This window comes from Rubrobacter calidifluminis (assembly GCF_028617075.1).
GTDB classification, from domain to species: domain Bacteria; phylum Actinomycetota; class Rubrobacteria; order Rubrobacterales; family Rubrobacteraceae; genus Rubrobacter_E; species Rubrobacter_E calidifluminis.
In genome coordinates this window covers 54,530-112,067 of record NZ_JAQKGV010000011.1, presented here as the reverse complement: position 1 = coordinate 112,067, position 57,538 = coordinate 54,530, and the positions used below count along the sequence as shown (strand labels likewise).

Sequence of the window (57,538 nt, the reverse complement as noted above, 5' to 3'; positions counted from 1 at the left end):
CGGCGGGACCGTCTCCCACCCGGCGGTCGTCTCGCGCGAGTTCGGTATCCCGGCGGTGGTGGGCACGTCCGAGGCGACGGAGCGGATAAAGACCGGAGACCGCGTGCGGGTCAACGGTACGACGGGCATCGTGGAGATCCTCTCTTGAAGCTCAACCGCACCGTGCTGCGCGAACAAATCAAAGAGGAGCTCATAGCACGCCTGCTGAGCGGCGAGTACGCTCCTGGCGAGCGTCTGGTGGAGACCCAGCTCGCCCGGGAGTTCGGTACCAGCCAGGCCCCTGTGAGGGAGGCCCTCAGGGAGCTCGAGCTGCTGCGCTTCGTGGAGTCAGAGCCTTTCCGGGGGGCGCGCGTACGGGAGGTCACCCTCGAGGAGTTGCTCGAGATATACCCCGTCCGCGCCGCCATGGAGGAGCTCGCCGCGCGTCTGGCGGCCGCCCGACTGGGTGGGGCGATCGGGGCCTTCGAAAAAGAGTTCGAAGCGATGAAGGAAGCCGCCGGGGCCGGAGACCTGCACGAGCTCGTCCGCCACGACGTGAGCTTCCACAGGCTCATCGTGGAGTCCTCGGGCAACCGGACGCTCAAAGAGGTCTGGGATTCGCTCAGGATCGGGGCGCGCACGATAATCACCGTCGTCAAGACCGATATAGACCTGCATGAGCTGGCCGAGATGCACCGGCCGCTGCTGGACGCGCTGGAAGAGAAGGACCCGGAGAAGGCAGGGGCAGCGTTGCGCTGGCACTTCACGGCCTTCGAGAAGATGATGAAAGGAGCCCGACCCGAATGAGCCGCCTGGTAGACCTGTCGATGCCGGTACACAAGGACATGATCACCTTCCCCAGGATACCTGCGCCGAGCCTCCTGATGTACGAGACTTGGCAGGAGTTCGCCGAAGGAGTCGGAGCGGACAAGTACGGCGTAGACTCGCTCACCGCCTCTTACCTCGTGATCCAGAGCGACCACGCCGGGACCCACATGGACGCCCTCAAACACATACGTCCCGACGGACCGGCCGCAGAAGAGATACCGCTCGAGTACTGCTACTCCGACGGCGTCGTCCTCGACTTCCGGCACCTGGAGAAGGGGGCCGGCATCACCCCTTCGGACATAGACCAGGCGCTGGAGAAGATCGGATACGAGCTCAAGGAACGGGACATAGTCCTCATCCAGACCGGTGCTTCGGCGTACAACGACCAGGAAAGGTATCTCACCGACCACTGTGGGATGACCGCCGAGGCCACGAAGTACCTGATCTCCCGGGGGATACGGCTCATGGGGACCGATGCTCCCACCTTCGATCCGCCGGTGTGGGCGATGTTCGAGCGCAAGAAGTTCTGGGAGGCGCACCGGGTAATGTGGGAGGAAGATTACTGGCACATAGAGAACCTGACCAACCTCGATCAGCTACCTCCCTACGGGTTCAAGCTCTCCGCCTTTCCCATCAAGTGGACCGGAACCACCGGGGCCCCCTTGCGAGCGGTGGCGATCCTCGATGAATAGGGTTCGGGAGAGAACCATACTCTGGTTCTCGGACGAGGAGTGCAGGGACGTCTCGCTCGCCGGGGGAAAGGGAGCAAGCCTGGCGAGGATGGCTTCCGAGGGCCTGCCCGTACCGCCCGGCTTCGTCGTTCCGTCGTGGGTGCTGGAGAGTTCGGTGGACGTGGAGCGCGTCCTGGAGCTGGTTCGGGAGCGTGACCACGTGGGGCTCGCGGCCGCGCTGCAGGAGGTCGATCCCCCGCGCGAAGAGATCTCCGTCGCATACCGGCGGCTCACTGGCGTGAGGACCACCGCGACGCACAAGCGCCTGGGTGACGGCAGGGTGGCGGTACGCTCCTCGGCCTGTGCCGAAGACTCCGAGGCCGCGAGCTACGCCGGCCAGCAGGAAACCTACCTCAACGTGGAAGGAGAGGATGAGGTCTGCCGGCGCGTGGTCGACTGCTGGGCCTCCTTTTTCTCCGAGCGGGCCCTTTTCTACCGGCAGCAGAAAGGCTCGCTGGAGGATCTGCGGATGGCGGTCGTGGTGCAGAAGATGGTGCAACCGGAGAAGGCGGGCGTGCTTTTCACCGTTGACCCGGTGAGGAGGAGGCGGGACAGGATGATCGTCGAGGGTGCCTTCGGGCTGGGTGAGGCGGTCGTCTCCGGAGAGGTGACACCGGACCATTACGTGCTCGACCGTTCCGGCACGCTCAAGCGTGGTAAGACGGGCGACGAGAGGGTGCTGGACGAGGAAGAACTCCGGCGCCTCGCCGAGCTCGGGAGGTTGCTCGAAGAGAAGGCGGGTGCGCCTCAAGACGTGGAGTGGGCCATCTCTGGTGGTGAGCTCTACCTGCTGCAGTGCCGGCCCGTCACTACCCTGTGATTGAGATGCGCCACGTCGAATGGCACCAGCCTCGTTCCCTGGACGAAGCGCTGGAGCTTCGCTCGTCCTACGGGGAGGATGCGGTCGTGGTCGCAGGCGGAACCTTCGTCGGCATCCTCATGAACCAGGGGTTCCTCCGGCCCGCGCGTTTGATATCCCTGCGTGGCGTCCCTGGACTGGACTCCATAAGGGAAGAAGACGGCGTGCTTCTCCTCGGTGCGATGGTGACGCATAGATCGGTGGAAAGATCGGAGCTGGTGCGCCGGAAGTGGCTCGCGCTCGCCCGCACCTTCTCGCTCGTGGCCAGTCCCCGGGTGCGCAACCAGGCCACCGTCGGAGGGGTGCTCGCAGACGCCGATTATGCCTCGGATCCCCCGGCGATGCTCGCCGCGCTCGCTGCCCGCGTCGTGATCGCGGGAAAGAACGGTGAGCGGGAGGTGCCCGTCGAGGACTTCATTCTCGACCACTACACGACCGCTCTGAAAGAGGACGAACTGGTCGTGGGGGTCAGGGTGCCCGATGGAGTTCGACAGGCGGTGTACCGCAAGTTCCGCTCTCGCTCCAGCGAGGATCGTCCCTGTGTCTCGGTGGCGGCCGCAAGGTACGGGGGGAAGACCCTGCGGGTCGTCGTGGGAGCCGTCGCCGGCAGACCCCAGTACTTCCCCGATGTCTGCGCGCTGGCGGGAGGAGAAGTCGACGCAGGGATCATCAGGGAGATCGCCCGGAGGTACGCCGAGAACATCCATCCCCTATCGGATGCACGCGGTTCCGCGCGTTACCGGCGCCGCGTGATGGAAGTCGAGGTGCGTCGTGCCCTGGAGGAGTTGTACGGTGTCTGATCCGCGTGTTACCGGCCAGACCCGCTATTCGCGGGACGTCGAGATCGAGGGGATGCTCCACGCGCGCATATTGCGTTCCCCGCATCCTCATGCGCGTGTCCTGCGGGTGGACGCCTCGGCGGTTCCGGACGACGTGGTCGTCCTCGTACCCGGCGACGTGCGGGAGCTGAACCGCTACGGGTGCCAGATAAAGGACCAGACCGTGCTGGCGCTGGACAAGGCCCGCTACGCCGGAGATCCCGTGGCCGCGGTTGCCGCCCCCAGCGTGGAGCGAGCCGGGGAAGTGCTGGATCTGATCGAGGTGGACTACGAGGAGCTCCCGGCCGTCTTCGACGCCGTGGAAGCCGCCGAGGAGGGGGCTCCACTGATCCACGAGGAGATCGCAATCTCCGACAACGACGCGGCTTACTTCGGGTTGCGGCCCCAGCCGGGCACCAACGTCTGCCACCGCTTCCGCATCCGGCACGGGGACGTGCGAAAGGGTTTCGAGGAGGCAGATGTAGTCGTAGAGGAGACCTACACCACCGCGGGCGCCCAGCACGCCCCGATGGAACCCCATGCGGCGCTCGCGCGCTGGAGCGATGGTCGGCTCGAGGTCTGGACCGGATCGCAGACGCCGTTTAACACCCGCATGGATCTGGCCGGGCTGTTCGGCATCCCGGAGGAGCAGGTGCGCATCGTCTGCCCCCCAATGGGCGGGTCCTTCGGGGCCAAGACCTTCGTGCGGCTGGAGGCCATCGCCGCCTGTCTGGCGCGCAAGGCGGGCCGCCCCGTCAAGCTGGTACTGGAGCGTGACGAGGAGTGGCTCACCCTCAACCGCCATCCATCCACCATCAGGGTCAGGCTGGGTGCGAAGCGCGACGGGACGCTGGTGGCCAAGCAGGTGGAGTGCTGGGCCGACACCGGCGCTTACGCCGACTGCGGACCCGGGGTAGCCCAGAAGATGGGATTCGCCTCTCCCGGTCCCTACCGCATACCCAACGTATGGGTCGACTCCCGCGCCGTCTATACCAACCTGCCGCCCAACGGCGCTTACCGGGGCTACGGTCAGATGCAGTGCACCTGGGCCTCCGAGCGGACGATGGACCTGCTCGCGGAGCGTCTGGGGATGGACCCGCTCGAGCTGAGGTTGAAGAACATCATCCGGAATGGCGATCGCTACTGCACCGGCGAGGTCATGCACGATGTCCATTTCGAGAAACTGTTGCGGAAAGCGGCGGATGCGGTGGGCTGGCGGGAGGGACGACGCGGCAAGGGCCTGTGCGTGATGCTCAAGGGCATGCAGACCCCGAGCCGGGCTTCGATCGCCTTGGAACACGACGGCGAAGGGAACTACACCATCTACTGCGCCACAGCCGAGATGGGGCAGGGAGCGAAGCGGGCCATCCGGCTGATGGCCGCCGACCTCCTCGGAGCCGAGGTGGAGAGGATAAGCTTCCCCGACCCAGACACGGACGCCGTACCGTACGACACCCGTACCACCTCCAGCCGCTCGACGCACATGATGGGACGGGCCCTCGAGAAGGCCGTGGAGGATCTGAAGAAGAACGGGCGGCGCGGATTCGGCGAGGTGGCGGACGAGGGAGGGCTTGATCCGGACACCGGACAGGGAGTGGCCTCCTCGCACTGGCACCAGGGGGCCGCCGCGGCCGAAGTAGAGGTGGACGAGGAGACGGGGAAGTTCCGGGTGAAGAGGCTGCACGCGCCGGTGTACGCTGGCAGGGTGGTGAACCGGCCGGGGGCGGAGCTGCAGAACGAAGGCTCCATGATAATGGGGCTCGGGACGGCGCTCTTCGAGAGCATCTCCTTCTCGGAGGGGCAGGTGAGCAACGCCAACCTCTCCGATTACTGCTTGCCGGCCGCGGATGACCTGCCCGATGTGTTCACCCACGAGCTGGTAGAGCGCGAGGGGGCCGAGGTGCACGGTCTCGGAGAGACCGCGCTGCCGCCGGTCCCTCCCGCTTTGGGCAACGCCCTGCATTCTTTAGGGATCAACGTGACCGACCTGCCCATGACCGCCGAGGCTGTCCTGGATGCTTTAGACCGGAGGGAATCTTCGCGTTGCAGGAGAGAACCTCCGGGTAGAGAGGGGGCCGGCAGGAAGTTTTGCGTTCTGGCTTTCGGGATCTCGGCAGGGGTCCTTCTGGCGGGGTTGATCCTGCGCTCGCGCCGGGACGCCTTCGGCAGGGCGCGTGTGCAGAGGAGGATCTTGCGGTGAGGTTTGCGTTCGAGGTCAACGGTGAGAGGGAAGTGGTGGAAGCCAGGCCGGACGAGATGTTGCTCGGGGTGCTGCGCCGCGAGCTCGGTCTCCTGAGCGTGCGGGAAACCTGCGGCATCGGGGTGTGCGGGGCATGCACGGTGCTTCTCGACGGTGAACCGGTCTCTTCCTGCCTGCTTCTGGCCCCGCTCGCGGGGGGGCGCAGTGTCACGACCGTCGAGGGGCTCGGCGGGGAGCACCCGGTCCAGAGGGCGTTCGAAGAGGTGCAGGCTTTCCAATGCGGCTACTGCACGCCGGGCATGATACTCACCGTGATTCGGTTGCTCGAGGAGATCCCTGACCCCGAGGAGGACGAGATCCGGCGTTATCTCGGTGGGAATTTGTGCCGCTGTGGTTGCTACGTGAAGATCGTGGAAGCGGTGAAGCTCGCGGCGAGCGAGCTGCGTTCCGTTGCGAGGAGGGGAAGGACGTGAGGCTGGTGACGTACGTGGCCGGTGGCAGACCCAGGGTGGGCCTGCTCGAGGACGGGCGTGTCGTGGACGTCGGGTTCGACGGCGACATGGTCGCGTTCATAGAGGCGGGAGCGCCGGTTTCCGGTCGAGAGCCAGTGCCGGATGCACGGTTGCTCGCCCCTTTGAGGCCGCGTTCGATGCGCGACTTCCTGACCTTCGAGGGACACATGAGGAACGCGCTGGGTCGTCTCGGGAGGCCCATCCCAGAAGAGTGGTACGAGGTCCCCGCCTTCTACAAAGGCATGCCGGACACCGTGATCGGGCCCGAGGAGGAAATCCCCTGGCCCCACTACACGGACCGCCTCGACCACGAGCTGGAGCTCGCGGCGATCATCGGGCGCGAGGGCAAGGACATTCCCAGAGAGAAAGCCCGGGAGTACATCTTCGGCTATACCATCTGGAATGACCTCTCGGCGCGCGACGTGCAGGCCCGCGAGCTCCCGGTGGGCATGGGCCCGTCCAAGGCCAAAGACTGGGATGGATCCAACGTGCTGGGACCATGCATAGTTACGGCGGACGAGCTGGACGCGAGCGACCTGTTGATGCGCGTGCGGGTCAACGGCGAGGTGTGGGGCGAGGACAGCTCCGCTAACATGCATCACGGGTTCGCAGACCTCATCGCCTACGCTTCATTGGCCCAGACCATCTACCCCGGCGAGGTGTTCGGGTCTGGGACGGCCGCCGGCGGATCCGGGCTGGAGCTGGACCGCTGGCTGGAGGAGGGAGACCTCGTAGAGATGGAGATCGAAGGTATAGGAGTATTGAGAAACCGCGTCGGAAGAAAGGGAGGCTGAAGATGGCCTACGTGGTCAGCGCGAAATGGACGGCGAAGGAAGGGGAGGCGCAGAGGGTCGAGGAGGCGATCCGGAAGCTCGTGGAGCCTTCGCGGCGGGAGCCGGGCAACCTCTTCTACCAGCCTCATCGGGATCCTGGGAACCCCAACCTCTTCTACTTCTACGAGCAGTACGAGGACGAGGAGGCCTATCAGGCTCATGTGAATTCTGAGCACTTCCAGAAGTACGGCTTCGGAGAGGCGATACCGCTGCTCGAGAGCCGGGAGCGGGAATTTTACGAGACGATGGACGTTTAGGGGATATGTGGTGGAGAAGATAGTGGATCTCAGCCCGGCGGTCCCCCACGGCTTCAAGGGGCCTCCTTCGACGGATCTCGGGGTGCAGCTCGAGGTCCGTACCAAGCCCGGTTACTGGCAGTCCGCCCAGACTACCTTGATGAGCCTGCACACCGGGTGCCACGTGGAATCGGCGTTGCACGTCGTGGAGGGAGGGGAGAGCATCGACGAGGTGGCGCTGGAGCGGGTGATGGGGGAGGCGGTGTTGCTGGACGTGAGGCCCGTGGAGGCCATGGATCTGATAGACGTCCCCGATCTCGAAGGTGCCCTTGCACGTCTGGAATCGGCCGGGGAATACATCAGGCCGGGGGACATCCTGCTGCTGTGCACCGGCTGGGCCGAGCGTGCCATCGGCCAACGCGAATACTTCCGCCGTTCGCCGGGTCTGACGGAGGGTGCCGCCCGCTGGCTGGTCAGGAGAGAGCCAAAGTGCATCGGCTGTGACTTCTTCGAAGAGCCCGCCGCCCGCGAGCCAGGCTGGAAACCCGAGGAGTTCGTGGTGCACAACGTGATACTGGGCGCCGGGATACCGCTGGTGGAGGGGCTGGTCAACCTGGGGAGCCTGCCCCCGCGCTGCAGGTTCTTCGCCCCGTTCTACAAATTCGCCGGTGTCGAGAGCGCCCCGGCCCGCGCCTTCGCGATCGTCGAAGGATGAGCGTCTCTCTTCTCAGGGTGCATCTGATCCGACACGGGGAGATCTCCTCGCACAAGGGCGACGTTCCTCTCACCGAGAGGGGACTCGCGCAGGCGGTCGAGGCCGGCGTCCGGCTCGGCAGGAAGCTGGGGCGTGACGAGAGCGTCTTCTTCCTGTACGCGCCGACGCGGCGAACGCGCCAGACCGCCTGCGCCATCCGCCGTGGTGTGGAGAGGTGTCTTCGGGCTGCAGCCGATCAGGGGGCGGGGATCGAGCTGCACCCTCCCACGGAGGAGTGGGCGTTGCGCAACCCCGACCTTTACGTGGCCGGGGTCCGGGTGGAGATAGGGAGCTCACCCGAGGCGCTCGCCGCCCAGCTCGGTAAGACCGGGCCCTCCGTAAAGGACCTCACCGAACATCATTTCTTCGGAGAGTTCTGGCGTTCACCCGACCGCATCGGTTTCTGGCTGGAACGTCGGGACCCGCCGGGTGAGGATGGCGATGCCGTCGCCCGGCGGGTCTTGGCATTCTCTTCGAGCCTGCGCGACCTTCGCTCGGGGGCTCCTTCTAGAAGGTACGTCTGCGTGACACATTCACCTCTTCTGCGCGCTTTCCTCCGGCGGTATCTGGACGGTCGGGATCCCGGTGAGCCGGATTACCTGGATTCGGTGGATCTGGAGTTCGGCGACGAGGTGAGGGTGACCTTCCGCGGGCGCAGCACCTGCCTTCCCTTGTTTACAAAGGAACCTCACGAGGTGTAATCTGTAGGACAACCTTGCATGCGTGGAGTTGGTAGGTCTCATCGTCTGGAGGAGCAGAAGGCTGGTGATCGTATGAAGCCGGAGGAGCTGTACGAGCGGCACCGGGCGGTGCTGCCGGATTGGATCTCGCTCTACTACGAGAAGCCCATCGAGCTCGTGCGCGGGGAGGGCTACAGGGTCTGGGATTCCGAGGGCAACGAGTACCTGGACTTCTTCGGCGGGATCGTCACCACCATAAGCGGGCACGCCGTCCCGGAGATCGTCGAGGCCGTGAAGGAGCAGGCGCAGAAGATCTTCCACTCCTCGACCCTCTACCTGATCGAGAGCCAGGTCAGGCTGGCGGAGAAGCTGATCTCTCTCTCCCCCATCTCGGGGGAGCAGAAGGTCTTCTTCGTCGGCAGCGGCTCGGAGGCAAACGAGGCGGCGCTGCTCTTCGCGACGACCTACCGCTCCTCGAGCGAGGTGATAGCCCTCCGCGGCTCCTACCACGGTGGATCCTTCGGCACCATGGGGATAACCGGCCAGGGGAGCTGGAGGCCCACCCCGCGCACCGCGCTGGACGTCTCCTACGCCATGCCCCCGCACCGCTCATACAGCCCGCTCTACGGGCGCCACGACGACCCGGAAGAACTGGCCCGGGCGTGCGCCGAGGACGTGCGGAGCCTGATCGAGACCTCCACCACCGGGCGGGTGGCGGCCTTCATCGCCGAGCCGATACAGGGCGTGGGGGGGTTCGTGGAGCTGCCCCCCGCCTACCTCTCGCGGGTGAAGGAGATCCTGGACGAGTACGGCGTCCTGTTCGTCTCCGACGAGGTACAGACCGCTTTCGGCCGCACCGGGAGCCACTTCTGGGGCATCGAGCAGTCCGGGGTGGAACCCGACCTCATCACCATGGCGAAAGGGCTCGGAAACGGGCTAGCCATCGGGGCGGTGATGGGCAGAGCCGGGGTCATCGACTCCCTCTCCCCCAAGCAGCACATCTCCACCTTCGGCGGCAACCCGATCTCGACAGCCGGGGCGCTCGCCAACCTGGAGTACATCCTCAAGAACGACCTGCAGAAGAACGCCGACGAAGTCGGCGGCTACCTGAAAGAGCGGCTCGTCGCGCTCGCCGGAGAGCACCGCTGCGTGGGCGAGGTGCGCGGCAGGGGCCTGATGCTCGCCATCGAGATCGTCGGACCCGGCGGTGAGCCCGACGGTGCTGCGGCGGCCCGCTTCCTCGAGGCCTGCCGGGAGCGCGGGGTGCTCGTCGGCAAGGGGGGTCTGAGGGGCAACGCCATCCGCATAGCGCCGCCGCTCACCATAACCCGCGAGGCGGCCAGAAGGGCGGCCGAGGTCTTCGATGAGGCGCTCGCAGAGGTGGAGTCGAAGGAGAAGGTGGGCTGAGGAGATGGAGATCGCGGAGAACGTCGACCACGGGCGCGCTATAGCCGAGCTGAAGGAGCTCGCGGAGCTCACCGGTGGTCCAGAAGGGGCGCGCAGGGTCTGCTGGACCGACGAGTGGGCGAAGGCCCGCCGGTGGCTGAGGGAGAAGCTCGATGAGATCGGCTGTGAGGTCGAGACGGACGAAGCCGGCAACCTCTGGGGCACCGTGCGCGGGGCCTCGGAGAGGGCCGTCCTGCTCGGCGGGCACATAGACTCCGTCCCGAACGGTGGCTGGCTCGACGGCTGCCTGAACACCATCGCCGCGATGGAGACGCTGCGGGTGCTGGCGCAGCGGGACGAGCTCCCCGTGACCGTGCGGCTCGTGGACTGGGCCGACGAGGAGGGAGCACGCTTCGGGAGGAGCCTTCTGGGATCGAGCGCCTGCTCGGGGACGCTCGACCCCGACGAGGTGCGCAACCTGAAGGACAGGGACGGTATCGCGCTCCCCGACGCGCTCAGGGAGCACGGCGTCGAACTAGACAGGATGAACGAGTCGCACCGGCAACTCGAGAACGCCGCGGCCTACCTCGAGCTGCACATCGAGCAGGGGCCGGTGCTCGAGCGGCTGGACATCCCGGTCGGGGTGGTGCTCGGCACCTTCGGGGTCGAGCGGCACGCGGTCAGCTTCACCGGGCAGCACGCCCACTCCGGGTCGACCCCGATGGACGTGAGGAAGGATGCGTTCATCGCCGCCGCGCGCTCGGCCATAGCGTTCCGGGACGACGCCGCCCACCGCGACGACGTACGCGCCACCACCGGATTCGTCAACGTCTCGCCCGGCATCGTCACCGCGTTCAACGGGTGGTGCGAGATGTCGCTCGACCAGCGGGCCCTCGACGCCGGGGTGATATCGGACATGCTCGCCGTGGCAAAAGAGAACAGCGAACGCATCGCGCGCGAGGAGGGCTGTGAGGTGCGTTGGGAGAGGCTCTGGCGCATCGAGCCCCGTCCGTTCGACGAACACCTCATCGAGATGGCCGAGGAGGCCGTGCAGGAGGTCACCGGTACCTCGCATCGGCTCCCATCGGGGCCGCTGCACGATGCGGCGGAGATGGCCCCGCTGATGCCTACGGTGATGCTCTTCGTCAAATCCCTCGGGGGGCTCAGCCACACCAAAGAGGAGGACACCCCCGAGGAAGACATCGCGCTCGCAGTGCAGGCGTTCTACCGGCTCGCGGTCAAGACGGTGGGCTGGGTCGCCGGTGGAGGCGGGCGGCGGTGAGCGCCGGGTCGCCCCTGGAAGGGAGAGGTTTCGGGGGAGCCTGAACGGGGGCTGTACATCCGGCCAGGCGGGACGGGAGACGGGTGGGGCTGATCCGTCCGGCGGGCCGAGGAAGTTTCGGGTGGGGAGGCACTAGGCTCTTTCGTGGAGAAGAAGGAGCCGTGCCGGAGTAAAGGAGGAGAGAGTGGAACGGGACGTGGCGGTAGGAAGGCGCGAGGTGGAGCGGCTCGAAGAGGAGGTCGGCTCCTCACCGCTCTACAACGAGGACCTCGCTCCCACGGGGGCGGAGCAGAGGACCTGGACGACCTACAACATCGCGGCGCTCTGGATCGGGATGAGCGTCGTCATCACCACCTACACCCTGGCCTCCGGGCTCATGGTCGCCGGGATGAACTGGTGGCAGGCGCTGCTCACGGTCTCCTTGGGGAACGTGCTCGTCCTGATCCCGATGCTCTTGAACGCGCATGCCGGAACCAGGTACGGGGTGCCCTTCCCGGTCTTCGTGCGCTCGTCGTTCGGGGTGCGGGGGGCGAACTTCGCCGCGATAGCCCGGGCGCTCGTCGCCTGCGGCTGGTTCGGGATACAGACCTGGATCGGGGGGCTCGCCGTGGACGCCCTCGCCACCGCGGCCTACGGCGGCTGGCAGGACGTTCCCGGGCACCGCTTCATCACCTTCTTCATCTTCTGGGGCGTGCAGGTCGCGATAATCCTGTTCGGGGTCGAGGGGGTGAGGAGGTTCGAGTCGATCGCCGCACCGCTCCTCCTGTTGGGCGGGGTGGTGCTCCTCGTCTGGGGATTCGTCGCCGGTGGCGGGGTGGGGCACGTCTTCACCGCCTCGGCTAGGCTGCAACAGGGGAATGCTCCCTTCTGGTCGCTCTTCTGGACCGGGCTCGCCGCGAACGTGGGTTACTGGATCACGCTGTCTCTGAACATCCCGGACTTCACCCGCTACGCCAAAAGCCAGCGGGCGCAGGTTCTGGGGCAGGTCATCGGGCTCCCGCCGACGATGACCGCCTTCAGCTTCCTCGGGATAGCGGTCACCGCCGCCACCGTGGTCATCTTCGGCAAGCCCATCTGGGACCCGGTCGCGCTCACCACCAAGATCGCCGGGGGGCTGCCGGTGGTCCTGATCGCCGCGATGATAATCGTCGCCATCGCTCAGATCTCGACGAACATGGCCGCCAACGTCGTCTCGCCCTCCTTCGACTTCTCGAACCTGCTGCCGAAGTACATCTCTTTCCGGACCGGCGGGCTCATAACGGCGGTCATCGGGATCATCTCGTTCCCCTGGGTGCTCTACGAGAGCGCGAGCGCCTACATCTTCACCTGGCTCGTCGGCTACAGCAGCCTGCTCGGGGCGATAGCTGCGGTGATGATCTCGGACTACTGGATCGTACGCCGCCGCAACCTCTCCGTTCCCGACCTCTACAAGACCGACGGGCGCTACGCGTACTCCGGCGGGTGGAACTGGCGGGCCATCGTCGCGGTGCTGGTCGGTGTGGTGCCGGTCATCCCCGGCTTCGTCAAGGCCGCGACCACCCCGAACTTCGGCGGGGTCTTCCAGAACCCGAGCCTGGTCGAGAGCCTCTACAACTACGGGCTCTTCTTCACTTTCTTCGCCGCCGGGCTGGCCTACCTGGTGCTCAGCTACGCCACCGGGGGTGCCCGCGAGCCCGCCGCGGAGTCCGAGCGGGAGCCGGAGGCCACCTGAGAGATGGACTTCGGCGTAACGTTCCAGACGGACCCACCGGCCTGGCGCATCGTCGAGCTGACCAGGCGCGCCGAGGAGCTCGGGTTCACCCACGCCTGGACCTTCGACTCGCACATCCTCTGGCAGGAGCCATACGTGATCCACTCGCAGATGCTCTCGGCGACGGAGAGGATCAAGGTAGGTCCGTTCGTCACCAACCCGGCGACCCGTGACCCTACCGTGACGGCCTCTATCTTCGCCACGTTGAACGACATGTTCGGAGGACGCACGGTCTGCGGCATCGGGCGCGGGGACTCGGCGCAGCGGGTGCTCGGGAGGAAGCCGACGACGCTCGGGCAGCTCGAGGAGGCGATCCGCGTCATAAGGGAGCTCGCCGGGGGACGGGAGGTCGAGATGCCGGGGGGCAGGGTGCGAATCCCCTGGGTGAGGGAGGGGCGCCTGGAGGTGTGGGTAGCGGGCTACGGGCCGAAGGCGCTCGACCTCGTCGGGCGGGTCGCCGACGGGTTCATCCTGCAACTCGCGGATCCGGTGATCCTGCGCTGGACCCTCTCGCGGGTGAGGGAGTCGGCGGAGGCGGCAGGGCGTGATCCGGACGAGATAACCATCTGCGTCGCCGCCCCGGCCTACGTCGGGGGGGATATCTCCCACCAGCGCGACCAGTGCCAGTGGTTCGGCGGGATGGTCGGCAACCACGTGGCGGACCTGGTCGCCCGTTACGGAGAGGACGGGGAGGTGCCCCGCGAGCTCACCGATTACATAAAGGCCCGTGAAGGCTACGACTACTCCCACCACGGACGGGCGGACAACCCGACCACGGAGTTCGTGCCGGACGAGATCGTCGAGCGGTTCTGCGTGCTCGGCACGGCGGAGGAGCACGTCGAGAAGTTGAAGACCCTGAGAGACCTCGGTGCGGATCAGTTCAACCTCTACCTCATGCACGACGCGATGGAGCAGACGCTGGAGGCGTACGGGCGCGAGGTGATCCCGGCTCTCGCGGACGAGGAGGTGAGGTGAGGGGGGTTGCGGAGAAGTTCCCCGGATATATAGAATTGAGCGAACGGTCTAGGCGTCTCTTCGAAGCGGGGTTTTAAGGGTGATCAAACGCGTCGGGTTACTGGCAGTGGTGGTGTTGCTCGCGTTGGTCCTTGCCGGATGCGGCTCCGGCGGCTCGGCGAACGGGGGCTCAAGCGGCGGTGGCGGCAAGGCCGGCTCGGGCGGCAAGCAGGCGAGCGCCGGCGGCAACAGCAAGGTCAAACCGGCGATGAACACCGACGTCGGCGGGCTCGGGGACAAGGGGTTCAACGACGCGGCGTACAAGGGCCTCAAGGAGGCCAGGAAGAAGCTCGGGGTGAAGATAGAGGTCCTGCAGTCCAGCTCGCCGACCGACTACCAGAGCAACCTCTCCCAGCTCGCCAGCTCCGGCTACAAGCCGGTGTACGCCATCGGGTTCTTGCAGTCCGACGCTTTGAAGCAGGTCGCCCAGCAGTACCCCGACACCAACTTCGCGATCGTCGACTCGGTGGTGAAGGCCCCGAACGTGGCGAGCCTCATCTTCAGCGACAACCAGGGGGCCTACCTCGCGGGCGTGGTCGCGGGGGACATGACCCAGATCAAAACGCCCTACACCAACCCCAAGACCAAGGTCGTCGGTTTCATAGGAGGGCAGAACTCGCCCCTGATCCGCGGCTTCCAGGCCGGGTTCGACGCCGGGGTGAAGTCCGTGTGCCCGGACTGCAAGGTCATAGACCAGTACGTGGGTTCAACCCCGGATGCGTTCAACGACCCGGCGACGGCCAAACAGATCGCGCTCAACCAGATCAGCCAGGGGGCGGACATCGTCTACCCGGCGGCGGGCAACAGCGCCTCGGGGGCTTTCGAGGCGGCGCGTGAGAAGCACGTCTTCGCCATCGGGGTGGACCAGGACCAGGCCCCGCAGTTCCCGAAGGATCCGATCCTGACCTCGACGGTCAAGGGCGTGGACAACGCGGTCTTCCAGACGATAGAGGATGCCGCGAAGGGCAAGTTCCCCGCCGGGAAGACCATAGAGTTCGGGCTCAAGAACGGAGGCTACAAGCTGGCGCCGTTCCACCGCTTCTCGAACCTCGTCCCCCAGAAGGTCAAGAACGACCTGAAGAAGGCGCGCGAGGGGATAATCTCGGGCAAGATAAAGGTGCCCACCACGCCTTCTAAGTAGTCCGGGTAGAGCCGGATGAGCGCAGGCAGGGATACGGAACGCCGACCCTCCGGCCCTCCGGCCGTACTCGAGATGCGGGGGGTCACGAAGACCTTCGGGCCCGTCGTGGCCAACGACCACATCTCGCTCGTGCTGCACCGCGGCGAGGTCCTGGGGCTTCTGGGGGAGAACGGGGCGGGCAAGTCCACCCTGATGAAGATCCTCTACGGCCTCTACAGCCCGGACGAGGGTGAGATCTTCGTCGACGGGGAGCGGGTCGAGATCCGGACCCCGGCGGATGCGGTCCGGCTCGGGATCGGGATGGTCCACCAGCACTTCACGCTCATCCCGCGGCTCACCGTGGCGGAGAACATCGTGCTCGGCTCGGAGCCGCGCGGGAGGGGTGGGACGCTGGACATGAGCGGGGCGATCCGGGCCACCGAGGAGCTCAGCCGGCGCTACGGGCTCCGGGTGGACCCGAGGGCCCGGGTGGCGGACCTCTCGGTGGGGCTGCAGCAGCGGGTCGAGATCCTCAAGGCGCTCTACCGGGAGGCGCGCATCCTGGTCCTGGACGAGCCCACGGCCGTGCTCACGCCGCAGGAGACGCGGGACCTCTTCGGGGTCCTGAAGGAGCTCGTCGCCGACGGGCTCTCGATCATCTTCATCACCCACAAGCTCGAGGAGCTCTTCGGGGTGAGCGACAACATAACGGTCATCCGCGACGGGAGGGTCGTGAACACCGTGCGCACCTCCGACTCCGACGCCCGGCAGCTCGCCCGGCTCATGGTCGGGCGGGACGTGGTCCTGCAGGTGGAGAAGAAGCCGGAGGTGAAGGGGGAGGCCCTCCGGCTGGAGGTGAGGGGGCTCGTCGTCGAGTCGGAGTTCGGGGTGGGAGTCAGGGGCGTAGACCTCGCGGTGCGTGCCGGGGAGATCCTCGGGATAGCCGGGGTCGACGGCAACGGGCAGACCGAGCTCGCCGAGGCGCTCGCCGGGATGCGCCCCGTGGACTCCGGCGGGGTCTACCTCGACGGGGAGGAGGTGACGCACCTCGGCGCGCGGGAGCGCCACGAGCGGGGGCTCGCGTACATCCCGGAGGACCGCAGGGAGAAAGGGCTCGTGCAGGAGTTCACGCTGGCCGAGAACTACGCGCTGAAATCCTACGCGAAGGCGCCGTTCTCGCGGTGGGGATGGCTCTTCCCGGGCCGGATGCGCCGGGAGGCGGAGAAGCAGCTTCGGGCCTTCGACGTGAGGCCGCTCGACCCGGACGCGCCGGCCCGGACCCTCTCCGGGGGCAACCAGCAGAAGGTGATCCTGGCGCGCGAGCTCTCCGGGGAGCCCGGGGTCATCATCGCCTCCCAGCCCACCCGGGGTCTGGATGTGGGGGCGATAGAGTTCGTGCACGAGATGTTGCTGAAGCAGCGGGAGGCGGGCAAGGCGGTGCTCCTGATCTCGATGGAGCTCGAAGAGGTGCGCTCGCTCTCCGACAGGATCGCGGTGATCTACGACGGCGGGATAGTGGGCGAGCTGGAGGCCGGTGAGGCGACCGACGAACAGCTGGGGTTGCTGATGGCCGGGCACAGCCCCGAGGAGGCGGGCCTCAGGTGAGCGCGGCCGGAGTCACCGGCTCTTTTGCCCGCCGGCTGCTCGTCGGGAGCATCCGGGCGCTCCTTTTCCCGGTCGTCGCGATAGTGCTCGCGCTCGTGATAGGGGCGATCATCGTCGCGGCGACCGGCAACAACCCGGCGGCGGCCTACGGGGCGCTGCTCGACGGGGCGTTCGGCTCGGCGCCGGCGGTGGGCCGGACGCTCGTAAACGCCACGCCGCTGGTCCTCACCGGGCTCGCCTTCGCGATCCCCTTCCGGGCCTCGATGTTCAACATCGGGGGTGAGGGACAGCTCTTCATCGGGGCGATCACCGCGGCCGCGCTCGGCACCACCGTCGCGGGGAGCGGAGTGGTGTGGGTGGCGATCATCATCCTGGCCTGTCTCGCGGCGGGGTTTTTGTGGGGGGCCATCCCCGGACTTCTCAAGGCCCGCTTCGGGGCGCACGAGGTGATAACCACGATCATGCTCAACTACGTGGGCATAAACCTCGCCTACTGGCTGGCGCAACACCCGTTCTCCGGGCACGGCACGGTGCCGGGCACCGGCTTCGTGAGCGCCCGGCTCGCCTACTTCGGGGGCGGGCTCGGGCAGGCCAACTACGGTTCGCTCGTCGCCATACTGGCCGCGGTGGCGGCGTACCTCTTGCTGTGGCGCACCACGCTCGGCTACACGCTGCGCGCCGTGGGGCACTCCCCGGAGGCCGCCCGCTACGCGGGGATGAGCCTCGGGCTGAGCACGACGCTCGCGATGGCCATAGGCGGGGCGTTCGCGGCCGTGGGTGGCGGGATCGAGGTGATCGGGACGTTCGGGAGCATGAGCGTGCCGTTCGTCTCGAACCTCGGGTTCAACGGCATCGGGGTCGCGATGCTCGGGCGCAACCACCCGGCCGGGATCGTGCTCGGGGCGCTCCTGCTCGGGGCGCTGCAGGGCGGGGCGCAGCAGATGCAGTTCGCGACGCAGGTGCCGCTGGATCTCGCGAACGTGATCATCGCGATCATACTGCTCTTCGTCACGGCGGTGGGGCTCGTCGAGCTCCTTATAGGCAGAAAACGCCTCAGGGCGATGCTCTCGGGCAGGAGAGGGAAGGAGGCCTGAGTGGCGGATTTTGTGGGTCAGATCACGCCGCTCCTCTCGGGGACCATCAGCAACGCCACACCGCTCATCCTCACGGCCGTCGGGGCGGTCTTCAGCGAGCGCTCGGGGGTGATGAACATAGGGCTCGAGGGGATGATGCTGATCAGCGCGTTCGCCGGGGCCGTGGGCGGGTACTTCGCCGGGAGCGTGTGGGTGGGGCTCCTCTTCGCGCTCCTCGCCGGGCTCGTCTTCGCGCTCATCCATGCGCTGATGTGCGTAACCTTCGAGGCCGACCAGATTATCTCCGGCACCGCCATAAACCTGCTCGCTCTCGCCGCCCCCGGGTTCATCATGCTCATCATCTTCGGGCACAAGGGCACCACGCCCACCGTCCCCAACTTCAACAACCTGAGCATCCCGCTCCTCAGCAGGATCCCGTTCGCAGGCCCCGCCCTCTTCGATCAGGACGCGATCGTCTACATCATGTACCTGCTCATCCCCCTGGCATACTTCGTGCTCTTCAAGACCAGCTTCGGGCTCAGGCTCAGGGCGACCGGTGAGTCCCCCGAATCGGTCGACGTCGCCGGGATCAGCGTGAGCCGGATGCGCTACTACGGGGTTGCGATCTCGGGGGTGATGGCCGGGCTCGGAGGGCTCTACCTCTCGACGGGGCTCCTCTCAGCGTTCACCGAGAACATGACCGGCGGGCGGGGCTTCATCGCGCTCGCGGCGATGATCTTCGGTCGCTGGCACCCGATAGGCGCCACCCTGGCCGCGCTCCTGTTCGGCTTCGCGGAGGCCGTCGCGACCCGCTACGGGCAGGGCTTCGTCCCGGTGGAGTTCTCGCAGATGATCCCCTACGTACTCACGATCCTGGTGCTCGCGGGCGTCGGGGGCAGGGCGATCCCCCCGGCGGCGATCGGTCGCCCCTACCGCAAGGAGTGATCCATTGAAAGCAAGGATCGAAGCCAGCCCGGAGGTGGAGGAGGCCCTGCGGGAGGGCCGTCCGGTCGTCGCGCTGGAGTCCACCCTGATCTCTCACGGCCTGCCCCGACCGGACAACCTGCGCGTCGCCCGCGAGCTGGAGGAGATCGTACGAGATGAGGGTGCGGTTCCCGCGACCGTGGGCGTCGTCGGTGGCGTCCCCAGGGTGGGGCTCGGGACGGACGAGATAGAGCTTCTCGCAACCGCGGAGGAGGTGGCCAAGCTCTCGGCGCGCGACCTCCCCATCGCGGCGACGAAGGGCATCCACGGGGCGACGACCGTCGCCGCCACGGCGCATCTCGCTGCGCGCCTCGGAATACGGCTCTTCGCCACCGGGGGGCTCGGCGGGGTGCACCGCGGGGCGCGTGAGTCCTGGGACGTCTCGGCCGACCTCGCCGCCCTCTCCCGCACGCCGGTCGCCGTGGTCTGCTCGGGCGTGAAATCCATCCTCGACGTCCCGGCGACCCTGGAGTATCTGGAGACGCTCGGTGTTCCGGTGGTGGGGTTCGGAACCGACCGCTTCCCCGGCTTCTACCTCTCCGACTCGGGATATTCGCTGGATTGGTCCCTGGACGACGAGACGCAGGTCGCCCGCCTGATGGAGAACCTCCCGGCCGTCGGCCTCGAGCGCAGCGGGCTGGTGATCGCGAACCCCGTTTCTCCCGAGGACCAGCTCGACCCGGAGCTACACGACGAGGCGCTGAAGAGCGGCCTCGAGGCTCTCGAGCGCCACGGCATACGGGGCAGGGAGGTCACGCCTTTCCTGCTGGATCACTTCCTTAAAGTCACCGGGGGCAGGAGCCTGGAGGTGAACGAGAAGATAGTCGGGAACAACGCCCGCCTCGCCGCGCGCATCGCCGTCGCCCTGGCCAAGGTGTAGTCCCGTAGGGATTTGACGTCGCCCGGAGACGTACCGTCGCTGGGGGCACCCAAACCGTGTGATATGGGGGTGTATCTTCGGGTGATGGTCTGGCTGGGAGAATGACGTCGAGCGGCTTATCGCGAGCACCTTCTCCGGGAGCAAGGTGGTCCGGAAGAGATGCCGTGTTCCATTCCGAAGAAGACAACCGTAGTCGCCATCAGTTCTTTCAGGTGACGAGTTCGATCAGGTTTCCCTCGGGGTCGGAGACGTAGGCCATGCGAGAGCCGGGGATCGGAGCGGGTCGTGGGGACCAGACCGCTCGAGCACCAGCGGAGATCAGATGCTCAAAGCAGGCGTCCAGGTCACTGACCCTGAGAGCGATGTGCCCGTAGCCTCGTATCAGTGCCGCCGCGAACGGGTCGGAGTAGTTCCCGACCACCTTGGAGCCAGCCCGTTCCAGCAGCTCCAGCCCGAGCCCACACGCATGCGAGAGCAGACGCCCGCGTAGACCCTTCTGCTCCACCTCGAAGGCACCCTCGACCGTGAAGCCCAAAGTGTTGGCATACCAGGCTGTCATCGCATCGAGGTCAGCTACCGAGATGCCCACGTGATAGAGCTCAAACCGTACTGCTGCACTTCTCTTGCCGTTCATCCCGCATCTCGCGCGCCGGGGAGCGCGGCGGACCAGCCCCCGTCGACGACGAGGTTCGCCCCGGTGATGTATGCTGCTTCGTCGCTGGCGGGGAATACCGCTGCGCTGACTACGTCCTCCGGCGTCCCAACACGGCGGAGCGGGATACTCTGCGAGATCTCGTACATCGGGTGGTCCGGATGCAGGAGCGTCTTTCGCGCCCCCTCGGTCGAGATCATGCCGGGGCTGATGCAGTTCACGCGGATGCCGTATTTCGCTCCTTCGGCGGCCAGTTGGCGGGTCAGGGCTATGACGCCGCCTTTGGACACGGTGTGCGCGGTCCGGGCGTTGGTCATGGAGCCCCGCATACCGGCGGTAGACCCGATGTTGATGATTGCGCCACCTCCTCCCTCTTTGAGGAATCCCCAGGCATGTTTGCAAGCCAGAAAGACGGAGTCGAGTTCCGCCGTGAGGGTGAAGCGCCAGTCATCGAACGATTGCTCATCCACGGACACGAAGCGCACGGCTCCAGCGTTGTTGTAGAGGATGTCTGTCTTGCCGAAAGCATTTGCGGCCGTCTGGATCCAGGAACTGACGGACGATTCGTCGGTCACGTCCAGCGAATCCACACTGAGCATCGTGCCGCCGAGTTTCCTGACGATCTTCACCGTCTCCACCGCTGCTTCTTTCAGGAGATCGCCGCCGACCACGAGGGCTCCCTCGGCGGCGAAGCGCAGTGCTGCCGCCCTTCCCTGTCCCCGCGCCGTCCCGGAGATCGGAGTGACCTTGCCGTCGAGCCGTCCCATCTCGCGCTAGAGATCTATCGTCTGGTAGAAGCTGCGCTCTCGGCTCTCGAGCGCGGGGATCGCCTCCCCGAAGCCATACCGCTGGAAATGCTCCGAGGCGCCGTGCGCTTCGTAGGCCTTCTCATCCGTGTAGATCTCGTAGAAGAAGAACACCCGCGGGTTATCCGGATCCTGATTGGGCTGGTAGAAGAGGCACCCCGGCTCGTTGCGTGATGCCGGGATCAGCTTCCGTATCGCCGCCAGAACCTTCTCCTCCGCTCCTTCTTTCGCAACCCATTTCGCCGCAACCACGTAAGCCATTCTCCTCAGTCTCCTTTCGATCTTTCCATCGCCTCTCGCTGTAGCGCGTCGGAGAGGAATTTAGCCCCACCGTGAGCCCACTGGCCGCCGTCGACCGGGATCTCCGCTCCGTTTATGTACGAGGATTCTCCAGAGAGGAGGAAAACCACGAGTGGTGCGACCTCATGCACAGTCCCGGGCCGACCGAGCGGGGTGGCGGCGTCGTTGGCCTTGAGAAAGGCTGGTGGGGCCGAGGCGGTCATCGGGGTTTCTATGTAGCCCGGGTGGATCGTGTTGACCCGGATGCCGCGCGGACCGAGCTCCATGCTGGCGACCCGCGAGAGACCCCTGAGCGCCCACTTGCTCGCCGTGTAAGCCACGGTGTAGTGTCCGGTGAGCGCCGCGAGCGAACCGACGTTGACGATCGAGGCGCCACGCGGCATGAGAGGCAAGAGCGTCTGTATACCGAGAAGCACCCCGGTGACGTTGACGGAGAAAACATGCTCCCAGTCCGCGAGTGCCACCTCCCCGAGGCGTGCCCGGTGGGTGAGCCCGGCGTTGTTCACGAGCCCGTCTACCCGGCCGTACTGCTCTTCCAGGAAGGTCCGGAGGGCTTGCCAATCCTCCGGGCAGGTGACGTCGAGCTTCCGGTAAGAGACATAAGGGATCGTTGTGTCCGGTATCTCGGCGACGTCTGCCGCCACGACGACGGCACCCTCGCGGGCGAGCGCGGCCGCCTCCGCCGCGCCCTGCCCGCGGGCGGCCCCGGTGACCACGATGACCCTGCCCTCTACCCGCCCCACGCGCGCTTCCTCCTGTAAGCGGCGGCCCGTGCGCGGGGGATTGGCACGGGAGTCACACCCTCGACGATGCGGTTTTCGATCTCGCCGATCCCCTCGACGGTCATCCGCACCACGTCGCCCGCCTCAAGCGGCGGCGGCTCCTGCCTGCCCGTTCTCCCCCACAGCTCGGCGAGGCACCCAGAGCCGCAGGTGCCTGATCCCAGCACGTCTCCCGGCATGATCCAGGTGCCGCGCGAGGCGTAGGCTGCCAGTTCCTCAAAAGACCAGGCCATGTTGGCCAGGGTGTCGTCTCCGATCTTTTCACCGTTCACGTAGACCTCCATCTCGAGGTCGAGTCGGTCGCCGCGGCGGTAGGGCTCCAGCTCGTCTGAGGTTACGATCCAGGGACCGAGGGTGTTCGCGAAGTCCTTCCCCTTGGCGGGTCCCAGTCCGATCTGCATCTCGTGGCGCTGGAGGTCGCGGGCGGACCAGTCGTTGAGGATCGTGTAACCCGCGATGTGTACGCGCGCCTCCTCCGGCGTCAGATCGCTCCCGGCCCGGCCCACGATCGCGGCCACCTCCAGCTCGAAGTCCAGCGCCCGGCAGCCCGGTGGGATCGGCACGGGGTCGTAGGGGCCGATCACGGAGTAGGGGTTGCCGAAGTAAAAGGTGGGGATCTCGTACCAGGTTTCGGGGATCCCCCCCTCCCCCGAGACGCTTCTGGTAACGCCCTCGACGTGCTCCTCGAAGACCACGAAATCCCGCAGCGTGGGTGGGCGGAGCGGAGCCAGCAGGCGAACGCCGGAGAGGGCAACCGGTGCCTCCGCGGCCCGCGTGATCCGCTCACGCTCTTCCGGTTCGGCGGCGAGCAATCGAAGGAGGTTTACTCCCTCCGGCAGCGGGTGGATCTCCTCTCCGGAGACAACGCCGAGCCTTTCCACGCCTCCGGATTCATATCTCGCTATTCGCACTTTCAGCCTCCTCGTTCTTCTCGGAGCCATGACGAGACCATCTGTCACTCCTGATGGTCCACTTATTGGTGTTGAGCGGAACATCCTCCGCCGCCAGGTAAGAGCAGAACAGGCCGTCTGGGTCGTACCGGGTACGCAGCTTTTGCAGGCGGCGCCAGTTGTCTTCGGCCATGAACCTGGCCGGGCGACTCACAAGGTCTGCGTCCGCCAGGAAGAGTCCCGCCGTGATCGGCTCTATCCGACGCATCTGGGAAGTGAGCCAGCGTTGACAGGCTTCGTCGTCGGCCTCATCCTCCCATATCGTGTATACGGCAAGATAGACGTCGGTTTGCAGGGAGAGGGCCATGTCGGGTATTTGACGGAGGGGCGACATGCTGAACCAGAGGACGAAGGACTTCTCGTTGGGTATCGTGGCAAACAACTCGCGCAGGGCCGGCACGGCATCTCCTGGTCCGGCGGAGAGCCAGGCGTTATCCGCTGCGTAACGGTGTCCTTCTGGGTTCTGATTTCTCTGGATGGCCCGCAGGGCTTCCATGGTCGTCGGCCTTGCAGAGCGCTGCACGAGCGCCCGGTCCACTACCGGACACGTTTCGAGCGGGGAGAGTGCCCTGGTCGCCTCCTCGAGCGTATCGACGAATGCAACGCCGTCGACGACTATGACGGGATCTCCCTGATGCCGGGCCTCCTGAGGCAGTGGGAACCTGCACCCGACGACCACCAGCTCTACGCTGGGTGCGAGGTCGGTGTGTACCTCGTAGATCCAGTGCATCACCTCCTCGTAGAGGTCCAGCGGATACACGTAGGTGCTCTGGGCGATCATCCCCGGGCGCGGCATCGTCCTGAGGTGGAAGCGCGTCACCACGCCGAAAAAACCGGGCCCGGCACCCCGCGCGGCCCAGAGCAGATCCGCATTCTGGTTCTCGTCCGCCCTGACCGGTTCTCCGTCAGCGGTGACGACGTCTACGGCCTCAATGCGCTCACAGGCCCAACCCCACCCCCGGCAGTTCCATCCCATCCCTCCCTGTAGGAGAAACCCGCCGAGACCTGGTCCCGGGCAATGTCCTCCAGGGAAGAAAAGGCCATGCCTGGCCAGAAAAGGGTCCAGTTCGGCCCCGCCGTTGACCGCCGGACTGGCGCGCACGATCATTGAGTCGGGGTCGAGAGATATCTCGCGTATCTGGGAGAGGTCTATGAGGAGGGCCTCGTCCCGAAGCCCCCAGCCTACCCAGCTGTGTCCGCCCGAGCGTACAGAGACTTTCAGTCCTCGCTCCCGGGCCAGTCGCACGCCAGCCATCACGTCGTTCTCACCCGCGGCTTTGAGGATGGCGGCCGGGAATCGATCTGGTTTGCGAGCGTTGAAGACGGCACCAGTTCTCTCTTCCTCGTATCCGTACTCACCCCGCCAGTAGATCTTGCCTTCGAATGTGCTCATGTGTTTCTCCTCCGCAGGATCGATCGCACAGACTCCGCCGCAGGTGCCGTCATCCGATCCATCACTTCACGGCCATCGTATCGACTGGTGCACCTGCCGTCCCGGTGACAGGCAGAGGGCCTGCCATGAGAAGGAGCTCGTAGACACCATCTCGGGCGCGGTCTTCGGCCAGCGCTCCAAGATCGAACATCTCACCGATAGTAAGGCCCATGTTCGGGATGACGACCTGGTGCAGCGGCGAGAACGCCTCCTTGAACTGAGAGGGCGGAGCTCAAAGTCCCGGGTGTCGGTGGCGATCGCGGCCATCTCGGTCCTATGGAGCCACCGCGCGGTGGAGAACGAGAACTCCGGAGCGTCTCCGCGAGCAGAGTGCCCCCATCCTTCCCGTTGGCAACGCGAGAGCTGACCGATCCTTGCCAGGACCGGGTCTCCTCGGCCGACCACGGAGGTGGGGCCTCGCCTCTCGATGGTCTGGTGGATGTGCTCCTCGGTGATGGCGAAGCCGGCGTTAAGCTCACCGTCTTCACCGATCGCATGCCCGAAGTCTAGGAGCGCGCCCCGACCCACGATGTCGGCTGCCACGTTCTCTATGCCGGTTACGAGATCACCTGCCGACACCACGACCTCGTCGGCGGGGCGGCCGTTGTAGGCCAGGCCGCGGTCGAAGATGTGCCCGAGCCCGGCCCAGTGGGTCGTTCTCTGGAGGGGCACGAAGATCACATCGTCCACTCCTCCGATACCGTGGGGAAAATCCTGCCGTCCGTGCATGGCTTCGTCCCCGGTCTCAGGCATGGTATGGACCGGGTTGCTCCGGCCCATGATCTCCTTCTGGGGCCCATGGAATCGAAACTCATCGACAGCGAGAACACCCTCCCGCGGCGGACGAGCGTCGCGGCGTGGGCGCCGCATCGCGTCGTCTATGAAGTTCACCAGGGTGCTCACGTTCCCACTCCTTTCCCGGGCGAGAGCTTCACTCCGGTCGTCCTGCGGTCTTCGGGACGTTGCACGCTCCTTTCGCCCAGTCCCAGCAGCCTGGTGGCGTTGGCTCCGCAAATGGCATCCCGTCCGGCCGCATCCAGGCCTGGTGATGCGTGGACGTGTCCAACCGGGTCCTCGACGCCCATGTCGAAGGGGAAGTCGGATCCGAGCAGCACCCGTTCGGCCCCGACCCGCGAGACGAGGTACGCCAGCGCCTCTGGTTCGTAGACAAGAGAGTCGAAATAGAGCCTTCTCAGATAGCTGCTCGGTAGCTCTCTGGGGGTGCGGATCTCTTGCCTGACCTTCCAGCCGTGGTCGGAGCGACCGGTGTAGAAGGGCAGATAACCCCCACCGTGAGCGGCGAGGATCCTGAGATCCGGGTGGTAGTCCAGGAGCCCGGAGAAGATGAGGTGGGAGAGCGCCACGGTGGTCTCGACGGGGTTGCCGACGATGTTGGCGAGATAGTGACGGTTCAGGCGTTCGCCCAGCGTGCACCCCCAGGGGTGGATGAAGACCAGAGCACCCAGCTCCTCTGCCCGCGCCCAGAAGCCCCGATATGCCTCGTCGCCGAGCTCTCTGCCAGGAGCCGAGGTCGTTATCTCCACGCCCTTGAGACCAAGCTCGACGACGGCATGCGCCATTGCCTCTTCGGCGACGTCTGGGTGCTGGATCGGGGCGAACCCGAGCCCGACGAAGCGGTCCGGATGAGAGTTGCAAAATCTGGCGATACCCTCGTTCACGGTACGAGCTATGAGTCGAGCGAGCTCGGGCTCCGCCCAGGTGTGATAGTGGGCGGGGGAGGGGCTTACGAGCTGTATGTCCACCCCCTGGCGGTCCATTGCCTCAAGACGTCTCTCTGGATCGGTGAGGGGTGCTTCGATCTCCTCCAACATTGCCAGCTGGTGTTTCATGGTCTCTGAGCCGAAGTTCGCCAGATCGGCCTCGCGCTCGAGCCGGAAGCCATTCTCATTGGCGACGATCTCAAATGCCTCTGGCACTACGGCATGGGTATGGACGTCCACCACACTGCTGGCCGGGCGATCGACGCTCATCTGACGCCTCGAATAGGACGCACGGCCAGAGCACCGAGGAAGGCGAGCAACGCCGCTATCGCGAAGAGTGCCGTGTAGTTTCCGCCCGGCTGACCGCCTCCAGACAGCGGGATGGAGAGGAAAATCGGAGCAACGGCGGGAGCGAGGGATTGCGGAAGCGAACTGGTGATCTGGAAGACGCCAAGATCCTTGGCCACGTTGTCTGGATGCGGCAGTACGTCGGCTACGAGGGCGAGGTCGACCGCCGAGTAGATTCCTTCGGCGAGACCGGTTATCGCCATGCCGATCAAGAACACCTCGAAAGAGGGTGCAAAGGCGATGAATGCGAGCCCTATCCCGTAGAGTGCCGCGGCGCTCATCACGAAGACTTTGCGCCTGCCGAGCCTGTCGGAGAGCCATCCGCCAACGACGCTGACCAGGACGAGCGCCCCGTAGTGGACCAGCGTGCCGAGGAAGACGAACTGGGCGACCTTCTCCGGATCCAGTCCGAGATGGTTTATGAGGTAGAAGGCCTGGTAGGTCACGAGCGTATCCACGCCCATGAAAACCAGGAACCGGCTGAGCCAGGCCCACCCGAAATCCGGGTGCCGGCGTGGGTTCACCCAGAAGCTGTCCAGGAATTCCCGCAACCCGTAGCGGGGCAGTGTTCTGACCTGTTCCAGACCGAGCCTGCGATCTTCGAGGATGCTGAAGAGGATGGCTATGCATACGAAGGCCACACCGGCTGGCAACAGGAACATGAGCGGAATCGTGCCCGAGACTGACTGGGCTATGAACGTGCCTCCGATCGCTCCGACGGGGATTCCCATACCCAGGAATCCCGAAACCAGTCCCCGTTGGCTCATCGGGACGTGGTCTGGCAGTAGAGCCACAAGGGTTGCCAGCAGTGCACTCAGCCCGAGCTGGGCGATGATCCAGCCCAGGAGAACAACGTGTATGCTCTGGCCCATCCCGCATAAGAGCAGACCGATGGTGCCGACCAGCCACCCTCCGGCTATCCAGGGACGGCGCATCCCGAATCTGGAGGGGGTGCGATCGCTGAGCTTGCCGAAGATGGGGTAGGCGACGATCGCGAAGAGACCACCGACGCCCAGCACGAAGGCCAGGCTCCCGGCACTACCTGCCGGATCGATCTGACGGACCTTTACGGCCATCGCGACGAAGGGCGGCGTGAGGTAAGCCATCCAGGCACTCATGTAAGCCAGGGAGAAAGCCAGGATGAAACCAAGACCCACCCTTCTTCGGGGTTCTGCCGTCACGGTCTGCGCGACGGCTTCGGGAACGAGAGGATCTCCTCCTGCAGTGTTCCCGGCCGGTGTTCCGTGCTCGCTCATTTCCTGTATCCTCCTTTCTCCGGCGTGCAGCAGTTGCGCTGCATGCCGAGACCGGTGATCTCACACTCCATCACGTCGCCTTCTTTGAGAAAGCGCCCCCAGTGCGAGCCGTTGCCCGCGGGGGAGCCGGTGAGGATGAGGTCTCCGGGCCGGAGCGTCACCCTGGACGACGCGTAGGAGACGAGCCGGGCGACGTCGAAGATCATGTCCGCGGTGGACTCGTCCTGCATGATCTTGCCGTTGAGCCTGAGGGTGATGCGCAGCTCCGCCGGGTCGCCGACGAGTTCTTTGGGAACGATGTAGGGCCCGGTCGGCAGAAAGGTGGGCGCGTTCTTGGAGCGGAGCCAGTCGGTGCCTATGGCCTTGAGGTCGGGTCGGTAGACGAGGTCGCGGGTGGTGATGTCGTTGGCGATGGTGTACCCGGCGACGAGGTCGAGAGCCTGCCCTGGGGATACGTGGCGACCGCTCCTTCCGATTACTGCGACGAGCTCGAGTTCCCAGTCGTGCTGATCTCCCCTGGCGGGGAGCACGACGTCGTCGTAGGCCCCGCAGAGGGCGGTCGGGGAGCCAAGGAAGAGATAGGGCTCTCCGTGCGCGACGCGTTCATCCATGAGCCTCTCGCCGCGACGGCGCACCTCGGCCTCCTCTCCGGCGCTCATCCGGGGGTTCCCGGCCTTCGCCTCGGCGACGATCAGGTCGACCACGTGCCTGTGGTAGTTGGCCCCGCTCTGCAGGATCTGGATCGGCTCGACGGGCGGCAGCACCCGCAGCGAGGCGAGATCGCGGCTCTCTGAGGTGCCCCGTTCCGCGAGGCCGGCCAGCGCCGCGAGGTTCGCATCCCACTCCTGTAGGATCTCGCGGGTGGATGAGAAGCGCCCCGCGCCGGGCACCTCCGTTCTGGAGAGGTCCACCACACGCTCTTCCTCCAGCACGAGGCCCGGGAAGACGTGGCTGCCGTCCGCGAAGGTTCCGAGGGCGAACCAGGTGCCGCTCATATCAGTGGGTTTCATGCGACCTCCTCCTAGATCGGCTCGGCGAGGACGACGGCGCTCTCGGCCGTGAGGGCCGCCGGATCGATGCCGAGGGACGGGTCCATCTCCCCTTTGCCGATCCGGGTCGAGACGTCGACCACGTACCTGCACCTCTCGTAGCGCCGCCGCATGAAGGCCTCGAGCGCCTCCTGAACTGAGACGTCCTTCTCCAGCTCCCAGGCGAGCACCACCGCGTCTTCGATGGCCATCGAGGCCCCCTGCCCGATGTGCGGAGAGGTGGCGTGGGCCGCGTCCCCGATCAGGACGACCCGGCCGCGGTACCATGGCGGGGGCAGCAGGATGGTCTCTACCGGGCGGTAGACGACCTTCCCCGAATCGTTGATGTACCGGTCACGCACCCCGGCCACGGGTCCCCCGAACTCCGCCAAGCGCTCGCGGAAGATCCCGGCGAGCCGGGCCTCCGGCAGCTTCCTGTCGGGCGGCGAATCTGGCGGGGGCTTCTCAATGAAGAGGATGTACATGAGGTCCGGCGCGAGCGGCACGAAGCCCGCCTTCCCCCTGTTCCCCTGAAACATGCAGATCCTGTCCACCTCCGGCAGCCGGGGGACGTTGTAGCGCCAGACCACCTGCCCGGTGAACTCGGGCTCGAGATTCGGGTCGAAGACGACCCTGCGAATGAGCGAATGGAGACCGTCGGCCCCGATCACGAGATCGTAGCACCCGGAGGTGCCGTCGGTCAGGCGCACCTCCACACTGTCCTTGTCCTGGTCTAGCCCGGCCACCGTGAGTCCCGTCCTGACCCGGGCGCCGGATTTCTGTACTGCATCCTGCAGGATCTCGTGCAGCCTGGGGCGCGTGATGCCGTTCATCGGCGGGTACTCAGGGCCGGCGATCCTCTCGAAGGGCACGTCGGCGAGCAGGTTGCCCTGGGAATCGAAGAAGCGGGAGCCCTCGAACGGGTAGCCCCGCTCTATGCACTCCCTCCCGAGCCCGATCGCGGCGAGCGCCCGGATCTGGTTGGCCGGCTGGATGATCCCGACCCCGTAGACGTCCCAGCGGGGGTTGATCTCGACGACGTCCACCTCCACCCCGCGGGCCCGCAGCGCGATCGCCGCCGAGAGCCCCCCGATGCCCCCGCCGACGACGAGAACTTTCCGCACCGCCGGCATCTCTATCCCCGCCGGCTGAAGAGCCCGGTGTCGTACAGGTCGCCCGCCCGCTCGGGGAGCGGGAACGACTCCATCATCGACTCGGGCATCCCGATGTTGCGGTAGGCGCTCATCGCCCCCTGCGCAGGCGTCCAGCGCCTGGTCTCCCAGTCGGGCTCGAAGAGCCTGCGGCCGCCGGAGTTGAGCTCGATCCGCATCCCGCCCGGCTCGCGCACGTAGAGGTAGGTGATCTCATCTATCCCGTGCATGCCGGGCCCGAACTCGATGGGCGTCCCCGCGTCGATGAGGATGTGCGCCGCCCGCTCCACGTCGACGCGCTGCTCGAGCCAGAAGGCCACGTGGTTGACCCTCCCGCGTGCCTCGGAGGTCTCCGGTACGAGCCCGAGCTCGTGCGTGGAGTGGCTCGTGAGCGTGGCGAAGACCACGAAGTCAGAGTCCTCCTCCGGGACGATGTAGTCCGTGAACTTGAGACCCAGGGTCTGCTGATGCCACCTGGCCTCGGCCACCAGGTCCGGCGTCGCCACCGTGACGTGGTCTATGTAACGCGGGCAGACGCCGTGACGGGGATGCCTCTGCGGACGTCCGGGGAAGTCCGTGGCAAGCTCGGGCGGTGCCTGCCAGCGCTCGACCTCCCAGAAGACCTCGTGCAGATGCCCGCCAGGGGCGCGGTAGCGGTAGGCCGGGCCATGACCCGTAGTCGCCTCCAGCCAGCCTTCACCCCTCCCCGTCTCCTCGATGCGCTTTACGGCCCGTTCCAGCTCCTCCGGACCCGAGGTGCGCCACCCGACGTGCAACAGAGAGGGCTCATGTCCCTCGGTCACCACCAGGCTGTGGTGGAAGAACTCGCCCCACGCCCGCAGGTAGACGGACTGCCCCTCGCGCCCCGACTCCTGCAGCCCCAGAACGTCGGTGAACCAGCGCACCGACTCTTCCGGATCCGGACTCGAGATCTCCACGTGCGCCAGCTGCGAGATGAGATGCCGGGCCTCGTTCAGGTTGCCCGAAGACTGCTCGCAGTCCCCCATGCCACGTTCGCTCATGGATGTTTCCCTTTCCTCTCGGTTCTTTCCCGAAAGCATTGTGCCGCCGGCTCGCATGAAACGTCCAATACTTTCTTCTTGAAGGATTAATAGGTGTAGACGATTAGTTGTTGAGGCTGGTAGAAGACGGTCGGTGTTGGATGAGTTTACGCTTGGAGACCTCCTCACACACCCCGAGGAAGGCAAGACCCGTTGCAGAGAGATTTTCAGGCCGCCAGGCGATGTAGAGGGTCATCATCGGAACAGGTTTTGCGAGCCGCTTGAAGACTATGCCCGTCGTCTTGATATGTCGAGCCGAAGAGGGGAGGAGCCCCACATACCTGCCGGCGGCGTTGAGGCCCAGCCCCACCTGTATCTCACTAACTTCTTGTTCGATTTTGGGTGTGAAACCGGCTTCTTCGCAGGCCCGGGTCACCTGTTCACAGAAGCCGGGTTCACGTTCGTCGGAGGGCAACACAAAGGCCTCCCCGGACAAGGCTGCGAGCGGCACCGTTCTGGAGCCGGTCAGGGGGTGATCTCTGGGCAGAACCGCCATCATCGGTTCTTTTACGAACGGTTCTATCTTCAGGTCATCGGGGGCAAAATCCGCGGGTGGGCGCAGGAAGCCTATCTGGATGGACCCTTCCTGCAGGGCACTGATCTGGTCCAAGGTGTTTATCTCGCGTGGTGCCAGGTGTACACCCGGGAAGCGCTTCCCGTAAAGGCTCAGAACTTCCGTCACGACGCTGTAGGTGGCGCTCCCCACGAGTCCGATGGCGAGCAAGCCAGCCTCTCCGGAGGCCACACGCCGGGCGGCCTGCAGGGCTTTCTCGCTGTGTTCTAGCGCCAGGTAGGCCTCTTCCAGGAAGGCCAGCCCCGCCTCCGTCAGCCGCACGGTGCGCTTCGTTCGGTAGAGGAGCCTCGCGCCCACCTCCTTCTCCAGGCGCTGTATCTGGGCGCTCAGCGTCGGCTGCACGATGTGCAGTCTCTTCGCCGCCCGGCCGAAGTGGAGCTCCTCGGCGACGGCCACGAAGTATCTGAGGTGTCTGAGCTCCATCCTGGCTTACCTTTCCCGAAGAAATTATAGCTTTCGTCTATCACTCGCGTTCCCGAAAGGTATTGGACCCGGGGACGCGGGGCGGGTAGCGTGTAGAGGACACCCCGGGATAAGGAGGAGAGGTATGGAGAAACGATTCACCTACAGCCGCATCATCGACCTGAGCGTCGGCATAGTACCCGACGCCGTCCACGAGCCACTCAAGCCGAAGATAAGGTACCAGTCGCACGAGGGAGAGAGCGCCGAGATACTGGCCCGTCTCTTCGGCGTGGAGAAAGGGGACTTCGCTCTCTCAGGGGGAAAGGGCGCTGCGGCCGAGGAGATCACGACGGTCGCCCACGCCGGCACCCACGTGGACGCTCCCTGGCACTACGCCCCCACCTCGGAGGGCAGACCGGCGAGGAAAATAGACGAGCTGCCCGTCGAGTGGTTCTTCTCCGACGGCGTGGTGCTGGACTTCAGGCACAAGGGTCCCGGCGAGAAGATCGGGATCGAGGACATCAGGGGAGAGCTCGGGAGGATCGGCTACGAGCTCAAACCGCTTGACATCGTGATGATCATGACCGGGCGTGACAAACATCTGGGCAGCACCGAATACTTCCTGCAGCCGGGGCTCACCCGCTCCTCGGTGCTGTGGCTCTGCGACCGCGGGGTGAAAGTCATCGGGATCGACGCCTACAGCCTCGACCGCAACTTCGAGGCCGAAGCGAGAGAGTTCCGCGAGACGGGCGACGGGACCCTGCTGTGGGAGGCCCACTTCGCCGGGATAGAGCGGGAGTACTGCCAGATCGAGAAGCTCGCGAACCTGGATCGCATCCCACGCCCCTACGGCTTCAAGGTCTCCTGTCCGCCGGTGAAGATACAGGGTGGCAGCGGTGGCTGGTGCCGGGCCTTGGCACTGGTTTGAATCCCGATGTGCGGACGCAGTCCGGAATCGGTCCGGGTGAAGTCTCTCGCCGGGAGACCCTGCCTGGTGCAGTGGACTTCCGGCCTTGTTATAAGGATCTTCCGGACTGACAGGCTCAGTGTTCCACGGGGCGCACCGTGAGCGTCATCTCGGCGTTTCTTCTCAGTATCCTCAGCGGGAGGTCCCTGCCGATGGCCGAGTCGTCCAGAAGGCCGAGTAGCTCGCCGACCGAACGCACCCGATGCTCGCCCAGGCCTACTATGAGGTCGCCGGGCCTCACCCCGGCTCTCTCCGCCGGGCTGTTGGGGGCGACGCTCGTCACTTCGGCACCACCGGGGCTCCCGTCGGAGGCGGGGCGTGTCCCGACCGTGACGCCGAGGAACGCCCTCCTCACCCGCCCCTCTGTGACCAGCGAGAACACTATTCTCCGGAAGGCCGCGGAGACCGGTATCGCGAACCCTATGCCCTGCGCCCGGCCGATGATCGCGGTGTTTATCCCCACGACATGACCCGTCGAATCGGCCAGCGGCCCTCCCGAGTTGCCCGGGTTGACCGCCGCATCCGTCTGGATGACGTTCTCGATCGGACGACCTTCCTGGGAGGTGATCGTACGATCCAGCGCGCTCACCACACCGGCCGTCACGCTCCGCTGGAAACCCAGGGGGTTGCCTATGGCCACGACGAGCTGTCCGACGACGAGGTTGCCGGCATCTCCCAGCTCCGCGACTTTCGGCTCCGTTTCAGGAGAGAACCGCAGTACGGCGAGATCGCTCGCGGGATCGTCGCCGGCTGTCCGCACCCGCGCCGTGCCACCGTCGGAGAGAACGGCGAGCAGCCCCCCGCCTCCACGCCGCGAGAGACCACGCACCACGTGGCTGTTGGTGACGGCCGTGGCCTCGGTCCCGCTGACACCCAGTATCACGCCGCTACCACCGACCCTCCCATCGGGGGTCGCGACGCCGATGACCGCGGGCTCGAGACGCTCGGTGACGTACCTTACGGTCCTCGAGTACGCGTCGAGCTCCGGCCGGGGGAGCCGGGAGCTTGCCTGCAGGTTCTCGAAGATCTCCATCTCCGCTTATTTTTACCGCACCTCCGTGCCCGGAACCTGTTAATCCTGCTCCCCTACAGCGGGCTCTTCGGTGGAGGCAAATGATGTGAGGAGATGTGGGACGGAGATACCGCGGCTCTGGTGCGACTAATTCTCTCTCCACCGGGACACCGGGTGTCCCCGGCTAATATAATCCGGGCGGTGAACGAGAACCTTCCCGCAGACCTGCGTCTTCCGGCGGCCGTCATCGCCGCCCGCGCGGCGGCGATGGCCAGCCGGGCGCTCGGACGGGGTGGAGGATCGACGATCCCCGGGGTTGTCGCCCGCCGGGTCTGTCCGCGCGTCTTGCGCGAGCTCTCCTCCCGGCTCCCGGAGGGCGCGGTCGCCATCACCGGGACCAACGGCAAGACCACCACCACGCGCATGGTCGCGGAGATCCTGCGCGTGGCCGGTATCCGGGCGGTGAACAACTCGACGGGTGCCAACCTCATCACGGGCGTGACCGCCGCTCTGGTCTCGGATGCCGGACTTCTCGGACGTCCCCGCTCCGGGCTGGGGCTCTTCGAGGTGGACGAGGCGAGCGTGCCGAAGGTCGCCGCGGAGGCCGGGCTCCGGGTCCTCGCCGTGCTCAACCTCTTCCGGGACCAGCTCGACCGCTACGGGGAGCTCGCCTACACCGCGAAGGTCATCGCATCCTCCTTCGAACACCTGCCGGCCGGGGGATCGGTCGTGCTCGACGCCGACGACCCGCTGGTGGCGAGCCTCGGGCGCTCCGCGGGGAAGGCCGTCTACTACGGGGTCGAGGACCAGAGGCTCGATACCGGGAGGCTCGAGCACATCGCAGACTCGAGCGACTGTCCCGTCTGCGGCAGGTATCTGGATTACGAGGCCGTATACATGGGTCACGTCGGGCTCTACCGCTGCGCGGGCTGCGGTTTCTCCCGCCCCGGTGTCCGCTACCGGGCGAGCCGGGTGGTGTTGGAGGGGTCCCGGGGAACCAGGTTTCTCCTCGGCACCCCCTCCGGTGAACGCGAGGTCAGGATAAGGCTCCCGGGGCTCTACAACGTCTACAACGCGCTCGCCGCCGCGGCCGTCGCCGGTGAGGTGGGGGTGGGGTTCGGGGACATCACGCGTGGCCTGGAGTCCTTCAGGGGGGCCTTCGGGCGGGTCGAGCGGGTGCGGGCCGCGGATAGGGAGGTCTTCCTTTTGCTCATCAAGAACCCGGTGGGGTTCGACGAGATCCTGCGGACCTTCATGCTCTCCGGCGAGGCCACCCATGTCCTTATCGCCATAAACGACAACGACGCCGACGGGCGCGACGTCTCCTGGCTGTGGGACGTGAACTTCGAGATGCTCCGGGACGTCCGGGAGGGGCTCCCGCCTTTCCGGGTGAGCGGGATCCGGGCCCACGACATGGCCGTGCGCCTGAAGTACGCCGACCTTCCGGTAGGGGAGGTCGTCCCGGATCGCAGGGAGGCGCTGAAGAAGGCGCTCGGGGCGACGCCGCCCGGCGAGACGCTCTACGTGCTCCCCACCTACACGGCGATGCTCGAGATCCGCAAGGCCCTGAGCGACATGGGCTACACCCATCCTTTCTGGGAGGACAGATGAAGCTCACCGTCCACCATCTCTACGCCCGGATGATGAACCTCTACGGCGACCGGGGGAATGTGATCTCGATCGTCCGGCGCTGCGAGTGGCGCGGGATACCGGTCGAGGTCGTCGAGGTGAACCTCGGGGAGAAGCTGAGGCCGACCGGCTGCGACGTCTTTCTCTTCGGCGGCGGCCAGGACCGGGAGCAGGCGCTCCTGGCCGAGGACCTCTCCGGCAGCAAGGGTGCCGATCTGAGGGCCATCGTCGAGGACGGGGGCGTGGTGCTCGGGGTGTGCGGCGGCTACCAGCTGATGGGCCACCACTACGAAACCCCCGACGGAGAGATGCTACCGGGGGTCGGTGTCTTCGACCTGTACACCAGGCCGCGCCGCCCCGACGAGGCCCGGCTCATCGGGAACGTGCTCGTCCGCACCTCTCTCGGCGGGGAGGAGCGAGAGCTGGTCGGTTTCGAGAACCACGGGGGGAGGACCTATCTCGGTGGTGTCGAACCGCTCGGCAGGGTCGTCTCGGGATACGGCAACAACGGCGAGGACGGCACCGAGGGGGCGCGCCGTCTCAACGCCTACGGCACCTACCTCCACGGCTCGCTCCTGCCCAAGAACCCCTGGTTCACCGACCACCTCATCGCGACCGCCTTGAGGAGGGTGGACGGCTCCTTCGAGCTCGAACCCCTGGACGACGGGCTCGAGGAGAGAGCCTTCCGGGCTATGGCCGAAAGGATCACCTCGGGAAGGGCGTGAGTTTCTAGCGTCCTCCACCCCTCCCTTCGAGCACCCGGAGCACCCGTCGGGCGCGGGGGTTCGTGGTCGAGATCCAGCGCATCAGCACCTCCCTGCGGGCGGCTTCGTCGAGCGGGTAGTCCTCTTTTGCCTCGGCACGGGCCCGGTTCGTGGCGTGAAAGAGCGTTATCGCGGCGGCGACCGAGATGTTGAGGCTCTGGACGAAGCCGCGCATGGGGACGACGAAGGTGCCGTCGACCAGCTCCAGCGCTCTCCCGGAGAGCCCCTCGTGCTCGTTGCCGAAGAGGAAGGCGGCCGGGCGGGAGAGGTCGACCTCCTGCAGGGGTACGGCGTTCCCGTCGAGTCGGCTCCCCCAGAGCCGGTATCCGCGTTCCCGCAGGAAGGATGCGGCCTCCTCGATGCTGCGGTGGTGGTGGATCGTGAGCCACCTGTCCGAGCCCTGCGTGATCCCGGGGCTGGGGGAGAATGGTTTCTCCCCCTCGACCACCGAGACGTCCTGCACCCCGAAGGCCTCCGCCGAGCGCAGCACGGCCGCCTGGTTGTGCCCGTCGTCGACCGCCTCGAGCAGCACGGTTACGTAGCGGGTGCGGTTCTCGAGCACCTCGAGCATGCGCCGGGCCCGGCGGGGGCTGAGCATGCTCCAGAAGACCTCCCTGAGGTGCTCGTCCATCTCCTCAGAGACGGTAGTCGCCGGTGTGCGCCTCTTCCAGGTAGCGGGCGAGCAGGGTGAAGGCGGCCTCGACGTCGGAGGCGGCCACCATCTCGTTCGGCGAGTGGACGTAGCGGGCCGGGACCGAGAGCGTTATCGCGGGGATGCCCCCGTGCAGACGCTGCACGCCCCCTGCGTCGGTGCCGCCGCGCGGCAGGATCTCCATCTGGTGATCGATGCCCTCGCGCTCGGCTATCCTCCTCATGTGCTCGACCAGCTTCGGGTTGGAGATGAAGGAGGAGTCCATGATCTTTATGGCCACGCCTTTGCCTAGCTCGGCGACGCGATCTTCCTCCGCGCTCCCGGGCACGTCGAGCGCGAGCGTGATGTCGAGCGCGACGATCACGCTCGGCTCGAGGCCCCATCCGCTCGCTGCGGCCCCCCGCAGGCCGACCTCCTCCTGCACGGTCGCCACCGCGTGCACCGTGGCCTCGTTCGACCTCATCGCCCGGAGCGCCTCGTACATGACCAGCAGGCCCACCCGGTCGTCCATCGCCTTGCCCATGTAGCAGCCGCCGACTTTCTCGAGGGTGCGGTCCATCGTCACGTAGTCTCCGATGCGGACCTTGCCTCGCACCTCTTCCGCCGCCATCCCGAGGTCGACGAAGAACTCCTGCAGCTTGGGCAGCCGGTTCGCTTCCTCGCCCGCTACGTGCGGCGGCTTGCGGACGGGCTGCAGCGCCCCGCGCAGCCGTTCTCCCTCCTGGGTCGTAACGATCACCCGCTGGGAGATCATGTTCGCCGGGTCGTGGCCGCCGACGGGCTGCAGCCGGAGGAACCCCTTGTCGTCTATCTGCCTGACGAGGAAGCCGATCTCGTCCATGTGCGCGGCGACCATCACCCGCACGTCCTCCCGGCCCTTCTTCGTCCCGATGACGCTGCCGAGCGGGTCGGTTCTCACCTCGTCGGTCAGCCCTCCCAGCACCTCACGCGCTATCTCGCGCTGCTCTTCCTCGCGCCCCGGCACGGAGGGCGTCTCGATCAGGCGTCTGAAAAGCTCCTCGTCGAGCGGCATCTTTTCTTCTCCTTCTTGTCCGACCGGTCATGGGCCGGAAGAGAGCCTAGCAGCGCCGCCACGAACCGTCAAAGGGCTTCCGCCCGGCGCAGCGTCATGATCTCGACCGAGACCTCGACCTTTAACGGCTCCGGCATGCTCCCCAGGTGACGCCGGACTTCTTCCTCCTCGACGTGTCGGGCGGAGGGCCCCATCATGACGGCGTCCAAGGCGCTCTCGCGGCCGGGGTGGATGTAAAAATCCAGGCTGCGCCTGCGCAGCGGATCGAAGGATTTCGAGAGAGAGGCTTCGATCTGATCCGGCCTGTCCTCCTCCACGGAGAGCATGCCCGGAAGCAAGCTCAGGGGACGCAGGTGATCCTTGCGCGCCGTCACGACGATGAGCACGCTGTCGGGCTCCAGGATACGCGAGATCTCAGCCGCGTTGCGCGGGGCGAAGATGTCCAGGACGAGCGCTACCGCGCCGTCCGCGACCGGGAGCTCTCTCCAGACGTCGCAGCCGACGGCTCCGATCCTGGGATTCGCCCGGGCGGCCCGACGCAGCGCCGCCGCAGAGGCGTCGAGCGCGAGCCCCCTCCATCCGGGCAGCGCCTCGAGCAGCCTCGCCAGGTAGTACCCCGTCCCCGCCCCGAGATCCACGACACATCCCTCTCTACCTCTCCGCAGGCCGAGCGCCCCGAGCGCCTCGGAGACCACGGCCTCCGCGATGGGATCGTAGAACCCCGACCCCAGAAAGCGCTCCCGCGCCGCGATCATACGCGCCGAATCCCCCGTGTGCACGCGCCCCGGCGGGGCGAAGAGAGACACGTAACCCTGCCGGGCCACGTCGTGGCTGTGCCCGAGTCCGCAGTACAGAACGCCTTCGCCACCGCAAAGCGGCCCGTGACAGACCGGACAGCGCAGCAGGTGTACCACCGTATCGAGCATCTCGTCCTTCCACAGGATACAAGACGACAACCATCTATCAGAAAGTAGAATGCTTTGTAGGCTCAAAACGAGGAGCAGGGCCACCAGTGCAGGCAGGAGCTTATTCAGTTTCAATCCCTCATAGGTAGGCTCAAAACCCTCGATCTTGGCCTGAGCCAAAGAGAGCTCGCCGAAGTTTCAATCCCTCATAGGTAGGCTCAAAACGTCGCGGCGACAAAGGCGTAGGTGAGGCGGACCCAGAAGTTTCAATCCCTCATAGGTAGGCTCAAAACACTCCGAGACCTCCCCTACCGCGTTCGGCGTCTCGAAGACGTTTCAATCCCTCATAGGTAGGCTCAAAACCGCGAGCGTTGCCCGGACGTACAAGGTGTCACCATCTAGTTTCAATCCCTCATAGGTAGGCTCAAAACCGCGCCTGAACTCGGAGACATCCATCCTTAGAAACTCAGGTTTTAATCCCTCATAGGTAGGCTCAAAACATCTCCGGAGCTGCCGATGTAGGTGACCCAGACCTGTTTCAATCCCTCATAGGTAGGCTCAAAACGGGCTTTTTTGTTTTGCCCTGTTGCGCGTTACCCCCAGTTTCAATCCCTCATAGGTAGGCTCAAAACCTCATCCTCCCGAGCGCGCCGCTCGCCAGATACGCGTTTCAATCCCTCATAGGTAGGCTCAAAACGCACCTCAGGCTGGCGCGCTCGGGCGTGGATCTCAGGTTTCAATCCCTCATAGGTAGGCTCAAAACAGGGCTTTAGCCGTGACGTGCAGGTGGCACAGACCCGTTTCAATCCCTCATAGGTAGGCTCAAAACCTCTCCGGAGGCCGGTGGCAGCACCCTGACTCCCACGTTTCAATCCCTCATAGGTAGGCTCAAAACTCGAGGACCAGTCACGGTTGCTAGGCGTTCCTCTCGAGTTTCAATCCCTCATAGGTAGGCTCAAAACTCAGTCCTGGAGCGGCTGGCAGCCCTCCTATACCCAGTTTCAATCCCTCATAGGTAGGCTCAAAACCCATGCTCATCGCTCCTCTCTTCTTGCGACGCACACGTTTCAATCCCTCATAGGTAGGCTCAAAACATGCCCTTAGCAACGATTGCCCAGAGGAGAATCAGGAGGAGTTTCAATCCCTCATAGGTAGGCTCAAAACCCTCATCGTCTATCTCCACCTCGTCCATGTATCCGGTGTTTCAATCCCTCATAGGTAGGCTCAAAACTTGCACCGTTGCGAGTGATAAACACCTGGATGTTATTGTGTTTCAATCCCTCATAGGTAGGCTCAAAACCGCCTGCTACTCTTGCCTTAAAGGATGGACTCTCAGAGTTTCAATCCCTCATAGGTAGGCTCAAAACCGCGCAGAGGCCATGAGGAGCTACCGCGATGTGGACTTGTTTCAATCCCTCATAGGTAGGCTCAAAACTACTCACCGCGACAGATTGCGCGGTGGACTTGTACGCGTTTCAATCCCTCATAGGTAGGCTCAAAACAGTACACCCCGGTTGTAAACACGCGCTCGCACACGGGTTTCAATCCCTCATAGGTAGGCTCAAAACGGACTGGGTGGAGCGCGTGCGGCTTGCGTGTATGTAGTTTCAATCCCTCATAGGTAGGCTCAAAACGACTTGCACATCGGTGGTCCCGAGCCCGTGGGTGACGTGTTTCAATCCCTCATAGGTAGGCTCAAAACGAGGTGGAGATCAGGGCGATCGCCCGCGGCATCGTGTTTCAATCCCTCATAGGTAGGCTCAAAACCATAGCAGAACATCCGCCCGCCCGAAGCCAGGCCATTTTCGTTTCAATCCCTCATAGGTAGGCTCAAAACCGGAGATGAGGGTCGCGCACATCGCCGCGGCGACAAGTTTCAATCCCTCATAGGTAGGCTCAAAACGCCGAGGGGGCGTTCTCCAAGACCATCCGGGATAAGTTTCAATCCCTCATAGGTAGGCTCAAAACGCACGGTAAGGCGCGCGCCACGCTCGAGCAGAAGATGTTTCAATCCCTCATAGGTAGGCTCAAAACATGGTGAGCTCCGCTGCGCGTCTGTACGGCGATGTGCTGTTTCAATCCCTCATAGGTAGGCTCAAAACATGTCCGCCCACGTCGTGGCCACATCCACCCAGTCTTCGTTTCAATCCCTCATAGGTAGGCTCAAAACGAAATCCGCCATGGGGAAGGAGCGATGAGGGGCTGGTTTCAATCCCTCATAGGTAGGCTCAAAACGGGACCGGGCATTGGGACCCGGACCGCTACCGGAGATAGTTTCAATCCCTCATAGGTAGGCTCAAAACGAGGCACACCGTCGTTCACGGCCAGGTTGTTGGCGTTGTTTCAATCCCTCATAGGTAGGCTCAAAACGGGCCTATGTGCCTGGACTTCGGCCCGCTCTACGCCGTTTCAATCCCTCATAGGTAGGCTCAAAACTGGGAAGGCACGAAAGATCCGGTGCGCCTGAAGTAGTTTCAATCCCTCATAGGTAGGCTCAAAACCTGCTTCCGATGCGGTCGCGTACGCAACGGTGCGTCTGAGTTTCAATCCCTCATAGGTAGGCTCAAAACTCTCGTACGCCTGGTTCGTCGCCTGCTGCTGGTCGCGTTTCAATCCCTCATAGGTAGGCTCAAAACGGAGCAAGCCGGACCTCTGGGCCTGCGGGGTCGATGTGCTCGGCGTGGGCGGTGTTTCAATCCCTCATAGGTAGGCTCAAAACCTTTCATGCTCAGAAGCAGTTCGTCTGCCAGAGCGGTTTCAATCCCTCATAGGTAGGCTCAAAACCGAGTCGAGGCAGTCACCGTACTTGCCGCCAGGCTACGTTTCAATCCCTCATAGGTAGGCTCAAAACAGGCTCCATCTCAATCCCCGGCTCGGTCGTCCTCGAGTTTCAATCCCTCATAGGTAGGCTCAAAACGCTCTCGGATCTGGTGCAGTCCAACTTCGCCGAGGCCATGTTTCAATCCCTCATAGGTAGGCTCAAAACAAGAGTCTGCCAGGACTGCGGTGAAGTGTTGATCGAGTTTCAATCCCTCATAGGTAGGCTCAAAACCGGTGTGGATTACTTCCGGGTTCAGGACGGGCGTTTCACGTTTCAATCCCTCATAGGTAGGCTCAAAACAATGGAGGAGCGCTCGCGCGAGGAGCACTTCGAGGAGTTTCAATCCCTCATAGGTAGGCTCAAAACCTCTCCGTGCTTTTAATCTGACGGTTCTGTATATCTGAGTTTCAATCCCTCATAGGTAGGCTCAAAACTCTGGGGACTCCCGCCTAGCCAGCTCTGCCAGGAAACGTTTCAATCCCTCATAGGTAGGCTCAAAACTGAGCAGAGCGCCTGCAGCGAGAACCCCGGTGCCGATGTTTCAATCCCTCATAGGTAGGCTCAAAACCCTGGTCCAGCGCGCCGGACACATCCTGCGGATCATGTTTCAATCCCTCATAGGTAGGCTCAAAACGGAGCTCATGACAAAGAGCCAGCTTCTAGTCATGAAAGGTTTCAATCCCTCATAGGTAGGCTCAAAACGAGCATCGGGCCGATCCGGCTCCAGTTTCTGTAGAGTTTCAATCCCTCATAGGTAGGCTCAAAACGCGCGTGATCCGCGTCGTGCTCATCACCGCACTCGGGCGTTTCAATCCCTCATAGGTAGGCTCAAAACCGCTCCTCACCTTCCGCGATCTCCGCGGCGATACGTAGTTTCAATCCCTCATAGGTAGGCTCAAAACTCTGGGGACTCCCGCCTAGCCAGCTCTGCCAGGAAACGTTTCAATCCCTCATAGGTAGGCTCAAAACCAACGCCCAAATGCCGGTTTTGCAGCTATTTTGCGGATTCCTCCTTTCTCCCGTGACTTTCTTGCTCTTAAACCCGATTATAGAGCAAAGCGCTTGGATAAGCCAGATCTTCCTGCGTCGATCTCCGGAGGGTGATGCGCTATCGGAGGTCGACGCGACTACAGGAAGCTGGTCTCCTGCTCTGAGCGGGAGGGGAGTCCGAGCTCTTCGGTGGAGAGGTATCTCGTGCTGCGGAGCAGGTAGAAACGCACGGCGTCTTCCTCGGGTTCTATAGCCCTGCTCACCTCGTGCTTGAGCTTCTTGTACTGTGCGGGGCTGAGTTCACCTTCGAGGACGGAGTTCTGGACATGCTCGAGGTACTTGCGGCCTATCTTGAGCACTTTGACCACGCGCTTTACGTTGACGTCGTAGACCATGATCACGTACACGCGCTCCTACCACCGGCTTACGAACGGTTCGTAAGGCTCGTCACCCATCAGGTGTTTCTCGAGTTTGTAGAGCTCCATCCGTATGAGGCGCCGATAGGAGACCGGGCGACCGAGTTTCGGGTGTTTGATGGTTTCTTTCAGGCGCGCCTCGTACGCTTCGATGAACGTTTTGCGTCCGTTTTCGTTCAGAAAGACCCCTTCCGTTCCCTTCAGGAAGTGCTTTGCCTGTATCGTACCCCGGTTGAGCAGGGAGAAGATCACCCGGTCCACGATGACGGGTTTGAAGATCTCGGCCACGTCCAGATTGAGCGTGTAGCGGCGCTGGTTGGTGGTGTGCAGGTACCCGATGCGCGGGTCGAGGTGTGTGCGGTATATCTCTGAGAGCGCGGTGACGTAGAGCAGGCTGTTGCCGAAGGAGACGAGCGCGTTGATCCTGTTCGCCGGAGGGCGGCGGGTGCGCTTCTCGAAGCGGAAGTCTCCGCTCTTTACGATCTCGTCCCAGCAACCGTAGTACAGATCTCGGCAACCGCCCTCGAGCGCCATCAGTTCCTCCGTCGTGAGAGCCAGCGGGAGAGCCTCCTTCTTCGCCGCCAGCCCGGAGAGGGCGTCTTCCAGCTGTACGCCGCGCCGCGCGTAGTAGCCGAGCACCCGCTCCATGTTCGATATCGCCCCGCGCACGAAGGTTCGGGCCAGCTCGATGCGCTTCTCCGGATCAAGGTAGTGGGAGGCCTGCTGGAGCGTCATGTATCCCGAGGAATACTGCTCGCGCGGCATGTACGAGCCTGACCAGTAGCCGTAGTAGTTGTAGACGTGCAGCGGGATAGCGTTCTGCGAGAGGAAGACCAGGAGCTTCGTGTTCACCGAGATCTCGCCGAAGACGTGGATCTCACCCGTCGTCTCCACCGGCACGAACCGCCTGCCCCCGTCCGCCAGCGTGAAGCGCAGCGTGTTCTGCTGACGTTGCAGCTCTCCGGCGTTGAAGATGTAGACCGGCTTTTTCATCCGGGCTCCTCAGTGTAGACCACGCTCTATGTCATCGATGACGAATGTTTCGTTCTCGTAGTGGCCGAACAGACGGCGCTCATCATCCGACCAGACGTCGCATTCGTGCGTGGAGGGTGGTTTGGGATTACCCTTGAGCTGCTTGAAGTCGAGGCTCTTCAAATTCTCTCGTTTGCCGCGCACCCTCAGGCTGAGCTCGTCGAGTCGTTCGTTGAGCGTGGCAAGCCTGTCAGGAGATAGGTTGAGCCCCCTGACCTTCTTGCGAAAGTTCGAGGAGTACCGGAGTCCCGGCAGGGGATCGAGCAGCCTCTCCGAGTACAGGCTCCACTTGCTCCTCTGCCACACGAGCTGGCCCCACTCCGAGAGAATCGCTTTCTGCCCGTCGTCAAAGAGCAGGATCTCGGGGAGCCCACGGCATTCCTCAAGCGGAAGCTCCTCTCCCAGACCCAATCGCCTGAAGATCTGCTCGTGTTTTCGGATCAAATCCCCGGTTTCCAGACTTACCGGCAGGCGGGGGATGGTGATGAGCGAGGAGCCCGTCTCGAAGATGTAGAACATCTCGTCTGCATGGAACATTCCGAGGGTCTGCATAAACCCCTGGATGCTCTTGAAGCCACCGGTGAGATTGAAGACGATGCGGTAACCGCTCTCCCTATATCCTGGAAGCGTCTGCTCGCAGCGCAGGACGAGATCCGCCATGGCGTGGCGGAAGTCTTCGCGTTCCCGGGTTGCGAGGCCCCCGGGAGACCACACCTGGGCTGAGAAACCGCGGCTCTGCAGCCATTCATCTATGACCTCTCCGATACGGTGGCCGAGATAGGTGTCGCTCGTGAGCAGTACGTGCGTATCTGGCCTTCCCGGGCTGGGTTTGAGGTCGCCGCCGAAGTAGGTTATGAGGCCGTTCAGCTCCGCGCTGAGGCTCCTGATCTCATCGGGGTTCTTCGTTCTAGAGAGTAGCCGGCTGCGCTCCTCTATGTGTCGGTCGAGTAGCTCCTTGTCTTGGGCAGAGAGATCTCGCTCGGTGTGGTTGGCGAGCTGATTGATTCGTGCCCGCACCTCCTGATCGACGCCGTTCGTGAGCAGACTCGTGCCACAGGTGGTGAGCACGAGTCTGTTCTTACTCTCAGCCATCTCCGCGCTCTTCCATGAGCTTAAGCCATCTCTTGGCGAGCTTCCGCTGTCGGGGTTTATGCTTCGGTTTGCCTTTCTTGCCCTTGGTTGCGTCTGGGTTCTTCAAAACATCGCCGTAATGTTGTTGCATGAATTCGTTGAAGAGCTCTATGGCGTCGCGTTCGGGTTCTGATTCCAGCCGATCCATCCAGCCCTCTATGACCCCCTGTTGACTGAAGGCTTCTCTTTGCTCTCGCCAGCGACCCTCAACGCTGGCACGGAAGAGCTCTGCGTACAGCCCGGACTTATCTCGCGTCTGCTCTTCTACCTCTCTCCTCTGGCGCTCTTCTTCCTCACGCTTCTGATTCTTTGCTTGTTCCTCCTTGCGCGCTTTTTCGAAGCGCTCTCTGGCCTCTACGTCCTCGGCGAACCTGCCGTAACCGACGGCGGTCTTGGCTCCTGCTCCGATCCACTCGAGCGCCTCCGCGAGCCACCCCTTTACGGTCCTGCAGTCTTCGGCGTACTCGGGCTTACGCGGCAGGATGCCGAAGACGAAGCTCGCCCCCGCCTTTACGACGAGGAAAGGGATCGGGTTCGGGCTGTGCCAGTCGGCGGGAGGCTCATCTCCCTGATAGTACGGCACATAGTGCGGGGTCATGATATCCGCCTTGAGGGAGACCGGAGCGGTAGGGAGGGCATCGAGAAAGACGACCGAGCCCGCGTGGAACGCTCTGTCGTTTTTGCCCTCGCTTCCGAAGATGCGCTTTATTTTTGCTCTCTCCACTCCCTCGGCCCACTGCATAGCCCACGCCCTTACAGCCCCCTTGATGGAGGAGCCCGGCAGGTAGGGGGTGCCGAGGGTGTGGTGCCAGGCGAAGCCGTTCTCGACCGGGTGTTGCCGGCCCAGCCCGGTCACGAAGTCCGACTCCAGCCTGTAGTGGAGCACCTCGCCACCCTTACCCTCCACCAGACGGGCCAGCCGTATTTCGGCTGCCCTGAGCAGATCTCTGGTACCGCAGGGTTTTTCGGTAACGGTCTTTATCCAGTCCTGTTTGGGGTTTATGGTCTTCCTGTCTTTCCCCCGGACTATGGTGAATGCTTCGAGGCTCCAGGCTTCAAGCCCGTGTTTCTGAGGATTTTTGCACCACTCGTTGCAGAACTTGTCGTACCAGAGACCGGCGTTGCCCCCTTCCAGGCTCAGTTTGCCCTGGGCTTCCCTGTAGAGCGGGCGCATTACTCCTCCCCCCTCTCGCCTTCGAGGAAGGCATCGGCGAACTTCTTGAGCCACGTGAGATAGGCGAGGGCCTCGGCCTGCGCGCGGAGGTAGTCGTCCTGTGAGCCCTCCGTGATGTTCTTCAGCAGATCGCCCCGCGGATAAGGGCTCTCTGCGTCGCCGCCGCAGAGCCAGCCGGAGAGGTGTTCGTAGAGCTGGAGATAGCCCTTGCGATCTTTGCGGGACAGCGCGGTAGCCGCAGCCTGTCCGAGTCCGCCCGACAGGATGGCCGCCGGAAGGGCGCTGACGTAGCTCTTGTAGTTGCCGTACCCGTCTTTCCCTCTCTTCTGCAACTCGGTGATCTTCGCGAGCGCGTGCGCCGCCCGGCGCTGCTCCAGCGTCCTCTCTTCCGCCATCAGTCCCTCCATCCGAGCGAGAACCAGCCCTGCCCGACCGTCTCGTTCCCCCCGACCTGCAGGTAGTCCCCGATCTTCTCTTTCACGTCGTCGAGGGTGCCGTTTTTGCCGTTTCTCTGGGCGAGCACCGAGTACATCAGGGTGTCGGGCGGGAGCGTCTCTTCGTACCAGAGATTCTCGCTTTTCTTGTTCGTGTCGAGCACGTTCCTGGCCTGCACGGGGAGCCCGTAGCGGGCGAACCACGCGAAGTCGTCGTCGTGCAGGATGGTGAGCCGTTCTTCGAGACGTTCTCGGACGTTCTTGTGCGGGATCAGGGAGCCGACCGCCTCCACCACGTCCTCCGGAACATCTCCCATGACCTCGAAGCTGCGCTCCTCCAGAAAGAGCCTGCCACTCCCTCCGGCGAGGGCTCTCTTGCGCTCCACTGCGGGGATGTTGAAGCCCGCGTCCGCTTTCCCGGAGCGCTTCAGGTCGCGCTCGAGGCGCTCCAGGAGGTGCGGGCAGGTGACCCACTTGAACGCGCTCGTGAGGCTGCGCACCGGCAGAAGCAGGAGCCGGGCGTCAGAGACGAGGAGGTCGCCCGCATTGTCCTGCTCCCCGAAGATGCGCTTCGCGCCTTCGTCATCCTGCTGTCTGTAGTCGTCGAGCAGTGCGCCTTTGAGGCTCGAGCCCGCGATGAACGGGTAGTCCGTCGCCGCCTCGCGCGCCACGGGGAGGTCTATGGCCCCGGTGGTCTGCCCCGTGCCGGGGTGCACGAAGGTCTCGGCCAGCATGCCCACGATCTTTGCTCTCATCTCCACCCTCCTATCAGGATCTGCCCGTAGCCCCACTCTCTTTTGTCTCCGATGTGCCTGGTGTGCATCTCTTCCACCTCGTCCGGCTCTGCCGCCTCGGCCTCCATGAACCACGTGCTGCCGGGGGGAAGGTATGGTTCGAGGGGAAGAGGTTTCTTTTTCTCCGTGTCCCAGCCACCTATCAGGACCGGCTTCCCGACGCAGGCCGAGACCACCCGACCCGGCAGCCCTGGAAGCGCTCCGCCGGGCTTTCTCCAGCCCTCGTCTCTTATTCGTGCCGGGGTGATGAGCGTCGCGGTGTAGCGCAGCCCGCCTCCCCCGGGCTCCAGGCTTGGGGCCTCCGGTAGAGAGAGCTCGCACGGCTTCAGGTTCGCCATGCGGCTCTCCCCTCCGAGCGTGAGCAGACCGGGAGCTTCGCCGTCGTAGCCTTCGACGCCGGCTGCGAGCGCAACGCCCTTCTTCAGGCGTACGTGGGTTGTCTGGTAGAGGGCGTCTTCCCGGGTGGTGTGGCTGTCGGGATCGCGCTGAATACCGACCCGGTTCTCCCCACTCCAGAGCTCCGAGGCTTCGAAGACGTCTTCTGGATCGGGGATCTCTCCTCGTAGCGCCTTCTCCATGCCTCTACGGGTGAGATAAGCTTTTTCCAACGGCTTGAGGCCCTTGGTCCTAGTACTGATCTCGGGAAGCCTCCCCTCCCCGATATCGGTGCTGAGCGCAGCTTCGCCGGGCCTGAGAAACACAAGGGTCCTGCCTGAGCGCAGCAGGTGCAGCGGGACTGGAAAGAGGGGTTCTCCGTCCTTTGCCACGTAGGGACCGGAGAATCGCAAGGGACCGAGGTCTGCGCCGTCGCCGAGCTTCTTCTTAATGTCCTCTGACCAGTCACCGTACTGCCAGCCGAGCCTGCGGGCGAAGGCGGCCCGGAGCGCTCCGACTACGGTGGTGGGGGAGGGAGGGAAGGTCCCCAGAACCTCCATCTGTCCCGTCTCACCAGCGTTGAAGGGACTGCCGTCCCTGAAAAAGAGCGTGTCTAGCGGCTCGAGCAGGTAGTATCTCACCTCTCCACCCCCCTTCCCTTGGTCGCGAGGAAGCGCACCAGCATCGCTCCTGAGACGTTGAGCGTTTTTTCGTTGGCCGGCTCGCCTCCCCGGCGTTCGCGGCACACCTTCAGGAGTTGCTCGATGACCGCCTCTGCCGCCTCTCTGTCTCCTTCGCGCTCCCGGTTCTTCAGGTACTCGGCGACGAGGAGTTTTTCGGCGTCGAGGCCGGGTATGAGCGTGTGATCGTCCTCCCCGGTGAGAACACCAAAACGCTCGCGCACGTTGTAGAAGAAGCGGCCGGCGAACTGCTCGTCGAAGGAGGACGCGAGGTTCTGCAGGTGTCTTGTGATGAGGGGTCCTCCGGGGCTTTCTTCCCAGCCGGAGACCCACTCGACGGTGCGCCCGCTGCCGGTGAGGACGCTAGCCGCGAGGCTGTCGCGGCCGTTTCTGTCCTTGGCGACCTCGTCGAGCAGCCGGTGTGCCTCCCGCATCACCGAGCGCAGGGTGGTGTTGTAGTGGGCGAAGACGAGCCCGGCGGAGATTGTGGTTCTGAGTGGCTCGCCGTCCTCTCCTTTCGGCCTTCGCCCGCCGAGCACCGCGTCGAAGGATTTCAGGAAACGCTCCCTGAGCTTCTCCGCCGCGCTCAGGGCCCTGTCGAGCGGCAGGAGCGCGAGTACGTCGTCGCCTCCGGCGTAGACCGTCCTGCCGCAGTGCTCCCCGACGATCTCATCGACCCCTTCGGTGAAGCGCGCCAGCGCCCGGGAGACGTCTTTCGGGTCTATCTGATCGTGCTGTAGCAGGCTCCCGAGCCGGTCTCCGTCCATCAAGAGCAGCGCGTAGAAAGGCGATGCCGGGTGCCCCACTGCTCTGTTCAGCTTGCTCAGGACGTCGAGCAGCTTCTCTCGTTTCTGCGCGGAGAGCTCGGGCATGGCTCGCTCGTTGTCGAGCGCCGTCTTGTGGAAGAGATTGCCGTCGAGCCTGGCGAACCTGCCGGCTTTCTCGAGGCAGGGAAGCTTCGTGTTGTACTCGCCGAAGGCCCAGCTTAGCCGGTCCCCTTCCTCCAGTATGCACAGATACTCTTTGGCCTCCGGCTTTTCGTAGGCCTCCTCGATCCAGGGAACCGCCGCCATGTACGGTGTCGAGGGCCAGGTGCCCGCCTCGAGCTTCCAGCCGATCGCATCCTCCGCGACGCCTGGGAAGAGCCGCTTGATGAGCGCGATGGCGCACAGCCGCTCGTGCTCTCCGAGGTTGAGTTCGCCGCTCTTTCGGCGAAGCGCATCCCAGAACTCCTCCTGCGACTTGCACTCTCGCGCCCTCACGTACCCGGAGATCTCCTGCCAGCTCCCCATCAGGGTGCACTTGTCTCCCGGCTCGGCGGGTGGATGGTGGGTGCGCCAGTTCTTGCGAAGGTCGAGCCAGCGCTGGTCGCTGCGGTCGCCGGGGTCTTCTCCCAGCACCCAGCCCATCTCCCAGAAGCTCTCTACCTGCCGCTCCCAGATCTCCTTCGTGCCTTTGCCATGGCCCGCCACCAGCACGACGTAGCGTTCCCAGACCACATCGGCGATCTCTTGCCACCTGCTCTGGACGGCGTCACGGCATCTCTTCGGATCGAAGTCGTCCGGCACCTCCGCCTTGAAGCGATTCGGTAGCGAGCCGGTCTGCGGGTTTTCATTGCCAGACAGCGGGTGCCCCATGATCGCGGCGAGGAGCGGGTCGGTGATGCTCGGTTGGTCACCGACTTCAGGGAATATCACCTTCCCGCCTCCATCGAGCACCGCGCGCATTGCCTGTCCGGAGAGATAAGAGAGGAGGAAAGAGCCGGACCAGAGATCGCGCGTGCGCCGCGCCTGAGAGACGAACCCCTGCACCGGACCGAGGGTGAAGTGGAGCAGTTTGTTGTCTTTATTCACTATCTTTACACCTCCACTACGTTGGCGAATTGCTGGCGACGTTTGCGTGGAGGCCGTTGGTGTGTACCTTTCATGCGTTCCAGAAAATCGTCTATGGGCTTCCAGAACGACTTGTCGTATCGGGGAAGCGCAGTCGTATTCAGCAGCTTCAGAGGTTCGTTCTGGGGCAAGAAAGCTGAAGGCAGGAAGCTCAGTACCGCCAGAGGAGCGTCCGCGTTCTTGGTCTGGTGTATGTGAATGAAGAGAGGACTGGCGCGCCTGTCGTGGTATGCCGGTGTAACTTGGAGGTGCCTTTGCTTTCCGTAGTTGTGAGGAAGCCCGAATACGACGCGTCTTGGATACTTGATGTTCGTTTTGAGACCGCTCATCAAATCGTGGTCATCCTTGAAATTCTTCTCGCTAGGCGATCCCAGTACCGTACCGTTGCGTCCCCAGCTGCGATAGAACATCATCTCGCGGCCCACCCTGTCCAACAGGCTCAGCGTTGATTCCCCTTCGCGGCCTTCGACTACAATGAAACGGGAGTCTCGGGAGATCGCTGTGAACAGAGGGTGAGGAGAGTCTTTCGAAAACCTTGTCAGAGACTCAACCATCTTATGAACGTCACTTGGCGGACTCCATGGTTCGTTGCTGTAGCTCAGTTTCGTTAGCGTGAGGCTGCCGTATCCTTTGCGGGACTTGCTCCCCAAGCTGCCTACTAAACCCATCAACTTGAGCGTTTCAATTGATGAACTTATTTGCTGCTCTGTGGCAAGCCTTCCGAATCGAAGCTCGAGCGTAAACTCAAACGGAGAAAGCAAGCATGGTCTGATCAGCTGTCCTGCCTGCGTGCTTCTATTCTTGCTCGCGAATGCTTCCATAACGCCGTAACCTAAATACCGGGTTCCTTCTCCTACGACGTTTTCTCCATCTTTGAGTATCTGTCCCTTTTCCAGGACCTTTGGCATGGTCTGAGAAAAGAGCTTCAGGAGCACTGCTGCTTGTCCCTCGTCGGTGCTGCCGAAGAGGCGGGTTTCTTCTTCCCGGATCTTCTGCAGGTCGCCGTATCTGCTCCAGGCGAGGGCGCGCCACCAGAAGCGCAAAGCACCCTTTATGGAGGGGAGCCTCAGCTCGGCTTTTGACTGATCGGCCCCGCTCATGAACATCGGGGTGACGACGCGGAAGGTGGCCTCTATCTTCTCCATCACTCCTCCTCTCCTCTTTCCGTTATGTCGATGACCTCGCCCCTTACGTATGGCCGCTTGCGTTGCTCTTCGGGGTCTCTACGGTCTATGCAGGCTACGGTGCGGGACTCGAGGCCGAGGTCTCTTCGGAGCGCGGCCTCGATGCGTTCCACGGCCCAGCCGAGACACGTGGTGCCGCCGGTGCGGTTGACGATGACCTCCTGCGCTGCGGCCCAGCGCGGTCCGTGTTCTTTCAGGGCCTCCTCGGCCTTCTCTCGGGCTTCGTCGAAACCGTTGAAGGGATCGTCGAGGATAAGGCAGGAGACTTCGAGGTCTTCGCGGCCGGCTTCGGTCAGGATCTCGCCGACCTTCTGTTTGGCTTTCTGGCTCGTGATGATGAACAGATGGTCCGGGCTCTCCTGCACGATGGCGGTATAAAGCGCGCCGGGGGTCATTCCGAGCGGGGAGACGAGCCAGCGCTCGTCCTTGCGTTCGACCTCTGTGCTCCAGAAGCCAGGGTTGCACAGGTTCTCTTTTATCTTTGCGTGGATCTCACGCAGGGCTTTGTCGTCGAACTTCACCATGTCCTCGCGCATCCCGGCGTGGGCGAGGGCGTTGCGCCTCTCTCTGACCTGATCCCAGAGTGTGGCCAGCTCTTGCTGCTCTTTGGAGAGAAGCTTCTTGAGCTGGAACGCTCCCCTGTTCCACGAGGCGATCACCCCGAGCCGGCGCTCCGCTCTCTGACGTTCTTCCCCCTCCAGCCAGCGTTTCGGGTCCTGTGTGTGGAGTATGACCGCCGAGACGATGAGCTCCCGCATCAGGGTCGCCGCAGCCCGGAGGTCCGAGATGGCGAGGTACCCGTCGACAAGGTGCGCCTGGCGCTCCAGCTCTTCGATCGTCAGGATCATGCCTTTCTTTGGTTTGTTTCCCTTTGGTGCTTCTGGCTCCGGGAGAGCGAAGCTTGTGAGCTGCCCTTTCAGCTCCTCCCAGAAGCCCCTGAGCGGAGCGAGGCGGGAGAGCTCCTCCTCTGCTGAGCGCGCCTTTTCTAACGCTCGGTGAGCTTCGAAGCCGGCCTCGAGCGGCATGCCGGAGGCGAGGGGCGCTTCGAGATCGAACAACGCGCGACCAACCTGCTGCAGACGGGTGAACGGCTGCTCGCCGCTGCGCTGGTGGGATCTGCGCTGGATGCGCTCCAGCATCTCACCCAGCGGGCCGGGGAGCAGGTAGTCGGAGAAGAGCCTGACCCCGTAGGACCATTCGGGCAAATCCACGAGCGGAGTGAGGTCGAAGATGGGGACGTTGTTGCTCTCGTCCCGGGCCTCGTAGGCTCCGTAGTAGACGCCGAGGGTTTTTATTCTCTTGCGCGCGGCGTGGTACTGAACCGCCGAGAGGAGCAGGGCCGGGAGGTGGCGGAAGCCGTGGGTGAGGTCCAGGATGACCTCGTCGCCTTCCTTCAGGTGTTCCCCGAACTTCTCGAAGATCTCCCAGAGCTCCGCTTCGGATTTCCCGTCCGGAATGTCGACGGGTGTGTAGGCCCACCCTTGCCGTTCGGCCTCGGAGCACAGCTCTTCCTCATATCTATCTCTGGCCCTTCGGGTGAGGAGGGCGACGAGCTCAAGGTCTTCCCCCGCGCCGATTACGCAGCAGCCTATCGCGACCGGAGCCAGATTGGTATGCCGTCGCCACGTGCCGAATAAGTAGTTGACTTGCTTGTATTCTCCTGTTCCGACGACGCAAACGAGCTTCTTCACGAACGTCTCCTCCTAAGACCAGCAGAACTCCGCGTAGGCGCACTTGCTGCAGTAGCGGATGCGCTCCGCCGGCGGGGGGAGCGGACGCACCAGCAACTGCTCCAGCTTCTTTACCGTCTCGCGCACGTCTTCTTCGAGTTGCGGTGTAAGTTCGACTTCCTCGCGGAACCGCTCTTTGGGCACCAGGATCTCGCCGCTGGCCTCGATCCCTTCCTCCCGCAGCCGCAGCAGGTAGTAGCCGACCTGCAGCCGCGCCGCAGGCAGGTAACGGGTGGACTTCTTCACCTCGGAGAGAACGAGCCGGCCTCCTTCGCGCCGCACGCGGTCGAGTTTGATCCCCGGCAGCTCGATCTCCTTCATCGACCTCTCGTAGTGCTCGAGCTGGTTGAGCCTCCCCTCCACCAGCAGCTCGAACTCCCTCTCGGGCTCCATCTGACGCGCCATCAGCCACGCCTGCCGGGGGCAGACCGCGTAAGACTGAACGAGCGTGCCCGTGATGCTCAAAGCAGCATCGCCTCGTCTTCGCCCCACTTGTATCCCGTCTCAATGTCGTAGAACGTCGAGCCGCTCGAGCGGATCTCGTCGAGCGAGAGGTAGAAGTGTTCCGGGATCTCGGGGTGCTGTGGGGGGAAGTTCTTGCGCAGCCGGTTCACGGTGGGGGTTACGGTGAACGGTGCAACCTCCCGGTAGGCGCGCCGGATCCTGGTGCGGTTCTTCTCTTTCTCACGGTAGAGGCTCGCAAGGCTCTCTACGGCCTCCGCGGCTCTCTCGTTCATCTCCACGAGCATCGGCATGGTCGCGAGCTCCTCCTGTATGAAGCGGTAGCGGCTTATGGTGATGTGCTCACCCTCCCGGCGGTCGAACTCGAGCTCCCTTACGGCGGCGATGTATTCGATCGAGAAGTCGTCGCTCTTGCGTTCCTCCACAGTGGCGAAGTAGCGCTCGACGAGAGCGTGGAGCTCCGGCTCCCCAACCTCTTCTTGCAGCATCTCGCGGGAGATGAGGGGGAGCACCCGTCCGTAGACCATCTCGGCGAAGGGACGCGAGTTCTCGTTCTCCAGAAAGACGACGTACACCGGAGCTGGGGTGGGGATATCGCCGCTCCGGTTGCATCGCCCGGCCACCTGCACGATGGAATCAAGCGGTCCCTGGTCTCTTATGACCTCGTCGAAGTCGAGATCCACCCCGGCCTCGACCACCTGCGTGGAGACGACGAGCGGCTTCGCGCCCCGTCTCATGCACCTCTTGAGCAGCCGCACCCGCCGCGAACGCTGCCAGGGGGTAATGTTGGTCGAGAGGTAGAAGATGGAGGCGTCCGCTCCCTCCCTGCCGTACTCCCGGTATGGAGAGAGGTCGAGGCGTTCTTTCAGCATCCGGTAGAGCTCTATGGAGCTCGAGATGGTGTTCAGCACCACGAGCAGAGAGCGGTTTGGGGATTTAATGTCCTCGATGAAGTCCGCGAGTTCCTCGATGGTCCGCACGTTCCGGTGGGGAACGAGGCGCGTCCGGGAGAGCCCGGCGAAGTTTTGCTCGGGGTTCTTTAGCAGCTCTTTGGCACCGGGAAGGATGTGGGGGCGGGTCGCAGTCATCTGGATCACGGTGCAACCGAGGTCGCTCACGAGCGTCGTGAGGACGTGCCCCACGAGCCTCCACTGCTCGTAGGGTATGCTCTGCACCTCGTCCAGCACCAGGATGCTCCCGGCGACGTTGTGCAGCCGCTTGAGCGGCCGGTTGCGGTTCGTGAGCAGGCTCTCGAAGAGCGAGACGAAGGTGGTCACCACGATCTCCGGCTCCCACGCCTCCGTGGAGAGGAGCTTGTCTTCCACCGCTTCTTCTTCGTTCTCGTCTCCGGTGAGCGGGGCGAGGTGGTGGCTTCTCAGGAGGTGGTCATAGGGAGAAGCGTCGAAGCCCGGACACCGGCGCAGCACGCTCTCGATCACATCGGCGTTCTGCTCGATGATGTTCACGAAGGGGAGGGCGTAGATGACGCGCGGCAGATGCCCGGTCTCCTTCCGGATGCGCTCCCTGAGCCTGAGCGCCGTCTCCAGCGCGGCGAGCGTCTTCCCCGAGCCGGTGGGCGCGGTGAGGCTGAGAATGGCCGGGTAGAGCTCATCGAGCGGTCTCTCCTCGATCCTCCGGGCGCACTCCTCGCGGATCTCATCCCGCATCCCGGCGAGCCGCCGCGCGTTGGGAGATCCGGGCGCCTCGTGATCCTTCAGGCTTCGCACGTGATCTTCCACCAGCGAGGGTGGGATGGAGTGGCGGGAGGGCTCTCCGGCGGCCGCTGCCGAGACGTGCTTGTCGGCGTCTATGAGCGCGGAGAAGAGGAGGAGCAGCCGCCAGTAGCGACGGGTTGCCTCCGGATCTCCTCCTTTGAGAAGCCTCCGGCACGACCTGCGCATCTCCGGCAAGAGTTTCCACCAGCTCTCTAGCGATAGAAACTCTTCTGCTTCCGGAACCCCAAGCTCTGCCAGCTCGGAGACTATCTGCTCCCTGTGCGCCCCGCGCATGTCTTCTAGCTGAGCCTCGACGGCGGCGAGCTCTCTGCGGAGACCCGACGAAAGACCCGCGAAGGTCGGGGCGTCTCTCAGGTCCTCCTTGCGGGGCAGCACCTCCTGCGGGGTCACGAGGTGGCCGTGGTGGCGGTGGATCGCGAGGTAGACGAGAAGCGGGGCTTCGACATCCTCAGGATGCCGGCTTTTAGCGACGAACGCCCCAAGGAGCGCGGAGACGAAGGAGTGGTGGGAGTACTCTTCTCTGGGGGGCTTCTTCTCCAGCGGTGGAAGCTTCTCCTGAAAGTAGGTCGTGTACTTGCCGAAGTCGTGGGTGAGCCCGCAGAGCCGGGCGAGAGCGGCGAGGTGCGCTCGGCCCGAGATAGGGAGCGTGAGCACTTTTCTCTCCGCCATCCGGGCTACCGCCGCGAGGTGGTCTTTCAGGAGCTCCTCCGATCTCCCTCCCCGCGCCGGACGCGCCAGGAACCTCATCGCATGAACACCCCGTACTCGCGGATCCCCGAGTAGGAGACCTCGAAGACCTCGCTCTCCAGCCGGGCGGTTATGTGCGGACCCGCACGGTTGTAAAGGAGATCGCCCGCGGCGATTAGCCGCCGACTTTCGTCAAGGGAGAGCGGGGTGCGCTCCTTGACGATCTGGGTTCCCTCCTCCAGGCGAGGCGGGCCTGAGAGCGCGGAGGCCGGGAGCACGGTACTGATGGGGAGCTCCTCTTCCCGCCTTCCGAGGCTCCAGTCCTCCGTGCTCCTCACGTGCTCCACCCGGCCCGGACACTCGGTCATTCCCAGGTAGGGCGGATAGACGGGAGTGCCGCCTTCCAGAACCTCTCCGAGACGTTCGAGCCACCCCCGGTCCTCATGCGTCACGTAGATGCGGTAGCGGAGCTCTCTGTAGCCCACCTCCGGGAAGACCCACTCCACCGGCACCTGTATTGGCCCCCTGCTCCCGTCGAAGCCGCCGGCTCCCTTCTGCCAGACGTGGCCCTCGGTCATCAGGTAGTTGACCTGCTGCATCACCCGCCGCACCGGCACCCGCACGGAGAGCGCTATATGACAGCGGCCGAGGCCGAGGTCTTCAGCATACGCGTCGCGCTCGTAGCCCATCATCCCGGCGATGAGCCCCGCGACGGTCGTGCGGGGCGGGAAGGGATATGAGAGCGAGGAGGAGTTGGTGTAGAACTTGCGGAACATACCGTACGCCCCGCAGAGGTCGAAGACGATGAGTGTGTTTTGCGGCATCGCCTAGAGGGTCTCCAGCCGATCGTCGAGTATCTCCCGCAGGCCGCGCTCGAAGGCGTTCCCGAGTTCCGGGTGGCTCCAGAGACGGGCTCTTCCGATGGAGCCCTCGACCGCCCTCACTCTCTCCAGCACCCGATCGAAGCCTATCGAGAAGTCCCGGATGTCGCGCAGGGTGTCTGTGGTTTTGCCGTCTTTGGGGTCGAGGGCGAGGTCCTCGCGCACGTCCC

Annotated in this window: 53 protein-coding genes, 1 pseudogene and 1 CRISPR repeat array (2 of these 55 cut by a window edge); of the genes and pseudogenes, 23 read left to right on the top strand and 31 right to left on the bottom strand. The window is 64.3% G+C overall.

Translation table 11 applies throughout. The annotated features are described in order from the left end of the window. The 20 genes from PJB24_RS10505 to PJB24_RS10410 form a co-directional block, all read left to right on the top strand. Positions 1-148 carry the end of a PEP-utilizing enzyme gene (locus PJB24_RS10505; RefSeq protein WP_273845587.1) on the top strand. It extends 1,586 nt beyond the left edge of the window, so only the last 148 of its 1,734 coding nucleotides appear in the window; the start codon falls outside the window, past its left edge; it ends in the stop codon at positions 146-148. Then, positions 145-786: a GntR family transcriptional regulator gene (locus PJB24_RS10500; protein ID WP_273845585.1), complete on the top strand. Its 642-nt coding sequence runs from the start codon at positions 145-147 to the stop codon at positions 784-786. Before PJB24_RS10505 ends, PJB24_RS10500 begins: the two co-directional genes overlap by 4 nt. After that, positions 783-1,499, top strand: a complete 717-nt coding sequence (locus PJB24_RS10495; RefSeq protein ID WP_273845583.1) for a cyclase family protein — start codon at positions 783-785, stop codon at positions 1,497-1,499. The genes PJB24_RS10500 and PJB24_RS10495 overlap by 4 nt, the downstream gene beginning before the upstream one ends. Then, positions 1,492-2,358, top strand: a complete 867-nt coding sequence (locus PJB24_RS10490) for a PEP/pyruvate-binding domain-containing protein (RefSeq protein WP_273845582.1) — start codon at positions 1,492-1,494, stop codon at positions 2,356-2,358. Before PJB24_RS10495 ends, PJB24_RS10490 begins: the two co-directional genes overlap by 8 nt. 5 nt (positions 2,359-2,363) lie before the next feature. Beyond that, positions 2,364-3,197, top strand: coding sequence for an FAD binding domain-containing protein (locus PJB24_RS10485; protein WP_273845580.1), 834 nt, complete (start codon positions 2,364-2,366; stop codon positions 3,195-3,197). Beyond that, complete coding sequence (locus PJB24_RS10480) at positions 3,190-5,415, top strand: xanthine dehydrogenase family protein molybdopterin-binding subunit (protein WP_273845578.1); 2,226 nt, start codon at positions 3,190-3,192, stop codon at positions 5,413-5,415. Before PJB24_RS10485 ends, PJB24_RS10480 begins: the two co-directional genes overlap by 8 nt. Then, positions 5,412-5,888 (top strand): (2Fe-2S)-binding protein, encoded by a 477-nt coding sequence (locus PJB24_RS10475; RefSeq protein WP_273845575.1) that lies wholly within the window; start codon positions 5,412-5,414, stop codon positions 5,886-5,888. Before PJB24_RS10480 ends, PJB24_RS10475 begins: the two co-directional genes overlap by 4 nt. Beyond that, positions 5,885-6,721: a fumarylacetoacetate hydrolase family protein gene (locus PJB24_RS10470; protein WP_273845573.1), complete on the top strand. Its 837-nt coding sequence runs from the start codon at positions 5,885-5,887 to the stop codon at positions 6,719-6,721. Before PJB24_RS10475 ends, PJB24_RS10470 begins: the two co-directional genes overlap by 4 nt. Positions 6,722-6,723: 2 nt before the next feature. After that, on the top strand, positions 6,724-7,017 hold the full coding sequence (locus PJB24_RS10465; protein ID WP_273845571.1) for a putative quinol monooxygenase: 294 nt from the start codon (positions 6,724-6,726) through the stop codon (positions 7,015-7,017). Between the two features lie 10 nt (positions 7,018-7,027). Beyond that, positions 7,028-7,711 carry a cyclase family protein gene (locus PJB24_RS10460; RefSeq protein ID WP_273845569.1) on the top strand — a complete coding sequence of 228 codons (684 nt, stop codon included), beginning with the start codon at positions 7,028-7,030 and terminating at the stop codon, positions 7,709-7,711. Continuing rightward, positions 7,708-8,451, top strand: coding sequence for a histidine phosphatase family protein (locus PJB24_RS10455; RefSeq protein WP_273845566.1), 744 nt, complete (start codon positions 7,708-7,710; stop codon positions 8,449-8,451). The genes PJB24_RS10460 and PJB24_RS10455 overlap by 4 nt, the downstream gene beginning before the upstream one ends. A 72-nt stretch (positions 8,452-8,523) precedes the next feature. After that, the gene (locus PJB24_RS10450; RefSeq protein ID WP_273845564.1) at positions 8,524-9,837 is read left to right on the top strand and encodes an aspartate aminotransferase family protein; all 1,314 of its coding nucleotides are present in this window, start codon (positions 8,524-8,526) and stop codon (positions 9,835-9,837) included. Positions 9,838-9,841: 4 nt separating this feature from the next. Then, positions 9,842-11,098 (top strand): Zn-dependent hydrolase, encoded by a 1,257-nt coding sequence (locus PJB24_RS10445; protein ID WP_273845563.1) that lies wholly within the window; start codon positions 9,842-9,844, stop codon positions 11,096-11,098. A gap of 184 nt (positions 11,099-11,282) precedes the next feature. After that, entirely contained in the window at positions 11,283-12,809 is a 1,527-nt protein-coding gene (locus tag PJB24_RS10440) for an NCS1 family nucleobase:cation symporter-1 (protein WP_273845561.1), read from the top strand. 3 nt (positions 12,810-12,812) lie between these two features. Beyond that, positions 12,813-13,823 (top strand): TIGR03842 family LLM class F420-dependent oxidoreductase, encoded by a 1,011-nt coding sequence (locus PJB24_RS10435; protein WP_273845558.1) that lies wholly within the window; start codon positions 12,813-12,815, stop codon positions 13,821-13,823. Positions 13,824-13,902: 79 nt separating this feature from the next. Further along, positions 13,903-15,003, top strand: coding sequence for a BMP family lipoprotein (locus tag PJB24_RS10430; RefSeq protein WP_273845556.1), 1,101 nt, complete (start codon positions 13,903-13,905; stop codon positions 15,001-15,003). Between the two features lie 15 nt (positions 15,004-15,018). After that, positions 15,019-16,587, top strand: a complete 1,569-nt coding sequence (locus PJB24_RS10425; RefSeq protein WP_273845554.1) for an ABC transporter ATP-binding protein — start codon at positions 15,019-15,021, stop codon at positions 16,585-16,587. Further along, positions 16,584-17,681, top strand: coding sequence for an ABC transporter permease (locus PJB24_RS10420; RefSeq protein ID WP_273845552.1), 1,098 nt, complete (start codon positions 16,584-16,586; stop codon positions 17,679-17,681). The genes PJB24_RS10425 and PJB24_RS10420 overlap by 4 nt, the downstream gene beginning before the upstream one ends. After that, complete coding sequence (locus PJB24_RS10415; protein WP_273845550.1) at positions 17,682-18,605, top strand: ABC transporter permease; 924 nt, start codon at positions 17,682-17,684, stop codon at positions 18,603-18,605. 4 nt (positions 18,606-18,609) lie between these two features. Further along, entirely contained in the window at positions 18,610-19,524 is a 915-nt protein-coding gene (locus tag PJB24_RS10410) for a pseudouridine-5'-phosphate glycosidase (RefSeq protein ID WP_273845549.1), read from the top strand. A 208-nt stretch (positions 19,525-19,732) separates the two neighbouring features. Here PJB24_RS10410 and PJB24_RS10405 read toward each other — a convergent pair whose 3' ends face one another. From PJB24_RS10405 to PJB24_RS10345, 13 genes and pseudogenes are all read right to left on the bottom strand, one after another. After that, positions 19,733-20,158, bottom strand: coding sequence for a VOC family protein (locus PJB24_RS10405; protein ID WP_273845547.1), 426 nt, complete (start codon positions 20,156-20,158; stop codon positions 19,733-19,735). Continuing rightward, positions 20,155-20,943, bottom strand: coding sequence for an SDR family NAD(P)-dependent oxidoreductase (locus tag PJB24_RS10400; protein ID WP_273845544.1), 789 nt, complete (start codon positions 20,941-20,943; stop codon positions 20,155-20,157). The genes PJB24_RS10405 and PJB24_RS10400 overlap by 4 nt, the downstream gene beginning before the upstream one ends. Before the next feature lie 6 nt (positions 20,944-20,949). Then, positions 20,950-21,243, bottom strand: a complete 294-nt coding sequence (locus PJB24_RS10395) for a putative quinol monooxygenase (protein ID WP_273845543.1) — start codon at positions 21,241-21,243, stop codon at positions 20,950-20,952. 5 nt (positions 21,244-21,248) lie between these two features. Further along, positions 21,249-22,025 (bottom strand): SDR family NAD(P)-dependent oxidoreductase, encoded by a 777-nt coding sequence (locus PJB24_RS10390; RefSeq protein ID WP_273845541.1) that lies wholly within the window; start codon positions 22,023-22,025, stop codon positions 21,249-21,251. Continuing rightward, positions 22,013-22,975: a fumarylacetoacetate hydrolase family protein gene (locus tag PJB24_RS10385; protein WP_420541926.1), complete on the bottom strand. Its 963-nt coding sequence runs from the start codon at positions 22,973-22,975 to the stop codon at positions 22,013-22,015. The genes PJB24_RS10390 and PJB24_RS10385 overlap by 13 nt, the downstream gene beginning before the upstream one ends. Then, on the bottom strand, positions 22,956-24,407 hold the full coding sequence (locus tag PJB24_RS10380; RefSeq protein ID WP_273845537.1) for an FAD-binding oxidoreductase: 1,452 nt from the start codon (positions 24,405-24,407) through the stop codon (positions 22,956-22,958). The genes PJB24_RS10385 and PJB24_RS10380 overlap by 20 nt, the downstream gene beginning before the upstream one ends. A 61-nt stretch (positions 24,408-24,468) precedes the next feature. Then, positions 24,469-25,349, bottom strand: a pseudogene (locus PJB24_RS10375) (cyclase family protein). After that, the gene (locus PJB24_RS10370; RefSeq protein WP_273845533.1) at positions 25,346-26,437 is read right to left on the bottom strand and encodes an amidohydrolase family protein; all 1,092 of its coding nucleotides are present in this window, start codon (positions 26,435-26,437) and stop codon (positions 25,346-25,348) included. The pseudogene PJB24_RS10375 and the gene PJB24_RS10370 overlap by 4 nt, the downstream one beginning before the upstream one ends. After that, positions 26,434-27,771, bottom strand: coding sequence for an MFS transporter (locus tag PJB24_RS10365; RefSeq protein ID WP_273845531.1), 1,338 nt, complete (start codon positions 27,769-27,771; stop codon positions 26,434-26,436). The genes PJB24_RS10370 and PJB24_RS10365 overlap by 4 nt, the downstream gene beginning before the upstream one ends. After that, positions 27,768-28,781 carry a fumarylacetoacetate hydrolase family protein gene (locus tag PJB24_RS10360; RefSeq protein WP_273845530.1) on the bottom strand — a complete coding sequence of 338 codons (1,014 nt, stop codon included), beginning with the start codon at positions 28,779-28,781 and terminating at the stop codon, positions 27,768-27,770. The genes PJB24_RS10365 and PJB24_RS10360 overlap by 4 nt, the downstream gene beginning before the upstream one ends. An 11-nt stretch (positions 28,782-28,792) precedes the next feature. Then, positions 28,793-29,932, bottom strand: coding sequence for an FAD-dependent oxidoreductase (locus PJB24_RS10355; RefSeq protein ID WP_273845529.1), 1,140 nt, complete (start codon positions 29,930-29,932; stop codon positions 28,793-28,795). 2 nt (positions 29,933-29,934) lie between these two features. Next, positions 29,935-30,972, bottom strand: a complete 1,038-nt coding sequence (locus PJB24_RS10350; protein ID WP_273845526.1) for a VOC family protein — start codon at positions 30,970-30,972, stop codon at positions 29,935-29,937. A 103-nt stretch (positions 30,973-31,075) separates the two neighbouring features. After that, entirely contained in the window at positions 31,076-32,008 is a 933-nt protein-coding gene (locus tag PJB24_RS10345) for a LysR substrate-binding domain-containing protein (protein ID WP_273845524.1), read from the bottom strand. Between the two features lie 124 nt (positions 32,009-32,132). On the opposite strand from PJB24_RS10345, the gene PJB24_RS10340 reads away from it, so the two are divergent. After that, a complete protein-coding gene (locus PJB24_RS10340; RefSeq protein WP_273845522.1) occupies positions 32,133-32,915 on the top strand; it encodes a cyclase family protein in 783 nt (260 codons plus the stop codon). A gap of 115 nt (positions 32,916-33,030) precedes the next feature. Here PJB24_RS10340 and PJB24_RS10335 read toward each other — a convergent pair whose 3' ends face one another. Beyond that, on the bottom strand, positions 33,031-33,987 hold the full coding sequence (locus tag PJB24_RS10335; RefSeq protein ID WP_273845520.1) for a S1C family serine protease: 957 nt from the start codon (positions 33,985-33,987) through the stop codon (positions 33,031-33,033). Between the two features lie 180 nt (positions 33,988-34,167). Here PJB24_RS10335 and PJB24_RS10330 point away from each other — a divergent pair, with 180 nt between their 5' ends. Continuing rightward, positions 34,168-35,577 carry a MurT ligase domain-containing protein gene (locus PJB24_RS10330; RefSeq protein WP_273845517.1) on the top strand — a complete coding sequence of 470 codons (1,410 nt, stop codon included), beginning with the start codon at positions 34,168-34,170 and terminating at the stop codon, positions 35,575-35,577. Continuing rightward, positions 35,574-36,320: a type 1 glutamine amidotransferase gene (locus PJB24_RS10325; RefSeq protein ID WP_273845516.1), complete on the top strand. Its 747-nt coding sequence runs from the start codon at positions 35,574-35,576 to the stop codon at positions 36,318-36,320. Before PJB24_RS10330 ends, PJB24_RS10325 begins: the two co-directional genes overlap by 4 nt. Positions 36,321-36,324: 4 nt before the next feature. Here the strand turns inward: PJB24_RS10325 and PJB24_RS10320 are convergent, their stop codons facing one another. From PJB24_RS10320 to cas7b, 17 genes are all read right to left on the bottom strand, one after another. After that, positions 36,325-36,990 (bottom strand): TrmH family RNA methyltransferase, encoded by a 666-nt coding sequence (locus tag PJB24_RS10320; protein ID WP_273845514.1) that lies wholly within the window; start codon positions 36,988-36,990, stop codon positions 36,325-36,327. A 4-nt stretch (positions 36,991-36,994) separates the two neighbouring features. Then, positions 36,995-38,044, bottom strand: coding sequence for a M42 family metallopeptidase (locus PJB24_RS10315; RefSeq protein ID WP_273845511.1), 1,050 nt, complete (start codon positions 38,042-38,044; stop codon positions 36,995-36,997). A gap of 68 nt (positions 38,045-38,112) precedes the next feature. After that, entirely contained in the window at positions 38,113-38,970 is an 858-nt protein-coding gene (locus tag PJB24_RS10310) for a putative RNA methyltransferase (protein WP_273845508.1), read from the bottom strand. 107 nt (positions 38,971-39,077) lie between these two features. After that, positions 39,078-42,739: a CRISPR direct-repeat array (repeat unit 30 nt; unit sequence GTTTCAATCCCTCATAGGTAGGCTCAAAAC). A gap of 158 nt (positions 42,740-42,897) precedes the next feature. After that, positions 42,898-43,167 (bottom strand): CRISPR-associated endonuclease Cas2, encoded by a 270-nt coding sequence (cas2, locus tag PJB24_RS10305; protein ID WP_420541925.1) that lies wholly within the window; start codon positions 43,165-43,167, stop codon positions 42,898-42,900. A gap of 6 nt (positions 43,168-43,173) precedes the next feature. Next, positions 43,174-44,169, bottom strand: coding sequence for a type I-B CRISPR-associated endonuclease Cas1b (cas1b, locus tag PJB24_RS10300; protein ID WP_143528754.1), 996 nt, complete (start codon positions 44,167-44,169; stop codon positions 43,174-43,176). A 9-nt stretch (positions 44,170-44,178) separates the two neighbouring features. Beyond that, complete coding sequence (locus PJB24_RS10295; RefSeq protein ID WP_273845502.1) at positions 44,179-45,300, bottom strand: hypothetical protein; 1,122 nt, start codon at positions 45,298-45,300, stop codon at positions 44,179-44,181. Continuing rightward, entirely contained in the window at positions 45,293-46,513 is a 1,221-nt protein-coding gene (gene cmr6 / locus PJB24_RS10290; RefSeq protein ID WP_273845499.1) for a type III-B CRISPR module RAMP protein Cmr6, read from the bottom strand. Before cmr6 ends, PJB24_RS10295 begins: the two co-directional genes overlap by 8 nt. Further along, a complete protein-coding gene (cmr5, locus tag PJB24_RS10285; protein ID WP_143528757.1) occupies positions 46,513-46,908 on the bottom strand; it encodes a type III-B CRISPR module-associated protein Cmr5 in 396 nt (131 codons plus the stop codon). The genes cmr6 and cmr5 overlap by 1 nt, the downstream gene beginning before the upstream one ends. After that, positions 46,908-47,702, bottom strand: coding sequence for a type III-B CRISPR module RAMP protein Cmr4 (gene cmr4 / locus PJB24_RS10280; protein ID WP_219973880.1), 795 nt, complete (start codon positions 47,700-47,702; stop codon positions 46,908-46,910). The genes cmr5 and cmr4 overlap by 1 nt, the downstream gene beginning before the upstream one ends. Then, on the bottom strand, positions 47,699-48,757 hold the full coding sequence (gene cmr3, locus PJB24_RS10275) for a type III-B CRISPR module-associated protein Cmr3 (RefSeq protein WP_273845477.1): 1,059 nt from the start codon (positions 48,755-48,757) through the stop codon (positions 47,699-47,701). Before cmr3 ends, cmr4 begins: the two co-directional genes overlap by 4 nt. Then, positions 48,754-50,649 carry a type III-B CRISPR-associated protein Cas10/Cmr2 gene (gene cas10 / locus PJB24_RS10270; protein WP_273845475.1) on the bottom strand — a complete coding sequence of 632 codons (1,896 nt, stop codon included), beginning with the start codon at positions 50,647-50,649 and terminating at the stop codon, positions 48,754-48,756. Before cas10 ends, cmr3 begins: the two co-directional genes overlap by 4 nt. A gap of 5 nt (positions 50,650-50,654) precedes the next feature. After that, positions 50,655-51,833, bottom strand: coding sequence for a type III-B CRISPR module RAMP protein Cmr1 (gene cmr1, locus PJB24_RS10265; RefSeq protein WP_273845472.1), 1,179 nt, complete (start codon positions 51,831-51,833; stop codon positions 50,655-50,657). Further along, the gene (gene csx2 / locus PJB24_RS10260) at positions 51,833-53,563 is read right to left on the bottom strand and encodes a TIGR02221 family CRISPR-associated protein (RefSeq protein ID WP_273845470.1); all 1,731 of its coding nucleotides are present in this window, start codon (positions 53,561-53,563) and stop codon (positions 51,833-51,835) included. Before csx2 ends, cmr1 begins: the two co-directional genes overlap by 1 nt. A gap of 12 nt (positions 53,564-53,575) precedes the next feature. Beyond that, positions 53,576-54,067, bottom strand: coding sequence for a CRISPR-associated protein Cas4 (gene cas4, locus PJB24_RS10255; protein WP_273845468.1), 492 nt, complete (start codon positions 54,065-54,067; stop codon positions 53,576-53,578). Further along, positions 54,064-56,547: a CRISPR-associated helicase Cas3' gene (gene cas3, locus PJB24_RS10250; RefSeq protein ID WP_273845466.1), complete on the bottom strand. Its 2,484-nt coding sequence runs from the start codon at positions 56,545-56,547 to the stop codon at positions 54,064-54,066. Before cas3 ends, cas4 begins: the two co-directional genes overlap by 4 nt. Further along, positions 56,544-57,311, bottom strand: a complete 768-nt coding sequence (cas5, locus tag PJB24_RS10245) for a CRISPR-associated protein Cas5 (protein ID WP_273845464.1) — start codon at positions 57,309-57,311, stop codon at positions 56,544-56,546. Before cas5 ends, cas3 begins: the two co-directional genes overlap by 4 nt. A 3-nt stretch (positions 57,312-57,314) precedes the next feature. Then, positions 57,315-57,538 carry the final stretch of a type I-B CRISPR-associated protein Cas7/Csh2 gene (gene cas7b / locus PJB24_RS10240; RefSeq protein ID WP_273845462.1) on the bottom strand. Its footprint extends 721 nt past the window's final position, so only the last 224 of its 945 coding nucleotides appear in the window; its start codon lies beyond the right edge, outside the window; the stop codon is at positions 57,315-57,317.

Coding starts and splice junctions, on each gene's coding strand:
- cmr5 (WP_143528757.1), bottom strand. CDS start 46,908: ATGGCGGAAGAGAGGACGCTGGAGCAGCGCCGGGCGGCGCACGCGCTC.
- PJB24_RS10425 (WP_273845554.1), top strand. CDS start 15,019: ATGAGCGCAGGCAGGGATACGGAACGCCGACCCTCCGGCCCTCCGGCC.
- PJB24_RS10345 (WP_273845524.1), bottom strand. CDS start 32,008: ATGGAGCTCAGACACCTCAGATACTTCGTGGCCGTCGCCGAGGAGCTC.
- PJB24_RS10495 (WP_273845583.1), top strand. CDS start 783: ATGAGCCGCCTGGTAGACCTGTCGATGCCGGTACACAAGGACATGATC.
- PJB24_RS10370 (WP_273845533.1), bottom strand. CDS start 26,437: ATGAGCGTCGATCGCCCGGCCAGCAGTGTGGTGGACGTCCATACCCAT.
- PJB24_RS10450 (WP_273845564.1), top strand. CDS start 8,524: ATGAAGCCGGAGGAGCTGTACGAGCGGCACCGGGCGGTGCTGCCGGAT.
- PJB24_RS10455 (WP_273845566.1), top strand. CDS start 7,708: ATGAGCGTCTCTCTTCTCAGGGTGCATCTGATCCGACACGGGGAGATC.
- PJB24_RS10310 (WP_273845508.1), bottom strand. CDS start 38,970: ATGCTCGATACGGTGGTACACCTGCTGCGCTGTCCGGTCTGTCACGGG.
- PJB24_RS10350 (WP_273845526.1), bottom strand. CDS start 30,972: ATGAGCGAACGTGGCATGGGGGACTGCGAGCAGTCTTCGGGCAACCTG.
- PJB24_RS10340 (WP_273845522.1), top strand. CDS start 32,133: ATGGAGAAACGATTCACCTACAGCCGCATCATCGACCTGAGCGTCGGC.
- cmr1 (WP_273845472.1), bottom strand. CDS start 51,833: ATGGAGAAGATAGAGGCCACCTTCCGCGTCGTCACCCCGATGTTCATG.
- PJB24_RS10365 (WP_273845531.1), bottom strand. CDS start 27,771: ATGAGCGAGCACGGAACACCGGCCGGGAACACTGCAGGAGGAGATCCT.
- cmr6 (WP_273845499.1), bottom strand. CDS start 46,513: ATGCGCCCGCTCTACAGGGAAGCCCAGGGCAAACTGAGCCTGGAAGGG.
- PJB24_RS10380 (WP_273845537.1), bottom strand. CDS start 24,407: ATGAGCACATTCGAAGGCAAGATCTACTGGCGGGGTGAGTACGGATAC.
- PJB24_RS10445 (WP_273845563.1), top strand. CDS start 9,842: ATGGAGATCGCGGAGAACGTCGACCACGGGCGCGCTATAGCCGAGCTG.
- PJB24_RS10295 (WP_273845502.1), bottom strand. CDS start 45,300: ATGGCTGAGAGTAAGAACAGACTCGTGCTCACCACCTGTGGCACGAGT.
- PJB24_RS10320 (WP_273845514.1), bottom strand. CDS start 36,990: ATGGACGAGCACCTCAGGGAGGTCTTCTGGAGCATGCTCAGCCCCCGC.
- PJB24_RS10465 (WP_273845571.1), top strand. CDS start 6,724: ATGGCCTACGTGGTCAGCGCGAAATGGACGGCGAAGGAAGGGGAGGCG.
- PJB24_RS10315 (WP_273845511.1), bottom strand. CDS start 38,044: ATGCCGCTCGACGAGGAGCTTTTCAGACGCCTGATCGAGACGCCCTCC.
- cmr4 (WP_219973880.1), bottom strand. CDS start 47,702: ATGAGAGCAAAGATCGTGGGCATGCTGGCCGAGACCTTCGTGCACCCC.
- PJB24_RS10400 (WP_273845544.1), bottom strand. CDS start 20,943: ATGGGACGGCTCGACGGCAAGGTCACTCCGATCTCCGGGACGGCGCGG.
- PJB24_RS10360 (WP_273845530.1), bottom strand. CDS start 28,781: ATGAAACCCACTGATATGAGCGGCACCTGGTTCGCCCTCGGAACCTTC.
- cas3 (WP_273845466.1), bottom strand. CDS start 56,547: ATGAGGTTCCTGGCGCGTCCGGCGCGGGGAGGGAGATCGGAGGAGCTC.
- PJB24_RS10435 (WP_273845558.1), top strand. CDS start 12,813: ATGGACTTCGGCGTAACGTTCCAGACGGACCCACCGGCCTGGCGCATC.
- PJB24_RS10325 (WP_273845516.1), top strand. CDS start 35,574: ATGAAGCTCACCGTCCACCATCTCTACGCCCGGATGATGAACCTCTAC.
- PJB24_RS10490 (WP_273845582.1), top strand. CDS start 1,492: ATGAATAGGGTTCGGGAGAGAACCATACTCTGGTTCTCGGACGAGGAG.
- PJB24_RS10355 (WP_273845529.1), bottom strand. CDS start 29,932: ATGCCGGCGGTGCGGAAAGTTCTCGTCGTCGGCGGGGGCATCGGGGGG.
- PJB24_RS10335 (WP_273845520.1), bottom strand. CDS start 33,987: ATGGAGATCTTCGAGAACCTGCAGGCAAGCTCCCGGCTCCCCCGGCCG.
- cas5 (WP_273845464.1), bottom strand. CDS start 57,311: ATGCCGCAAAACACACTCATCGTCTTCGACCTCTGCGGGGCGTACGGT.
- PJB24_RS10485 (WP_273845580.1), top strand. CDS start 2,364: ATGCGCCACGTCGAATGGCACCAGCCTCGTTCCCTGGACGAAGCGCTG.
- PJB24_RS10395 (WP_273845543.1), bottom strand. CDS start 21,243: ATGGCTTACGTGGTTGCGGCGAAATGGGTTGCGAAAGAAGGAGCGGAG.
- PJB24_RS10405 (WP_273845547.1), bottom strand. CDS start 20,158: ATGAACGGCAAGAGAAGTGCAGCAGTACGGTTTGAGCTCTATCACGTG.
- cas1b (WP_143528754.1), bottom strand. CDS start 44,169: ATGAAAAAGCCGGTCTACATCTTCAACGCCGGAGAGCTGCAACGTCAG.